Below are 57671 nucleotides of genomic sequence, written 5' to 3'. Positions count from 1 at the left end.
CGAGCCAGTTTCGCCTCCGCGTCCGCGAGCTGGTCGGGAGCCAGGCGCAGCCGGGCGGCCCGCACCCTCAACTGCGCCAACTGTGCGCGCAGTTCGGAGCGCGTGTCGTTCAGGCGCGCCAACTCCGCGCTGGCATCCGGGATCAACGGCCGCGCCGCGTGGGCGTCCGCCAGCAAGCGACAATCCCGCTGCATCGGCATGCCTTTGCAGGGGACGGTCAGGGTCAGCCCATGGCGCCGCTGCACGTCCTCCAGCCGCAGCGCGGCCTGTCCGGCCATGCGCTCGACCGATTCGATTTCCTTGGCGAGGCTGCGCTCCCGCTCCTCCACCGTGCGCAGTTCCGCGGCCACCTCACGGCAACGCAGCGCGCGCTGCTCGCGTGCCGCGACCACCACGCGCACCATGCCAAGACGGCGCGACGCGCGACGGATCACGTCGGCCTCGCCCATCACAGCACACGCCAATCCGCGTTGCCCGTCGATCGCCGCGCGGGCGCGTTGCTGGTCCGCGCACCGGCATTGCGCCTCGCGTCGCAGGCGCGCCAGTCGCCCTGCTTCCCGCTGGCGGTCGGCGGCGTGTTCGGAGGCCTGCCGGGCCATCGAGGCGGTCAGGCCGGCCAACTCCGTCTGCAACGCAGCACGGTTGGCCGTACGATCGGCCAACTGGGCGCGCTCGGCCTCCAGCCTCGCCAAGGTCTTGTGCAACACATCGATACTCTGGAGGGTTGACGACCGCCGTACATGCGCGGCCGCGATGTCGCGGACGATGGCCGGAAGACGGGCGCCGTCCAGATTCGCCGCATCCATCTCCAGCGCCGCCGCCGACAATTCGTCGCGCGCGGCGCCCAATCCGACCCGCAGCAGCTTAACCACTTCCGCCGCCTGTTGTCCCTTGCAGCGGATGTCCTCCAATCCGAGCAGATCGGCCAGCAGCGCCTTGACTTCGCCGGTGCGGTACGCGCAGAGCTGGCGCCGTCCCTGCGCCGCGAACGCGGACACGAAGAATGTGCGCTCGGCCCCCAACACCGCGTCGAGGCACCGCATGTACGTTTCCATCTTTCCGTCGGCGACCGTCCCGTCATCGGTCCTGACAGGGCACCAGCGCGCATTCTCCAGCACATGCAGATAGGCTTCGGTCCGGCGCCGGCTCTCGTTGCGGATGACGAGCTGGGAGCGGTAGCGCCGGCCGCCGTGCTCCCACACCAGATCCTTCAGGCTCTCCGGCAGGAACACGTGGTCATAGTAGGAAAAGGCCCCGCTGCCGTCGCCGCCGGCGCGCGAAGGCATGGTCGGATACGGGGTCAGGTTGTCCAGCACCGTCGTCTTGCCACGTCCGTTCGCGCCACAAATGGCGATCAGCTGCGCGCCTTCTGTCAGAGCGGCCAGGTCCAGCGACAGCTCGTCACGGCCCAACCCGTCGCGGATGCCGCGAAATCCTCTCAGGTACAGCGAAACAGGCTTCATGACGCGCCCTCCTCCATAGTGATCATGGCGGCACGGTTCACTTCCCGCCGAACAGGGGCCGCTCCGCTTGATAATATCGTCCGGGCGATCGACTCGGTATCGCGCGCAGCCAGCCACTCCACGCACGACAGCAATGGCGCGGCATCTTCGCCGGCGGCTTCGGCCCAGACGGTGATGCGATCGCGCAGTCCCATCCGGGAAATGCCCGCCATGCGCGCGATCTGCACCGGCAGCACCCGCCCTTCCAGCTTGACCTGCGCCGCGCCGGTCAACGCGGCCAGCAGCGCCGTACGGTCGACCTGGTCGCGCTCCGCCTCCGACACTTGCCAGCGCACCCGAATGAACGCCCCTTCGACATCCAGTTCATCGATGCGCGCGCGGATACAGGCGGGATCTGGCGGACCGTCGAAACACAGGTCGATCGTGCGCCGCGCCGGCGTGGCGATCCGCTCGAAGCGACTGCCAGCCGCGCCAACGGTCCAGATAAGGAATCCCTTGTCGCCCTCCTCGCCGTAATGCAGCCGCGCCGGCGAGCCGGCGTAGGCGATCAGGCGCCCATCGCTCTCCCATGCCTGGTGCAAGTGGATATGCCCCAGCATGAACGCGCTGGCGCGCGCCGCGAACAGCGCGCCGGTCGTGAATTCGTGGTCGTTGCCGGCCATCGGCACGCCATGTTCGTTGGTACTCCCGTGGACAGTGCCGTGCGCCACGCCGACCGTCGGGATGCCCAGCCTGCGCGCCCCGTCATTGACACAGCCATACCCTCGCAACAAGGTGGACAACTGCATTCCCACCTCCTCCGCAGCCGCAGCCGCGCCGGCGGCTGCGGCGACCGTTGCCTTGTTCACGGTCGGCAGGGCGGAAAACAGTGCCCGCGTGCCATCAGGGAGCGCCTCGAAACGCCATCCATCGGAAAGGTGCCAGCGTCCCTCTCCATCGAGCGCGACTTGCTGCAGCCGGTCCGCCACGTGCACGGGATATCGGCCGCCGAAATGCCGGAAGACGTTCAGGGTGCCGGGCGGCTCGTGCGAGAACGTCCCTTGCAGTATCAGCACCGGGCAGTGGTCGGCCAGCCTGCGCACATTGCGGCCGAGCGCATCGACGGCAGGCGAATGCAGGTTCTGCGCGTGGTCGGTGGCGTCGCCGGAAATGACGGCGGCGTCTATCCCGCGTCCAATGGCCGCGTCCACCGCGAACGCAAAGCAGCGGTCCACTTCGACCAGGGTTTCCGGCGCATAGTGCAGGTCGGAGAAATGGGCGATTCGGATATCCATCGCACACCTCACGCTTCCGAAGCGGCGCCCGGCGCGCCGTCGACCTCGGCCACCAGCGCGGCCGCGTCCTCGCATCTTTCCAGGACGGCCAGCACGCGGGAACGTCCGCCGGCGTTGCGCTTCCAGCCGGCGCCCCACTTCTTCAGGGCGAATGCCTCGAAGCGGTCGCGGTCCATGCCGAAGGCGTCGACCACGCCGAGGATGGCCTCCACCTCGTCGATACCGCCGCCGGTCATCGGGGCGGAAGCGGGTGTCGCGGTTACGTCGGCGCGCTCCGGCGTCGGTTCCGGTTCGAAGTGATCGCGCGCCAGCGGCTCCCTGGCTCCGGCCGGCCCCTCCGGCGATGGTGCTTCAAGCGTCACGGCCGCAGCGTCGGCCTCGCGCACCGTCTCACCGTCGCCGACGTTCAGCAATGCGGCGACATCAATCGGGGCCTCCATCTCGATCAGCCACACCTTGGTCCGCACGCTGCGGCCTTGCTCGTCGATGTGCGGAACCTCGCGTTCGACCTTCGAGATGTAGAACGGCGTGCGGTTGGCGTCGAGGAAGCCCGAGATGCGGCCGCCGCGCAGGAACGCCAGCGCCTCGAACTTCTCGATTGCGCGCGTCATAGAGTACAGGCTGTTGGTCGGCAGTTCGAAGGCGTCGCACGACCGAATGCCGGGAACGTAGAAAATGAAGCGCCCGGAAAGGTTGCATTTGCGTGCTTGGTATTCGGGGCACAACTCCGGGTCGCACATGCCGCTGTTCTCGGCGCGAAGCTGCGTGCGGCGTCCGCCGAAGATGCGAATCGGCTTGCGCGACGTGCGGTCCTGCGGCACCGGCGCGTAGCATTTGCAAAGGCGTGTGCGGCCATCGGGCGCGTACTCGCTCCAGAACTTCTTCTCGCCGGCACCCCAGCACACCAGATCGTGCGGCATCACCGCCTGCCACACGTCGGCCGGGAAGACGACCGGAAACCGGTAGAGACGGCGCACGCCGTCGCCACGATCCTCGCCATATAGATCGAGAATCTGGCGCGCGGTTTCGGGGTTGGGAAAGTCAGTGCCGCGCACGGTAAAGTACGGAACGTTCTTGGGGACCAGGGGGTGCTGCAACTCGGGCAGCGCTTGGGCAAGGGCGCGCTCGATGTCGTCGAAGCCGCGCCCCTCTTCGATGCCGCGCTGGTAAATGTCGCGCGCGTGAGCATTGTCCTGGGCGCGGCGCGTCAGCACTTTGATGCCGGCCCTGATCTTGCCGGCGGTCGGTATGCGCGCGGAACGTTGGCCCAGCACCGTGGGCACAGGCGTCTGACTGTCCTTCAAGACGGCGATGTCGCTTTTCATGGTTTCCTCCTGTGGTTGACTACACCATCAGGATCTCGCCATTCCGCTCAACGTCAACCCCAAAAGGTTGTCCGCGCCTCCCGTCGCGAAATAGTGCTGCTCACTGCTCCACATCAAAAAATCGCATTCGAAACTCTGCAATCATTTGACACTATGTACACAACCAGACAAATGCCCCGTAGGATCGACCACGAGACAGCCAACCACTTGGCCTACGGCCTGCGCCTGTGCAGTTCATTCGGCATGAGGATCGCGCTTCGCTACCTAGCACGGGCCGGCGTTGACGAACAGAGCGCGACCCTAGTCCTTGGCCGTCCGCGTCTTCAATTACGCGGGGCCATATGGCCGGAACGGCGCCGCAGCACCACTATGTGATCGACTTCGTTTCCCACCATAGTCCCCTTTCAGCAGGTTAAACAAACAGCCCTTCTCTACCAGACCAGCCGGGCCGGCGCGCACGCGCGCACCTCCTTGCATGGCTGGCGCTGCCATCTAACGGCGGACGACTATGTCGGCTACAAGTCCCTGTTCACCGACGGGCCCACCGAACTGGCCTGCCTGGCGCAAATCAATCCTTGACTGCTACCCGCGTCGCTCCGCCGTGTTGGGTAACCCTGGGTCTACAACGAAGCTTCACCGCCCCCTTGGAGAAGGACTCGTCCGTCGCCTTACTTGACCACACATAGGCCTCACCCGCTTTCAACAGGGCCATGCGCTCAGGTGTCAAGTTGCCGAGCGCGGCGTTAGCCTTCTGAATGTGCTTCAGCCAAGCCGGAGAGTTGAACTTGTGCATAATAATTTGGCTGGACAGCTCAATCAGACTTACAGGCACGGATGGGGGGTCTTGGCTTGCCACCATGATGCTGACGCCCTTGTGACGCATCTCCCTTACTACTTCAATAAGTCCGGCCACCAGGTCAGGACTCTCGATATACTTGTGGGCCTCATCGAATACCACTAGCTTGTTGAAACTGCGCCCATCGATCCGCGCATCGGCAAATAGCTGCAGAAGCACAACGAACAGTCCGAGTGCCTCATCCTTCTCAATAAACTCGTCCCGCAGATCTACGATGATCAGCCGCCCCGGCTTCACCACGTCGGAGAGCCTTGTGGCATCGTTGATATATTCAGCGGCCAAGTCGAGCCGCATCCTAGCTAGTTCCTTCAAGTGATCGGGAACGGAAGACCCGTCAATACCCGCGCGCAACCCCTCAAGCGTGATGTCATCGCGCATCGCCTTCATGATGCGCATGATCTGGCGAATGTAAGTGGCCTGATTGCCGACGGCCCCCATCAAAAACTTCCAATGTGACGCCTTGAGCTCTGATGAGGAGAACTGTAACGGCCGAACCTCGATGTCCGGATACTCGTGCTGCCGCTCTTCGATCTTGTCTGCCGGCACAAGTAGCAGGACATCTGCGAGTGCTTTTGGTTCAGCACCGTATATTTCCTTCAGCGCGCGAACCTGATCTTCGACACTATTCGCCCCTACCATCGATGTGAACTCGGGCTTGTAGTCCATGGTCGGGCTGTAGTGGAAGATCACTGTGGAAAGCGGCTCAGGCAGGCAGTTAATGCCAGGAATAGCCAACGAGGCCATCTCTGCAACGCTGCCTAATGTGTAGCTCTTCCCCCCGCCCTGAACGCCGAACAGGCTGATGGTGTGAGTTTGATTAAGGTCTAGCGCGACCTTACGCCCGGACACCTCGCCCAGAATTCCGTACTGAGGCGTTAATCCAGTGGCACCAAGCATAATGTCAAAGGCAACCGGGCCATCGACCGCTAGGACAGCAGCAATAGAAGGCACGACGGCGCCAGACGCCACAATCTCGTTCTCCGGTGCCACAGGACTCAACTCTTGTTGTCCAAAAGCGGATGGTCCTGACTCAGGTTCGACGAATTGTGGCTGAGAAGAAGGAGCGACGACCACATGGTGCATATGCCCGATAGGCTCAGATTCGTGGGCTTGTTGCGCAGGGACGACTTCGACAGTGCGGTGTGTAGCGCGAGGACTATCATCCCAAGCCAGCGTTCGATCACGGGGCGGGCTGATGAAGGCAGCTGTTTCAAAGGTCGGGACGGCGGGTGCCAGCTCCCTACGACGCAGCAGTTCCTGGGTGACCTCCCGCGCAGTTTCTGCAGGCCGGGCGACCTGCAGGTTAAGCACGCTTTCGGTATCGACAACAGCCGACTCAACCAGCTGCCTAATCAGGTCGCTGCCGATTCGGTAGTACTCGATACCATTCTCGTGCTCAGCCGGCTCTGTCCCGGGTTTGCTGAAGTCAAACACTACAGCGCTTCGCGTGAATTTCAGCGTGTAAGGACGCTCGTCGAGGCGTCGCAAGAAATAAAGCGCTTCTTCTGCAGCGTCAGGCAAAACGACGCCATACCGCTTTGATCGATCCAGGTAAAAGCCCAGCAATGCCGCAAGATCACGGTTCTTGATCGGGCGATCAGGACGATCCACTTCAGCGCGCTTAGGGTCGAAGTGGTAAGCGATTACCTGTTCCGTTTGTGCAATCTGCTCGGCAATGGACGCCTTCAATTGTGTGTAGGCCGCCACATCACCAACCTGACTGTAGCACTTGACCTCGACCAATCGGCAAGTTACCTCACGACTGGACGGGTCGAGATCGAACAGCGCCAGATCGGTTCGTCGGAAATTGACCTCATCTCCCATCTCTTCGGCATTCTGCCGAAGGGCCTTATATAGTTCCAAATGCGCGTCCAATGGCACTACGACCTGGTTTTGGAAAACGCCTTGATGTTCAAGGAACAAGCGCGAAAGCGCGAGGCCCATGGCTTCAGCCCGTTGCGACGACGAGGACAACAATTTCAGCGCTAGACGGCCAGACAGCGATCGCAGTTGATCCAGCATCACCAGGGCGTGGCGTCCAGTGTTCGGCAGGCCGTATTCGCCCAGGATCGGTACCAGCAAAGACTCCAATTCCGCAACCGAGCGCGAAGTGATTGCCAGGCGATGACTCACCGCATTGGCCATGTCGGGCGAATGATCAATCAAATAGTCCGGCCGAGTAGAGTGCCGGCGATGATCAAAGAATTCGATGCCAAGATTTCGATCAATCGTGAATACCCAATCGCTCACTTCGTGCACCTGATGAAGCATCGCGCGCTCGTCAGCTGACAAGCTCAGTGCAACAACTGGACGCGCGTGCGGCATGTATTGGCTGCAAGCGACAGTCGCCACGGCAACCGACACTGCGCGCGAGATCCCCCCTAACAGGTCAGACAGCGCCTCTGCACCATCCAGCGGTTGCGCGACACCATGCAACGGGCGACGAAGCCAGGTGATGGAACGTTCATCCTCCAGGTATTCCACCTCAAACGGCTGAACTAGGCCGTGAACGAACGAGGAATCATCCGTGTCTCGAACGCCTACAGCCCGAATTTCCTCGGCGGGGAACAAGTCAAACAAAAATGACAGATGGGCGGCATGAAGATCAGGGGCGTCGCGGAATTCTTTGATCCCCCTGATTGCCAATCGCAGCTTTGGATGCAAATGGCTCTCAGTCGGCGTTGAAAACGCATCGGCCTCCTTCGCACTCGTTCCAGAATCTGGCGCCAACAGTTCTAGTAGAGCCTCCGCAGTCGATGGGGCCGCCGGATCAAGTACGAACACCCGGATGTCGTAACGTAGATCGGAAAACTCAGGATGCCGTTGCAGCGCCAACAAAACTTCCGCCAATGCCCCTGCACGGCCAGCGTTAAAGGCATTAATCGTCAAGGTCTCAACATAAGGGTGCTGAACCAAGTAGCGCTGGACCCGCGCTGCCAAATAGGCGCTGTCGATGGTTGCTCCGCCAATGGCCGGCTCCTGCAGGCCGAGGGCGGCACAAACCTCCCCGACCAAACCACGAGGGTCCTCCTCATCGGTCGCGGCATACAGCGACCAAAACGGATTGATGTTATCCACGGCCAGCGCCGTGCGGCCCAATTCCTCACCAAAGGGAAGTACTGGTGGAAACGCTGCAGGCGCAAGCTGCCTAATCACCGCGTCCCGGGTCGGAACCACGAACTCACGATTGCTTGCCCGACTCCGCTCCATCCAAGTCTGTCCGAGTCGACTCCACGCGGAATGCCAATTTACGCGGAGCGGATGTGTGGGCCCCAACAGCACGGCGTCTCGCCGTCTGCCTTGATAGTCTTCGAGCACCAAAGACACCGAATCGATGCTGAGCGCGCATCGAAGCTCATCCATTGCCTGACGCACAACGGCTGCATCGGTAGAGCCGGATCGGACCAGCACCGCGTCAAGCCAAGCCAAGTAGGTAGCGGCATAGTTTTCAGCAGGCTCCTCCAGTTGCAGAAGGTCGCTACCCTGCATGATCAGGCGCTGATCGCCTTGAAGGACTGCTTCAAAGAGCGTCGCACGAGCTTCCCTGAAACGAACCACCTCGTCCGAGGTGGGCCATGTGAACGATGTTGTTGAACGTGTGGCGACACCAGAGGCGCTGACCGACAATCTCAATCGGTTAAGACCATCAGGATCATCAAGAAACGCTCGTTCAAGGCTGGCTAACACACCAGAGACCAAGACGTTCGCTTTGCCCTCTTTGCCCAGCCGAATCTCCAAGATCTCGCCGCTGGTCGCGGCCTTGCTGCTTCGCTCCACCCACGCACAACCCGTGATCGAGACTGAATTAGGGTCGCGATCCTGAGCTACCGCGGCGAAGCGTGCGCGGAGCAATGCGTGCATCAAACTCGACTCACGCGGAACCGCGCGTTGTGGCGGCTCAACCTCAATCTCATCATCGGTAACTACATAGAAGAGATCGCTCTCGTTGGCATTAGAATGCGTTGCAGTCGCATCGCTGTTGAATCGCACGGGATTTCCCTCGCCGTCAGCGAGCGGAATGCGGTCACCATCCTCAGTTTCTGCATACACCCGAACGAAATGCCAGCCCTCTTCCCAGTCTATCTTGCCTATCGACAAAAATGCTATCACCCCCGAATCCGTGCCCTTGGTCCAGGCCGCTTTGCGGCGCCGCAGCCCGGTTGGACCATTGTCGCGCGAAATCACCTCGGCAACAAAACGGGACAGGCCCTCCACCTTAGATGGCAAGGGGTCGACGCGGAACGCGACACTGAACTTCTTCAACCCCGTCTTTGAGATGGGCAATACCCTATGCCCGATCAATTCAGCCAAGCGTGGGTCTTCATTGTCATCCTTCACCACCGGCAAGTCTGGCAGGGTCACATCGCCGATGTAGATGGCGTCAGGATTCACGCCGCCGTCTTCAAAAAGCCACTTGTTGAAAGCGAGAGGCCAATTCACCCGATCACGGACGATAAGTTGCGCCCACTCCCTTGGATTGGCAACGCCGACCCGCGAAAAGAACTCACCCAGCTGCTTACAGAACAAAGGATCGAACAACCCCAGCTCCAGAGGGCGAACGCGCTCAGTCTTAGTGGACCAAGTTATGCGTTCGACACACTCGCGATTGCGCGCGACCCGAGCGGGTGCGTGCTCTGCATGCCGGTACAGATCAAAATCCGGTACCAGGGCTAATTCGAACAACGCCGCACCCATGGCATCCGGATCAAAATCATTGATTTGGCAGGTCAGTAAGTACCGTGCCACGGCAGCATCGTCGGCATATCGCCACCGGGTCTCACCTCGGCGTAGCTCACCCAGGCAAGCCTCGACGGCCACACGAAGATTGGTTGGGACCTGCGCGATCAGCTGCGCATTTAGCTCTGCATAGGCTCCGTCGATCGACACCTCTTCAAACGTGGCAACCCCAAAGGAGTCCTCCGCGGAAGCGCGCAGGTCATTCGGCACAAACACTAACAGCGGCGGTCGAAGTTCATCATTAGGTAAAGGATTCCTCAACTCGACTAGTTTGGTACTGCTAACAGCTAAATCTGGAGCTAGACCACGAAGACTGTCATCAGCCAGAACCACGACGTTGGCAGACGGCACCACCGCACGGAGGCCACCTGCCAACCGGATCATTAGCTCACGGTCCAAGTCGGTGACCCGCATGCAATGCCCAAGGTCGCGGGCCGCCAAGAACTTGGAAAGCTTCGGCAGCAGGACCGACTCTAGCGCAGCATTCAGCTCTTGGCTGGTGAGTTCACGCAATCCTTGGCTCATGCACTCGCTCCCTCGGCTCGTTCCGCAATCTTGTAGCGGGGTACAACGGTTTGTGTCACATAGGCATCCGAAAGGTCACGATAGAACCCAATCTCGCGCAGGCGCCCAGTAAAGGCCTGCACATTGCTTCGCAGCGCCCTGCGCTCGTCGATCGTTGGCGTGTTGAATCCTTCTCCAGGCGGCAGCTGGTCGATGTAGATGCCGTAACGCTCACGCAAGAAAGTTAGCAGGTCATCGATCCGCATTTCACCCGTGAAGTAGCCTTGGTCGCCACCAGGTCGCAAGACCGCAATCTGCAGCAGCACCTCCAGCAAACGGCTTTCCAGCACAAATCGTCGCGGAGCGTTACGCGCGCGCGTTTGCGCGAGCAGCGCTCCCGCCTTGTTTTTCAGCATCGTCGCGTCAAGCGACTCGATGATGTACTTTCGGTGGAAGGCGCCACGCAGGGCCACCAGAATCTCAATGTAAGTCTCGAAATCTGGAAGCCCCATCTTGGTGATGGCCTCGACTTCCGCGTCCAAGCCCGCATCCCCTTCGGCCAGCGATTCCAAAAGGCCGGCCAAGCGTTCGCCGAAGAACTTGTCCCGCTCTTCCGCAAAGAGTTCGCCCTGCAGCCCATAGAGCTCACCGACGGAAAAGACAGAATTTAGGGGCCGGATCAGCTTGCCGCGACGTACCAGATGCTCTGAAAACTCGTCCAACTTCTTCGCAACAAAGTACGCACGGACAAAACTGGGAATGCGCCGGTAATATCCGTCCGCACTTCGCTCGGCCAGCGTCGCCGTTGCCAAATCCGCGCTGCCAGATAGATCAACAAACAAGCCAAGCTTGTAGGGGCAGTCGCCCTGCGGATTGCGCTGTTCCCGGGGCTTCATCGGGCATGCCGATTCGGCGCACAGCGAATTTGCGCCTTCCAGCTTCTGCCAGGCAGGCAGCAGCTTCAGCAGGCGAAGGTGATACAGCGCCAGGTGGAACGACAACAGCACCTTTAGATACTCCACCATGACCGAACGTGGCATGAAGGGTTTGTAGAACAGCAGTCGCTGGACGTCCTCGGCCATCAGGTCGGCAGACCCGATGCATGCGGGTGCGAAGCGGTCACCTCCGGCACGTGTATCTGCCGTGTCCTTTCGCTGAGACAAGAAGTGCAACAGCGTGGCGGTCTCAATGTCGGTCAGCGCTTTTTCATTCAGCTCACGTGTGACCTTGTCAAAGCCATCGAAGAAGAAACCCTTCAGGTGTTCGATGGCCTTGTGGCCAGCAAGATGCCGTGCATGATGAAGCATTTGATACAGATGCTGGGACGCGCCGTAGTCACGTGAGTGCTTCGGATTGCGAAAGCGATAGGTATAGCCGTGCAGGGGGCGCGGGCCAGCCACAGCAGCGTTCTTCTTCCCCCGGTTCACAATATCCATCAAATGGGTTTCCACCCAACGCTCCACCATGTCCCGGTGCTGCGTAAAGCCCAAGAATTTATCGCTGGCATCCAGAATATCATCGACGAACTTGTCCACGGTCAGCTCACGCTTGTCGCGAAAGACGCTCGGGTAGCCGCCGTGCTCCAGTCGCTCGAACAGGCCTGTAAGCACCCGGTCCATCTCGATCGTCTTGAAGTCGAGATAGCTGATTTTAGGGAGGCGGAACTCCCTGTCCTTTTTCTGCAATGCCATCAGTTCCCCCTAATTCCGTTTTCCACGCCTTCTTCCTGGCACATACCCTTTTCCGCGCCCTGTAACAAACGCATCTCCACTCGACCATCGTCATGGCGAGCCAAGCGATAGAAGTCGTGCCCTGTGGTGGTCAGCAGAATTTCTCTATAGGGCTGCGCGTTCAGGCTGTTCTTGAAAACACCGAGGCAGAGATAGAAGCCCTGCATTTCCTCAACGCTCGGCCGGTAACCTTCATTCAGGCGTACCAACATCTCGAACACATCCAGGTTGATGATCAACTCGCTGGTGATCCCGCCGGCGCCTTGTCCCTCGAATTTCAGCAGCAGACCAGTCGGCAAGTGCTCTACGAAGCGCGCCTTCGCCGCAAAGTCTTGCACCTGCAAACCAAATCGCTCGACGGGGAAGAGTCGGTAACTCCTAACCGTACCGTGTTCTACCTGTCGCAACTGCAACGCCAGACTCGCACCCAGCCGCTCAGGTCGCTGTAGGCCCTCACCTCGGTTGATGGCATGTAGGATTTCGCTAGTGAGTTCTTCAATGGGCGTGGCCCCTCGGACGATCTCCACCATGCGTTTGGCGGAGCGATAGGGCAGCATTTTTTCCCAGCTCGTGTCGCGCCGCTCAAAGAAATGCTTACGGCGAGCCATGGCCACGTACTCCCGATGCTTGCGTGCCCGCTGACCGACGGAAGAATCTGGCAGCCCACGAGGGAGTTCACCAAACAGCCGTTTCAACACTTCGAAATCGAACTGCCCGCGGCGCTCAAAACGGAACAAGGCGCGGTCATCGGGCTGCACAAAGTCCAGCCCTCGGTCGAAGCGAGGGTCTTCCTGCTTACCTACATCCAGGTCGCGCAGCAGCGTGAGCAATCGATCCGACGAGGCTTGCCCCCCCCCCATCCAGCTATTGAAGTAGAAACTGCGTGCCACTTCATCATGTTTACCGGCTGCGTACAGCGCATGGATTTCGGCACAGTCACGGTTTCCGATCAACATAAAGGAAAGTGCCGACCGGAGATCACGCATCGTGATGTGCAAGCGCCCGCGCAGGTGCGCCATGGTGTACAGCGTTCTGAGGCGCTCCAGCAAACGCGGGCCAGCAATATCATCCTGAAAACTACGAGCGTTGTGCAAGGCATAGCAACTGGTCTTGAGGTCACACTGCTCGCAAGCGGCCCAATTCTTGGGCTGTACGATGCTTTGCAGTGTGCGCTCCAGAATCGAACCGCCATCAGCGTCCGCAACGACACTGCGCAGGTTCAGATTCACCACGGCCACGCCAGAGTCGACTTCACCGCTTGAGAAGGCTCGCCGAACCACCCCTGTCAATGCCGGAAACTCCTCCTCGTGCGTCGCAAGGAAATCCACCAGCCGGCCTTCATTAATGGCGATCAGGCGGGTCTCTTGAGGCTTCCACAGTTTTGCGTCGCTGCCTTTAAACGGAGCCAGGAAATCCAGCAGAACCTGATTGTTGTCTTTGTTGCCCTCGTCCTGACTACCGTCGTAATTGATCAGATAGCGTTCGCCCGCCAACGTGAGTTCACTGCCATTGGGCAAGCCTCGATTAGCTTCGCCTCCACGGGCTTCAACTTCTTTCTCCAAGCGTTGTAAGAAGGCAGTCTTACCATCGCCTGCATTCCCCGAGATTAGAACTAACCGAAACTCCCCCTGCAACACTGCGGGCAACAAGGCCCGATCCAGCGCGGTGTCCACGTAGGCGGAGAAGCCCAGAGGATCCATGCCTCGCGTACCTGCATTGCTGCGTCGACTTTGGCTGTATAGGGTCAGTAGATGCGAGACGAAGGCGTTGCTGTTGGGCACTGGGCTGGCCAGCACGGCTTGACCACTGCTGGCTGCCGTCACCATGGCAGTCAGGCTGACGGTTTGAATTCGTCGCGCATGGCGCACCTCTGCCAGCGCATTCCGAAAATCGATGGCTGAGTAAAAGCGCTCAGCCCGGCGCGGGGCAATGGCCTTCAACACCACATTCACCAGTTCCGGCGCCAAGTCGGCGAAGCCCGACAGATCGCGCGGGTCAGGCGCAGGCTTATTGATAGGCGGCTCGGTCGTGTCCCAAGGGTAACGGGATGTCAGCGCCTCATATAAAGTCAGGCCCAATGCGTATAGATCACGGTCAGCGCGCTCACCATTATGGGGAATGACCTCAGGGTCGAAGTCGGGCGGCAGATAGCGCCGGGAACCGCCGCCGCGCGACTCTTTGTCGTCAGCACGCACCGACACGTTGAAATCGATAATCTTGGCGCCCTTCTGCGTCCAAAGTAGATTGCGCGGCTTGATGTCACAGTGATGGTAGCCCTGCGCATGTAGGTGCACCAGCCCTTCTATCACCTGTTTACCCAGCTCCAGTGCATCCTCCGGCGACAGCAGGCGCTCCTGGATCATGTCGCCTACGTCGGAACCTTCCACATACTCGAACACGAGGAAGGGAATTCCGCGCCCTGGGATCACATCCGCATCCAGCACACGCACAACGTGAGGGTGCTCTGGAATGTGCACCAGGTGGCGATACTCCTTCTTCAGGCGCTCAAGAGTCGAATGCCGGTCGCTGACAATGAGCTTCACCGCGCGCGCCACATCACCCAAGGTATCGATCACTTTGTAAACAACGCCAAAGCTGCCTCGCCCCAATTTCTTCTCAACGATGAACTTGTGAGTCAGTCGATAGCCTGCAGCGAGGTTCAAATAGTCGGCTGGACTTCCTTCCACCGCATCAAGCAACTCAGATTTAGGGGTTTCAATTGGGCCCGTACTTGATTGAGCCATGGGCTGCAGCAAGGCATTCAGCGCAGTCAACGCTGCCGAGGCAGTCAGCCGCTTGTGTTCATCAAACGCGCACAGGTTCTGCAGCCAGTCGTCAAAAGCCCCGTTCAGCTCAGGCCGCAACGCGGAAGGTTTGTTCAAAAACTCGCCAACTCGATCCCACACTGTGGTTGGCTCGCCCGCGAATGGACGCTCCCCAGTGAACAGCTCATAGAGAATAACGCCAGCCGAAAAAACATCTGATGACGGCGACGCAGCACCAGGCTCCCTGAACGCCTCCGGCGCCACATAGGCTTTCTCCACCAAATCCACAATGTCCGTGGCAATTGTCAGGCTACGGTCCACACCGGGCTTTGCGAAATCAAAGTCGGTGATCCGTGTCGTGCCATCCTGCCCAATCAGGATCGCACCAGGTGTTAGGTTGCGGTGGACCACTCCGTGATGGTGCGCATGCGAGAGCGCGGCCAGCAGGTCTTTGGCGACTCGCCACTTCTGGTCCAGCGTCAGCGCCAACTGAGGCCGAGCCATATGCACCGTGAGTGCCTGGCCCGGTGCGTCATCGAGGACTAAGATGAACGACTTGTCATCATCGGTCGAAAAAAAATCTCGCGCAGCCACGATATTGGGGTGCAATGGCAGCTTCGAAAGAGCCCGGTAGGCGTTCGCAATTCGGTTGACCTGCGCCCTGCGAATATCTTCCGGTAAATAGGGGTCAGCCTCGTATACCCGCAAGCGGGCAGTCCCCCCCGCGAATGCGTTCTCGGCACGGAACTCCGTGTAGGCATCTGCCGCCCCGAGCTTTTCTTTCACTTGCCAGTGCCCGAAGCGCTGCGCAGCGGAGGCAGGCTTGACCACTTTCAATGCATGAAGAATCAGCCCTTGCTGTTGGAGGATGTTCTTGGAGAATCGCGACGGAATGCGCGTGGCGTCCTTGAAGTAGCGCTCAGCGTCCTTCAGCTTTACAACACGATCCGCATCAAGCTGCTCCCGGTCGTTCAAGTGCGCATCCGGCGCCGTGAGCAGGATGGCGGCATCCACATAGATGTCGTCCAGCTCATGCCGCCCTGGATTGGCTTGAGTCACCAAGCCCTTCACCGTCCGGGCATGGCTTCGCAACTTGCCCAGTGGTGACGGATACGGCGCACGCCCCTCGGGGTACCACTTGTTGCCATATACATCGATGGTGCCGCGCGTACCCTTCACGTCGATCAGGTACAAGGCGTGCGGGGCCAACAGCGCGATGTCGACCTCAAAGCGCTCGCCTTGACGCTCAATCTCGAAGTTGTGAAGCAGGACGAAATTGTCTGGCAAGCGATCCCGCAGGTAAGCGATTGCGCTGCGCTCTGCATCGTTGACCGGCTGGCCCACTGGGATCACTTTGGCCATCTCACTCCCCTTCTAGAATTTTCTCTTCAAGCATGTCTCGCGCTTCGCGCTCCCAATCGCAAGCTTGATCCCTCAACTCACGGGCGCGAATCGCTGGGGCACCGATATATTCGCGGTCTGTTCGCGAAGGCCACGGCACCTGAATTCGCTTAACGCGTTGCTCATCGGTATGAGGAATGCTGGAGCCCGCAGCCTCCCGGGACAACAATCGAACCCCATGTTCGCTGGACAACAAAGCGAACAGATAGCCACCATCGATGTCGTCCTGAGGAACGATGCGAATCATGTTATTGCTGCAGGAAAAACCATCTAGATAGCTACCAACCATTACAGAGCGGCCAATTAAACCACCAAGCTGCCCAGCCTCCTGCACAACAATCATTCCCTTCCTAAGCAGCAAGCGGTATTCAGCGGCAACTCGCTTCATAAGGTATTTTTCTGATGTCGGAGCCAACTCGAAAACGTCCCCTCCTGTAATGTACGGGCTACCAAATTGCGGATCAGAAGCATAAAGCCGCTTGAAAATGCCTGGAATGAATACCTCAGCCACATCTCCCAGCTGAAGATTGTCCGCAACACAATCAAGTGCATCGCGAGACTCCGCATTTCGCTTGCTGTAATAGTACGCATCGCCGCGATCCCTAAAGACTTCACTGGAAACCATGGTCACGTCAGGAGTTGGCAAGGACGCCACAGGCGTGGGGTACTGTAGCCCAAGCCTCGTGTGCAAGCGCTCAGCCGCTTCACATAGCAAATCTACCGCCTGAGCCCTAGCACGAGCTGCCGCGTCCATCTTTGTGGCGATGGCGCGTTCGGTGTGATCGTCAAATCTCGGTACCGGCAGGCCTACAATGTGTTCGGGTTCAATATGCTGAATAATCGCGCCGTAGGTGCCTGAAACTATGAGGGGCACTCCGTAACGACTCGAAAGAAAAGCGTAGAGGTAACCGGCAGGAATCGTGTCGGGGTCAGGCACCACCTTCATGACGTGTTGCGATGACCAAATCCCAGCCATGTCTGGGCGGACATAAGCCATACGGCCAATCGTCCCAGAACACGTGATCAGCGTCGTTCCCTCCGTCAATTCCAGATGCGCGAGCTTCTTGGACTGTGCGTAAGACTTCTTTAAAAGAGGCAGCGTAGCCAAATCCGCATTGGAGATATCGCTGCTGCCGAGGAATGGAACGCCGTGGTCCGAATGACTCACCCAAATGCGAGAGAACACAGGACCGTTGTAGATACCGCCCGAGTAGCCGGCAGTGACGGTCAGCAGCGCGTCCTTGCGCACGTTCAAGCGGCGTAGCGCATCTCTAGCCTCTTGGGCTCCAGACATGTATGGGTTGCAATCGAGCCGGCGGCCACCTTCGTCAAGCCAACTAGAGCGGACAATGCGCGCAAACTTGAAACTCGTAAAAGTCATGCTGCGGCCTCCTGGCGAAACCATGCAAAATACTCACTTCCCATTTCGGCGGAGGCAACTCCAATGGATCCCTTGATCGAGGTGTGATCAGCCAGTTTTTGAGAAATCGCAGGCTTAATGATGGCTTCCTTATGGGATGAGCCTTCCAGTCGCCTAATCATTTGCCGGGCTCCGGATGTTGAGCGCGGAACTCGGCATACGCGTTGGCGATTTCGGGCAGATCGTCATCGAGGATTCGCTCTTTGCGGTGCAGCGTTCGCACTTGCAGACCGCCGCCGATGCGGACCTTCTCTTCGTGGCTGACATCAATCAAGATTTCTTCACCATCGGGGTGCCGCTTGTAAAGCGTGTTGCCACGACGATCGAAGCCCACCTTCTCAGCTACCGCCATGAAGACGGGGTAGTCCTTCTTCTGGCCCAAATCTTCCGCCTGAATCACTTCCACTGGCTTCCGCTTCAGAAAAAGCAAGCTGGTCAGAATGTTAACGTTGGCCTCCACGATGAAGGACTCCACCGGCAGATCGATGCTCGCCAACACCCAGCAATGGCGAAGAATCCAATAGCGGATGTACTCATCACCAGGATTACCCAAGATGCCGTCAGGCAAAACGATGCCCGCACGCCCACCCGGCTTGAGCCACTTGACGCAGCGTTCAATGAACAGTACCTCAGGCGACACAGCGGGCTTGATGGCGTTGGTCATCACAAATCCGTCACCTTGCCGCTCCCAACGGCGAGCCAGTTCATACTGTTCCAGGATGGTCTTCTCTGTAACTGGGATGTCTGAGCCGAATGGCGGGTTGGTCATCAATACGTCTATCGTGCCGAGTGGGATGGCAGCCTTCGCGGCAGGAACACCCGGAAGGTGACCTGCCGGAAACTCTAGCGAGTTCATGTGATAAAGATGGCCCAGCGAATTGCCCGCCATCATAACGTTCATCTGTGCGGCACGAACCAGGAATGGATCGAAATCAGCACCAAACAGGTTGTCAGCGGCGAATTTGGCCAGCCGATCTCGGATCGAGACGAACTCTTCGGTGTTCTCATCGCCTGCCTTGATGCGTTTCTCTTCGTGGAAGATCTTATTCAAGTAGTTCAAGGTCTCGACCAAGAAGCCACCCGTACCGCAGGATGAGTCGAGCACGCGCTCATGCTCGTTGGGTGCAAGCATCTTGACCACCAGGCTGATGGCGCCGCGCGGAGTGAAGTACTGGCCGCGATCTCCGCGCAGATTGGTGCCTACGATCTCTTGGTACGCCGTGCCCTTGGCATCCACGTCGGTTCGACCAAAGTCGTAGCGCGCCAGCTCGGAAACGATGAAGGCCAAGGCCCGGTCGGACAAGGTGATCTCTTCATTGCCCTTGAACAGACCGCTATACTTCTTCTTCACCGCATCAAAAAGCGGCTTAATGCGCAGACGAATTTGCTCGCGCCCGACCGGCTCAAACGGTTCGAAGGGTCCAACCCAAAAACGACGAGCATCGTTGGGCTGCTGTTCGTCGTACATCTTGCAGAAAATAAGGTACAGGAACTGCCAGAAGGCAGCGTCTTTTGGCATGCCTTCATTGCCGTGGATATAGTTGTGGCAGCGGCGGAAGGCAGTGCGCAGCATTACCGGATCGGCCCGACGCAGGCGTCCCATCGAATGGCCCTCGACGCTAAAGGTGTCGTCACCCAAAGGCCAGTCACCGATAGGCTTGAACTTGGTGTCGAAGCGGGTGACCTCTTTCTTGAAGAAGAAGAACTCCAGGCCATTAGTCCACAGACCGTAGTCGCAACTACCGACTTCAGCCATCACGGCTTCGAGCACCTCGAACTCTTTGCGCGCCTCCTCTGGATCCCGCATGCGGTACGCCCCCTTAGTACCGAGCTTTGGCTCCTTTTCGACAACCACGGCGCGATAGAGGTTTTCTACAGTGTGCGCTTGACCAGGTTTAAATATGGCGATGTCGAGCTTGCGGTTCTTTCCCAGAACTTTGACCTTAAAGTCTGGCTCCATATCCTCGGCTGCGATGCCGTACTCATGAATGACGGCGCGGGCGATGCGCTGGCGGACCTGCTCCTTGTCACTATCCTTCACCGGTTTACCGGTGATGTAATCGAAAACCTTGCCCTCATCGAGTGCACTCTCAGGCGCTTGTGTTTCTTGATCGAGGTCGCTCATATCGTTGTTATCCTGTGCGGAGCGTTGCTTAGACATTGCGCGGCTCCTTGTCGTCAAAATCATCACTGCTGGCAGCGGCACCGCCCTCGCGTACCCAAGCGTCCACGTCTTCTTTCTTGAACTTCCAGAAACGTCCGACCTTATGCCCAGGCATGCCCTTGGAAGTCACCCATGTGTAGATGGTGTCCTTTGCAACACCGAGGTAATCGGCGATTTCATCGACAGAGAGCCAGCGATCGTCCATGTCAGCATCCAAACAAAATAAACCGCACTCAGGCGGCAATTGCGTACAGTCTACACGAATTCCGCAGGGTTAAGTCGGCTTTAACCTTGTTTGATTGGGTTAGTCCATGTTGATTCGTTTGAGCGGTCATTCGCAATGGCAATGTCATTTAGCGCAAGCGCCGAAAACTTAATCCAAAACCTTCTCCTGCAGAGGTATGCCGCTCCCCGCGAGTGCTAGTCGCGCGCCAGAGTTAGAAGTAAATCAACATTGGCAATACGGAAGCGAATGGCTAGGCCCTACGACAGACAGAGTTCAAAGGTGTGGGAATGCCCCCCTCCCCCGTGCCTTAGAAACAACAGGTATAGGGAATAATGATTTGTGGGCAGGTTTGTGGGCAGAACTGCGATCGCTGGCTTTGAAAAACAAAAAGCCCTTGAAAATCAAGGGCTTTTTGAAAATGCTTGGCGGAGACGGTGGGATTCGAACCCACGATACAGGTATAAGCCGTATGCATCCTTAGCAGGGATGTGCCTTCGGCCACTCGGCCACGTCTCCTAGTCGATTACTCAACTATGTCTTTTCTACCAAACTGCGCTAGAGCAGACGACCGTCATAGTATAGAGCGAGACCACTTTGGTCAAGGCTACCTGACGATATTTTTCGAAAAAATTATGCCTTCTCCAGCTCGAAGGCCTTGTGCAGCGCGCGAACGGCCAGCTCCATGTATTTTTCGTCGATCAGCACCGAAATCTTGATCTCGGACGTGGAGATCATCATGATGTTGATGCCCTCTTCCGACAGGGTGCGGAACATCTGCGAGGCCACGCCCACGTGCGAGCGCATGCCCACGCCCACCACCGAGATCTTCGAGACCTTGGCGTCGCCGGTGATGCTGGCCGCGCCCAGTTCCGCCTTGGTGCTGTTGAGCACGTCGATGGCGCGCTGGTAGTCGTTGCGCGAGACGGTGAAGGTGAAGTCCGTTTTACCGTCGACCGACTGATTCTGTATGATCATGTCGACTTCGATGTTGGCGTCGGCCACCGGGCCCAGGATGTGGTACGCCACGCCTGGACGGTCTGGCACGCCCAGCACGGTGATTTTGGCCTCATCGCGGTTGAACGCGATACCGGAGATGACTGCTTGTTCCATGTGTGTGTCTTCCTCAAACGAAATCAGGGTGCCCGAGTTGGCTTCTACTTCCAGGTCCAGCATTGGGTCGGTCAGCGACGACAGTACGCGGGTCGGCACGCGGTAGTTGCCGGCGAATTCCACCGAGCGGGTCTGCAGCACTTTCGAGCCCAGCGACGCCAGTTCCAGCATTTCCTCGAACGTGATCGCCTTCAGGCGGCGCGCTTCCGACACCACGCGCGGGTCGGTCGTGTAGACGCCGTCGACGTCGGTGAAGATCAGGCATTCGTCGGCCTTCATCGCGGCGGCGATCGCCACGGCGGAGGTGTCCGAGCCGCCGCGGCCGAGGGTCGAGATGTTGCCGCCCTCGTCCACGCCCTGGAAGCCGGTGATGATGACGATCTTGCCGTCGTCCAGGTCGCGGTTGACCTTCTCGTTGTCGATCGACTGGATACGGGCCTTGGTGAAAGCGGAATCGGTTTTAATCGCGACTTGCCAGCCGGCGTAGGACACGGCCTTTTTGCCGATCGCCAGCAGCGCCATCGACAGCAGGCCGACCGACACCTGCTCGCCGGTGGAGGCGATCATGTCCAGCTCGCGTGGATCCGGCTGGGCCTGGATTTCCTTGGCCAGCGCGATCAGGCGATTGGTCTCGCCGGACATGGCGGACGGTACGACGACGATGCGGTGCCCGGCGTCATGCCACTTGGCGACACGCTGCGCCACGTTCTTGATACGGTCCGTCGAACCCATCGACGTACCGCCGTATTTGTGCACGATTAAAGCCATAACAGTGAGTTTTCCGCTCAAATAAAGGTAAATGGAACCCTTAACTCTACATGCCGCACTGCAAAATAACAAGTCAAAAAACTCATAATGTCATACCGAATAGACATATCTACATACAAAATTCGGCACATGAGCCCGATTGTCTATACAGCCTGCCAACGCAGCCGCCAGCGTGAAGCGCCTTCATCCACCAGGTGATTGCAATCCATGCCCACCCCGGCCGCGAACAACACCTGCTTGCGGGCGCTGACCACTGGCAGGCGCGAGCGCTCCCAGGCTGGAATGTCCAGCGCCTGGTAATGATACTTGAGTCCGCGCGTCGGCCGGTTGTGGGCCGGCTTGAGGCGCTCGCCGCCCTTGCGGAATTCGATCAGCAACGGTTGGCCGCGCAGCCAGTCGGCAGCCAAGCCGCCCTCGCCTTCGCCGGCCGGGTCGAAATGCAACACGCCGCCGTAGGCCGGGAAGGCCAGCTCGGTTTCGCCGTTCCAGTGGAAGGTGGTGCCCGGCGTCTTGTCGAACTCGTCTTCGCGCGTGCCTTCCAGGTCGGCCAGCTTGGGCGTGATGTGCAGGCGGTCGCGATGGCGGCGGACGTGGCAGTCGGGGTGCGTGACCAGCGGCTGGGCGCCGTCGCGCGCCTCCAGCAGCTGGGCCACCATCTCGGCCAGCCACGCCGCGCTCGGCATGCGCAGCTGGCGGGTGCCGAACCAGTGGCGCAGCATGTTGTAGCCGCGGTCCAGGCTCAGCATGCGCAGCTTGGCGATGTCGATGCAGTCGTCGACCAGGCACAGCGCAAGGTCCTGCTGCGCCAACTCGGTCAGCAGGCGTTGGGCCGATTGCGCGTGCTGGGCGCTGCGCGCGAAGCGTTCCTGGTAGCCGGGGAAGGCCTCGTCCAGCGCCGGCATCACCTTGTGGCGCAACGCGTTGCGGGCGAAGCGCGGGTCGTCGTTGGATTCATCATTGATGTAGGCGATGTTGTGTTCGGCCACATACGCGGCCAGTTGCTTGCGCGAGGCCGGCAGCAGCGGACGCGCCATCACCAGATCGGGATTGGCCAGCAGTTCGGGCGCGGCGTTTGCGGCGTCCATGCCGGACAGGCCGGCCGGGCCGGAGCCGCGCAGCAGTTGCAGCAGCACGGTCTCGGCCTGGTCGTCGAGGTGGTGCGCGGTCAGCAGCAGCTTGACCTCGTGCGCGGCGCACAGCGCGCCCAGCGCGGCGTAGCGCACCTTGCGGGCGGCCGCTTCGGTGCCGCTCTTTTGCTGGTTGGCCAGCTGCACGCGGCGCGCTTCGAACGTGACGCCGAGCGCGGCGCAGGCTTGCTCGCAGTGCGCCAGCCACGCGTCGGCGTTGGCGCTGAGGCCGTGGTGGATGTGGAAGGCGTACAAGGCCACGCCATGCGCCTGAGCGTAGGCGTGCGCGAGGTGGAGCAGCGCCGACGAGTCGAGGCCGCCGCTGAGGGCCACGGCCATGCGTGCGCCGCCCTCCCCCTGCAGCGCCAGCGCCGCCGTGACGGCCTGTTCGAAGGTTGAGGACAAGGTCGGTATCTGTTGCTTCTTCAATTGCTGCTCCAAAATGCAAACCGGGGGCAAGGGCCCCCGGTCGTGGTGTCGTGCCGCGCGCGATTACTCTTGCGGCGTGGTTTCTTTGAACTTACCGTAGCTCATCAGCTTTTCGTGACGCGCTTCCAGCAGGTCCTTGGTCTTCATGCCGTGGAACTGGCGCAGCGAATCAGCCAGCGCACGCTTGAGCAGCGTGGCCATCTGCTTCGGATCGCGGTGCGCGCCGCCCAGCGGTTCGCTGACGATCTTGTCGATCAGGCCCATGGCCTTCAGGCGGTGCGCGGTCAGGCCCAGCGCTTCCGCCGCATCGGCGGCGCGTTCGGAGGTCTTCCACAGGATCGAGGCGCAGCCTTCCGGCGAGATCACCGAGTAGGTCGCGTATTGCAGCATCAGCACCGCGTCGCCCACCGCGATCGCCAGCGCGCCGCCGGAGCCGCCTTCGCCGATGATGGTGGCGATCAGCGGCACTTTCAGTTCCGCCATCACGTACAGGTTGTGGCCGATCGCTTCCGACTGGCCGCGCTCTTCCGCGTCGATGCCGGGGAACGCGCCCGGTGTATCGACGAAGGTGAAGATCGGGATGCCGAACTTCTCGGCCAGCTTCATCAGGCGCATGGCCTTGCGGTAGCCTTCCGGCTTCGGCATGCCGAAGTTGCGCATGGCGCGCTCTTTGGTGTCGCGGCCCTTCTGGTGGCCGATGACCATGCAAGCCTGGCCGTTGAAGCGCGCCAGGCCGCCCACCACGGACAGGTCGTCCGCATAGCTGCGGTCGCCGTGCAGTTCGTGGAAGTCGGTGAAGATTTCATTCACATAGTCCATGGTGTATGGACGCTGCGGGTGGCGCGCGATCTGCGCGACCTGCCAGGGGGTCAGCTTGGCGTAGATGTCTTTGGTCAGTTGCTGGCTTTTTTTGGCCAGACGGTCGATCTCCTCAGAGATGTCGACAGCCGAATCGTCCTGCACGAAACGCAGCTCTTCGATTTTGCCATCGAGTTCGGCGATCGGTTGCTCAAAGTTGAGGAAAGTCGTTTTGGTCATTGTACCTCCGTGTTTATTCTCAGCCATGCGGGCACAAAAATGCCTCGCACAGCGATTAGAGCATCTATTCTACAGCAACCGGGTCCAGGCTACGCCATAAGTACCAGGTGGCGACCGTGCGCCAGGGCTCCCAATTGGCCGAGACCTCGCGCGCATCGCTGCGGGAGACAGGTTCGCCGGAAAAATAATTCTGGCTGATGCCCTGGATCAGGCCGGGGTCATCGAGCGGCAAAACGTTGGGCCGCAGCAGATTAAATATCAAAAACATCTCGGCTGTCCAGCGGCCGATGCCGCGGATCTGCACCAGCTCGGCGATGACGGCTTCGTCATCCATCTGGTCCCACTGGCTGGTGTGGACGCGCTTGTTCTTGAAGTGGTCGGCCAGGTCGAGGATGTATTCGGTCTTGCGCTTGGACAGGCCGCAGCCCGCCAATTGCTCGGCGCCGGCCTTGATGATCTGCGCCGGCGTGCACTTCGGACTGACCTGGAGCAGTTTTTTCCAGGCGGTGTCGGCCGCCTTGGTGGTCACTTGCTGGCCGACGATGGAACGCGCCAAGGTGGTAAACGGGTCGTCATGGCCGACCAGGTGCAGGTCGCCAAATTGCGGGATCAGCTTTTTCATGATGCGGTCCCGCTTCATGAGCTCGATCTTGGCCTCTTCCCAGTACGGCGGCACGGCCGATACCGGGCCGCCTGCGCCCTCGTTATCCTTGGCGGTGACCATTATGCGCGGCGCCAGTTGGTCGTGCCGTCAGGCTTGTCTTCGAGGATGATGCCGGCCGTCAGCAGCTCGGCGCGGATCTTGTCCGATTCGGCGAAGTTGCGCGCCTTCTTGGCTTCGATGCGCTTGGCGATCTGCTCGTCGATGGCGGCGTCGCCGGCGGCGTCGGTGTCGCCGACGGCGGCCTGGCGGAACTGCTGCGGCGTGCGGGCTAGCAGGCCGATCACGCCGGCCAGCGCCTTCAGCTGGCGCGCCACGGCCGGCGATTTCGATTTGTTGAGCTCGCTCACCAGGTCGAACAGCACGGCCAGCGCCACCGGCGTGTTGAAGTCGTCGTCCATCGCCTCGGCGAAGCGCACCGCGTACGGCTCGCTCCAGTCCAGCGGCAGGCCGTCGCCTTCCACGCCGTCCAGCGCGGTGTACAGGCGGGTCAGCGCGACGCGCGCGTCGTCCAGGTGGGCGTCCGAGTAGTTCAGCGGGCTTCGGTAGTGGGCGCGCAGGATGAAGAAGCGCACCACTTCGGCGTCGTACTTCTTGAGCACGTCGCGGATGGTGAAGAAGTTGCCCAGCGATTTGGACATCTTCTCGTTATCCACGCGCACGAAGCCGTTGTGCACCCAGTAGTTGACCATGGTGTGGCCGAACGCGCCTTCCGACTGCGCGATCTCGTTTTCGTGGTGCGGGAACTGCAGGTCCGCGCCGCCGCCGTGGATGTCGAAGTGCTCGCCCAGCAGCGCAGAGCACATGGCCGAGCACTCGATGTGCCAGCCCGGACGGCCCTTGCCCCACTTGGAATCCCACTTGACCTCGTCCGGCTCGGACTCCTTGGACGCCTTCCACAGCACGAAGTCCAGCGGATCGCGCTTGCCGGTGTTGACGTCGACGCGCTCGCCGGCGCGCAGGTCGTCCAGCGACTTGCCGGACAGCTTGCCGTAGTTGGGGAAGTTGCGCACCGCGTAGTTGACGTCGCCGTCCGCACCCTGGTAGGCCAGGTCCTTCGATTCCAGCGTCTCGATCAGCGCCAGCATCTGCGGCACGTATTCGGTCGCGCGCGGCACCAGCGTGGCCGGCAGGATGCCCAGCGCGCCGGTGTCCTCGTCCATGTAGCGGGTGAAGCGCGTGGTCAGCTGCGAGATGGTCTCGCCGTTCTCGACCGCGCGCTTGATGATCTTGTCGTCGATGTCGGTGATGTTGCGCGCGTACGTGACCTCGTAGCCGGAGGCCATCAGCCAGCGGTACATCACGTCGAACGCCATCATCATGCGGGCGTGGCCGATGTGGCAGTAGTCGTAGATGGTCATGCCGCAGACGTACATGCGGACTTTGCCTGCCTCGATGGGTACGAATGTCTGCTTGTCACGCGCCAGCGTGTTGTAAATCTTTAAATTGCTCATCGGGCTCTTGCGTATTCTCTTTTAAGCGCGTGCCGCGGCCACGGGCAATACGGGAACCGGGCGCGGCGCAGTGGGCGCGCACCTGGCATTCGTCGTATCGCATTGGAGACCGGCTGACACTCGGGTGTTATTCTTTCCACCTTCTAAGGGGTAGAATGAACAAGTATAGCATTGATAAAAACAGCATAGACCCAATCTGACTGAGGATTTTTGGCAAGTCAGCCAGTTTAAACCACCACGAGGAAGCAACAATGCACCAAACCCAGCCATCGCTGTTCGCCAAACTGATGACCTTGTTTGCCGGCGTCGCCCTGTCCGGCGCCGCGCTGGCGGCCACGCCGGCCCCGGCCAATCCCACGCCGCAAGTGGAAATCAAGACCTCGATGGGCGACATCGTGGTCGAGCTGAACCACGAGAAGGCGCCCAAGTCGGTCGACAACTTCCTGACCTACGTGAAGTCCGGCTTCTACAAAGGCACCATCTTCCACCGCGTGATCGACGGCTTCATGATCCAGGGCGGCGGCTTCGACGAGAAGCTCAAGCAAAAGAAAACCAATCCGCCGGTGCCGATCGAATCGCAGAACGGCCTGACCAACAACACCTACACGCTGGCCATGGCCCGCACCGGCGATCCCAACTCGGCGACGTCGCAGTTCTTCATCAACGTGGCCGACAACGACGCCCTGAACTACCCCGGCCGCGACGGCTTCGGCTACACGGTGTTCGGCAAGGTCATCAAGGGCCAGGAGGTGGTCGACAAGATCAAGGGCGTGCTGGTCGACGACAAGGGCATCTTCCAGAACATCCCGGTGATCCCGGTCGTCATCAAGTCGGCGACGATTTTGAAGACCCCAATCCAGCCAAAACTGTAAAATAGCGGCCTGCCGTATTTCGGATGTAATTTTTACCACTACTCAGGATAACAACATGACCAACGTAATCATCACCACCAACAAGGGCAACATGACCGTCGAACTGAACGACGAGAAAGCGCCTAAATCGGTAGCCAACTTCCTGAAGTACATGGAAGCCGGCCACTACAGCAACACCATCTTCCACCGCGTGATCGACGGCTTCATGATCCAGGGCGGCGGTTTCGAGCCAGGCATGAAACAGAAGCCAGCCGACGAGACCGTCGAGAACGAAGCCAAGAACGGCCTCAAGAACGACACCTACACGCTGGCCATGGCCCGCACCTCGGCGCCGCACTCGGCATCGGCCCAATTCTTCATCAACGTGAAGAACAACTCCTTCCTGGACTACCCAGGCCAGGACGGCTGGGGCTACGCCGTGTTCGGCAAAGTCATCGAAGGCACCGAAGTGGTTGACGCCATCAAGAAGGTCAAGACCACCCGCAGCGGCATGTTCGCCGACGTGCCTGCAGAAGACATCATCATCGAGAAGATCGAACTGGCCGCTTAATTAATGAGCGACGCCAACATGCGCGCGGGCCAGGCCTGCGCGCTGTTCATCTCCGACCTGCACCTGCAGCCCGCGCATCCCGCCACCAGCACGGCGTTCTTCGACTTCCTGGAGCGGCACGCGCGGCGCGCGCAGCAGTTGTACCTGCTCGGCGACCTGTTTGAATACTGGGCCGGCGACGACGACATCAGCGATCCCTTCCATCAACGGATCATTGCCGCGCTGCGCAGCGTGAGCGATGCGGGCGTGGCCGTCTACTGGATCGCCGGCAACCGCGACTTCCTGGTCGGCGCGCAGTTCGCCGCCGTGGCAGGCCTGACCCTGCTGCCGGAAACGCACGTGACCGAGATCGGCGGCCAGCGCCTGGTGGTGCTGCATGGCGACGCCCAGTGCACCGAGGACGTCAAGTACATGGAATTCCGCGCCATGGTGCGGCAGCCCGCGTGGCAGCAGCAGTTCGTGGCGATGCCGCTGGCGCAGCGCAAGGCCATCATCGCCGGCATGCGCGAGAACAGCCGCAAGGACCAGGGCAGCAAATCCTACGAGATCATGGATGTGACGCCGCAGGCGATCCGCGACGTGTTCGCCGCCACCGGCACCGACGTCATGATCCACGGCCATACCCACCGCCCGGCCCTGCACATCGTCGACGGCAAGCGCCGCTACGTGCTGCCGGACTGGGAGCCGGATGCCACGCCCCCGCGCGGCGGCTGGATCGCCATCGACAGCCACGGCGTCATCACGCGCCACGGCCTCGACGGCACCGTCATTCCAGCGTAACAGCCACGCCGTCTTGCGGCGGCGCGGCGTCGATCGGCGTCTCGCAGTAGGCCGCGATCGACGGCAGTTCGCGCATGCGCCGCACCAGCTCCGGCCAGGGCTGCGCCCACACCTGCGGATACAGCTGCTCGCCCGGCGTCACCACCGGGAAGGCCAGGTTCTCCGCGCCCGGCGTGAACTCGCAATGCACGGTGGCCTTGTTGCCGCGCGCGTCGCAGCGATACCAGCCGCCCTCCTCCAGCCAGACCGCCACCAGGCCGTGCGTGCAGAACGGCGAGTTGGCGTCGCGCAGCGTCAAACGCTGGTAGCAGAAGCCGGACGGGATGCCGTTGGCGCGCCACAGCGCCACCAGCAGATGGCTCTTGGCCATGCATAGGCCGGTGCCCAGCGCCAGCGCCTGCGAGGCGTCGCAGCTGACCTCGTCGCGCTGGTAATCGATGCTGTGCTCGATGCGGTCGCGCACCCATTCGAAGCAGCGCTGCGCCGTCGCGCGCGGCGTGTCGGCCCGCAGCGAGCGCGCCAGGCGCTCCACGTCGGGATGGTGAAAATCGATGACGTCGCTGGCGGCGACAAAGGCGGGCAACAAGGCGTCCATGGGTCTCCCATTTATCAAAGGAGCAACAGTTTGCCACACTTATGGTTTTGGCACAGCGGATGGCCCTATAATCGGCGCATGACCTTCCGCATCTTTTTTCAAAGCAGTCTTCTTGTCGCCACGGTGCTTTCGGGCGGCAGCGCCTGGTGCGCACCGCAGCCGCTGACGGTGGTCTGGCGCGACAAGCCGCCCTATCACTACCAGGAGAACGGCGAGCCCAAGGGATTCCTGCTGGAGCGCGTGAAGAATATCTTCAATGTCGCCGGCGTCCCCGCGCAGTTCATCACCGAGCCGCAGAAGCGCATCTGGGCCAACTTCAAGCACGGCGCCAGGAACTACTGCTCGATCAGCTGGTACCGCCTGCCCGAGCGCGAGGAGGTCGCACAGTTCACCGCCGCCATCCATGAAGACCTGCCGCAAAGCGTGCTGATCGCGCCGGCCTATGTGGACAAGGTGGCCGCGCATCCCACGCTGAGCTCGCTGCTGAGCGATCCCGAGCTGACGCTGGGCCTGGTGGACGGCGTGTCCTACGGCCCGACGCTGGACCAGATGATCAAAGGCAGCAAGAACCGCATCATGAGCCGCACGGTGGAGGCCACGCTGATGATGCGCATGCTCACGGTGGGGCGCGCCTCGTTCATGTTTGTGGACCGCGAGGATTGGGACTATTTCCGTGCGCGCGAAACCACGCCGCAGACGGCGGTGCGCCGCGATTTCCCCGACATGCCGCCGGGGATGAAGCGCTACATCCTGTGCAGCAAGGACGTGCCGGCCGAGACCATGGCCAAACTCAACCAGGCCATCGCCGCGACCGGCGGCGCCTACAACCCGGGCCACAGCGCCCGGCAAAAATGATCAGCGCTTGACGCCGGCCATCGCCGCGTTCAGGCGGCGTATCAATTCCTGGTTCAACTCGCGGGTGTGGCGGGTCCAGCGTTCCATCGTGCGCTGCAGCTCGGCATGCAGCTGGCTGGCGCGTGCCGCGTCGCCAACGCCGGCCGCCCAGATCGCGAACTCGGCCTGCGCGGCAAAGCTGTTGTAGCGGCCAAGCGCGAACTCGAACTCAGCCCTCGCCTCGTCCTGCCTGCCGGCCGCGGCCAGCGCCTGGGCCAGCAGCAGCGACACTTGCTCGCCACGGAAATTGGCGTCGGCGGCGCGGATGGTTTGCAGATGCGTCACCGCGGCGGCGGCGCGGCCACAAGCCATCGTGGCGCGCGCGGCGCCAAAGCGGATTTCCAGGTCGCCGGAAAACGGCCCCTGCAGGCAAGCCTCGTAGGTGGCGGCCGCCTCGTCGGCGTTGCCCGCCTCCAGCTGCGCGGTGGCCAGGCGCATCTGGTTTTGCGCGGTCGGCGTGTAGGCGTAGGCGTCGCGCGCCTCGCGCAGTTCACGGCCCGGATCGAGCGTACGGGCCGCCGCCGTCACCACCTTGCGGGCGCCGTGCTGCAGCCTGGAGTCCGGCAGGTAGATGGCGAGGAAGTAGACGATGCTGCCCAGTCCGGGAAACGCGAACAAAATCATCAGCCAGTACATCTGCTGCCCGCTGCGAATCACGTGGACGGCGAAGAACAGCGCCACCAGCACGTGCAATCCAATTCCAAATATGGTCATGAGGCCAACTCCAACATTTCATCGATGCCGCGAATTGTAGAAGCTCTTGCCCCGCACCACAAGGAAACTTGCAAATTCATTAAGCCACGGCGGGTTCCGGCTGGGCCAGCCAGGCTGCGACGTAGCGCGCCAGGCGGCCGACGAACACACCGTTGAACAAGCCGAACAGCAAGGTGACCGCCGTGGCAAACACCAGGTTCTGCGCCAGTTCTGGATGCAGGGCCGTGGTCACCGCCACCGCGTACTTGGTGCAGAAGATGGCGATCATCAGCATCAGCGGCATCCAGCTGCCGCGATGGCGCACGGTGCCGGCGGCGCGGTCGACCACGATGGGCGTGCCGCTGCCGAGCCGCCACGTCACCGCCGCGCCGGCCAGCACGCCCACCAACCACACGGCCCAGACGCCGCCGCCCAGCGCGCCGTGTCCGCTCATGCTCGACAACGACAGGCCGATCATCACCGCCGGGATGATGAACAGCGCCCGCATCGCCAGTTCGCGGTCGCGACTGGCCAGCACGCCGCGGTACAGCAGGAAGGCCAGCAAGGCCCAGACGTAGGTAGGTGTGTGGGTGACGATTTGCGCAATCATGATTCGCTCCGCATGGCTGGTTAAGGTGGTGCCACTATGCCGGGCGCGGCGCCGGCGCGGAGCGCGATGCGACGAAATGCAGCGGCACGGCGCGAAATGCAGGAAAACGGCGTCAAGCCGACTGCGCAAAGTGTGTCCATCCCGTCAAGCAAGCGTTGCAGCGAAATGGTACGTTACAAAATTTCGGTGGCACAACAAGCGGACTCGGCATAAATTACCACACAGCAATGTCTGAGCGCCTTCCTGGAGATCACCGTCATGACCCCGACACCGACCGCGGCCGCCGCCGCCCGCTTCCTGGCGCAAGCCTCGATGGGAGCCAACCGCGCCGAGATCGCCAAGGTGCAATCGCTGGGCTACGCCGGCTGGATCGACGCGCAGCTGGCCGCGCCGCGTTCCGGCAACCGCTGGGACTGGCTGGTGGCCAAGGGCTACAACGCCCTCACCAACCGCAACTCCGAGAACGGCTTCGACGCCTGCGCGTGGCGCAAGCTGATCAGCGCGCCGGACACGCTGCGCCAGCGCGTCACGCTGGCGCTGTCGGAAATCTGCGTGGTGGCGATCGACGGGCTGGTCGGCGGCGGCTGGCGCGCGTTCTCGGCGGCGGCCTACCTGGACCTGCTGGAAGGCTACGCCTTCGGCAACTACCGCGCGCTGCTGGGCGCGATCTCGACCAGCGCGCCGATGGGCCAGTACCTGACCTTCCGCGGCAACGCCAAGCAGAACCCCACCACCGGCGCCCTGCCCGACGAAAACTACGCGCGCGAACTGATGCAGCTGTTCAGCATCGGCCTGATCCAGCTGAACCTCGACGGCACGCCCAAGCTGGACAACAACGGCGCGCCCAGGGAAACCTACGGCCTGAGCGACATCACCGGCCTGGCCCGCGTGTTCACCGGCTGGGACTTCGACATGGCCGGCCTGGACGCCAACACGCCCGACTTCCTGCGCCGGCCGATGGCGCAGGTGGCCAAGCGGCACGAGACCGGCGCCTCCACCTTCCTCGGCAGCACCGTGCCGGCCGGCCTGTCCGGCGCCGACGCGCTGAAGGCGGCGCTGGACATCATCTACGCCCATCCCAACGTGGCGCCCTTCATCAGCCGCCAGCTGATCCAGAAACTGGTGACCAGTAATCCCTCGCCGGCCTACGTGGCGCGCGTGGCCGCCGTGTTCAACAGCGACAGCCGTGGCGTCAAGGGCAACCTGGCGGCGGTGGTGCGGGCGCTGCTGCTCGACCCCGAGGCGCGCAGCGACAGCCTGAACGTGCCCGGCGCCGGCAAGCTGCGCGAGCCCATGCTGCGCTTCATCGGCTGGGCGCGCGCCTACAGCGCCAACTCCGCCAGCGACGCCTGGGCCATCGGCAACACCAGCGATGCCGCCAGCCGGCTGGGCCAGAGTCCGCTGCGTTCGCCGTCGGTGTTCAACTTCTACCGTCCCGGCTACGTGCCGCCCAACAGCGCGGTCTCCAAGGCCGGGCTGCTGGCGCCGGAGTTCCAGCTGATCAATGAGACCTCGGTGGTCGGCTACGTCAACTATATGCAGCGCGCGGTCAGCAAGGGCGTCGGCGATGTGCTGCCCGACTACAGCAGCCTGCTGCCGCTGGCCGCCAACGGCCAGGCGCTGGTCGACGAAATCAACACCGTGCTGGCGGCCGGCCAGCTGGGCAGCGCCAGCGTCGGCCTGATACGCGGCGCCATCGACACCATGTCCGCCAAGACCGACGCCGCGCTGCACAACCGCATCTACGCCGCGCTGACGCTGGTCATGGCCGCGCCGGAATACCTCGTTCAATTATAGGAAGCCGCCATGACCACCAACTCTTCCCGCCGCGCCTTCCTGCAACGCGCCTCGATGCTGGCCATGAGCGGCGTGGCCGCGCCGCTGGCCGTCAACCTGGCCGCGATGGCCGAAGCCTCGGCCGCTACCGCCAGCGACTACAAGGCCATCGTCTGCGTGTTCCTGTATGGCGGCAACGACTACGCCAACACGCTGGTGCCGTACGACGCCGCCAGCTACAATGCCTACTACGCGCTGCGCCCGACGCTGGCCTACCAGCAGAGCGCGCTGTCGGCCACCGTGCTCAACACGGGCGCGCCGCCGGTCGACGTCAACGGCGTGGCTCACCAGTACGCGCTGGCGCCGGAACTGGCGCCGCTGCTGCCGATCTTCAACGCCGGCAAGATGGGCGTGCTGCTCAACGTCGGCACGCTGGTGCATCCGACCAGCAAGCAGCAGTACCTGGCCAAGTCCGTGCCGCTGCCGTCCAAGCTGTTCTCGCACAACGACCAGCAATCCGAATGGCAATCGTCGATGCCGGAAGGCGCGACCTCGGGCTGGGGCGGACGCATGGGCGACCTGTTCGAATCGGGCAACGGCAACGCCACCTTCACGTGCGTCAACGTCTCCGGCAACGCGGTGTACCTGTCCGGGAAGGAGGCGGTGCAGTACCAGGTTTCGACCAAGGGCTCGGTGCCGTTCAGCGCTTTGCAAAGCCCGCTGTTCGGCTCGGCCAGTTGCAGCAGCGCGCTGCGCACGCTGATCACGCAACAGCACAGCAACCTGATGCAGTCCGATTACGCGAGCGTGACGCAACGGGCCATCTCCGCCAACGACGTGCTGACCTCGGCGCTGGCCGGCGCACCGGTCATCAACACGGCCTTCCCCACCAATAACAACCTGGGTGACCAGCTGAAGATGGTGGCGCGCATGATCTCGTGCGCGTCGACGCTGGGCGCCAAGCGGCAGGTGTTCTTTGTGTCGATGGGCGGCTTCGATACGCACGACGGCCTGGTCAAGGTGCATCCAGGCCTGCTGAAAAGTGTGGCCGACGCGATGGCGGCCTTCTACCAGAGCACGGTCGAGCTGGGCGTGGCCAACCAGGTGACGGCCTTCACCGCGTCCGACTTCGGCCGCACGCTGAGCGGCAACAACGACGGTTCGGACCACGGCTGGGGCAGCATGCACTTCATGCTGGGCGGCGCCGTCAAGGGCGGCCGCTACTACGGCAAGGCGCCGGTGGTGGCCAGCAACGGCCCGGACGATGTCGGCCAGGGCCGCCTGCTGCCGACCACGTCGATCGAGCAGTACGCGGCCACGCTGGGCAGCTGGCTGGGGGTGTCGAACACCGACCTGCTGGCCATGTTGCCCAACCTGGCCAACTACAACGCCAGCGCGCGCAACCTCGGCTTCGTCTGACGCTTATTGCGCCGGCTGCAGGTTGGCGACCAGCGCGCCGGGCTTGGTGCTGATCCCGGTCAGCACGAACTGCACGCCGGCGTAGCGCAGGTCCTCCGGCCGGAAGGTGTGGACCGGCACATCCTTGAGGGTGTTCTCGCCCAGCAGGTTGGCCACGCTGGCGATCTGGTTCTGCTTGCCCTCGTCCATGCCGTCGACCATGAAGCGGTCCACGTGCGCATCGCTGATGTAGATGACGTTGCGCACATTGTCCACCTTCAGGCGGCCAGATACCGCCATGCTGCCATGCCACGACTGGCGCGCCAGCAGCGGCGCCACGTTCACGTCCAGCGTCAGCACCACGCGGTCGTTCTCGGCCAGGATGTCCAGCTGCGGATGGCTCAGCTCCACTTCGAACACGCCCAGCACGCGATGGCGCACGGGGAACTTGTGGTCCAGGTTCTGCTGCAGGCGCGCCTGCGGCAGCTCCACCTGGCGCGGGCCGATCAGCGTCGAGCAGGCGGCCAGCAGGCCCGCCAGCATAAGCGGCGCGGCAATTCGGGCGTAACGTTTAAGATCGGTCATGTCGACTTTCTGAAATTAGCGGATCGCCCACATTATGACCCACACACGAATTGGCTGCGCAAGCTGGAGTATCGACCGTGCGTCGGCCCCGTATTTTGCCTCCGAAGGCAGCCACCTGCAGCGCTACGCCCGCGTCATGAACGCGGTCGAGATCAACTCCTCGTTCTACCGGCCGCACCAGGCCTCGACCTATGCGCGCTGGGCCGACGACGTGCCGGAGGATTTCCGCTTCTCGGTCAAGCTGCCGCGCAGCATCACGCACGACCACCGGCTCAAGGACATCAATGAGCTGCTGGATCGCTTTGCCGGCGAGGTAGGCGGCCTCGGCGCCAAGCTGGGCTGCCTGCTGGTGCAACTGCCGCCCAGCCTGGCGCTGGATACCGCGCTGGCCGACGCGCTGTTCGCCCGCCTGGCCGCCCTGTTCCGCTGCGCCATCGCCTGCGAGGCCCGCCACCCGAGCTGGTTCGCCGCGACAGGCACCGCGCTGCTGCAAGCCCACAACATCGCCAGGGTGATCGCCGATCCGCCCGCCGGCCAGCCCGGCCCCCACGTGCCGACCGGCGACATGGTCTACGCCCGGCTGCACGGCAGCCCGCGCATGTACTATTCGTCGTACTCGGACGAATACCTCGACAGCGTCGCGGCCTACCTGGCCGGCAAGGACGGCTGGATCATCTTCGACAACACCGCCAGCGGCGCCGCCCTGCCCAACGCGCTGACACTGATGAAAAAAACAACATAAGACATGAAGCGCTTGCTTTTTCAAATCCTAGTGTTATAGTTCACTACAACACCACTCCATTAACACACATCAAGGGGACCACATGTATGTCCACGATAGGCTGGAATGACAATGCGCCGATTTATCGGCAGCTCAAGGACAAGGTCATCGGCATGGTGCTCGACGGCCTCCTCAAGCCCGGCGACGCCCTGCCCTCCGTAAGGCAGGTGGCCGCCGATTACCAACTCAATCCGATCACCGTATCTCGCGCCTACCAGGAACTGGTGGACGAAACGCTCGTAGAAAAAAGAAGGGGACTAGGTATGTACGTCACTGACGGCGCCCGCGACAAACTGCTGGCCACTGAACGCGAACGCTTCCTGAACGAAGAATGGCCGCTGATGCTCGAACGCATCCGCCGCCTGGGCCTGGAACTGGAAACCCTGCTCAAGCCTATCGCCCCCGGAGGTGCGTCATGAGCGCGGTCATCACGGCTGGCAACCTCAGCAAAACCTACGGCAAGCAGGCCGCGCTGAACGGCGCCAGCTTCACGGTCGAGGCAGGCCGCATCGTCGGTCTGATCGGCCCCAACGGTTCCGGCAAGACCACCACCCTCAAGGCCATCCTCGGCCTGACCCAGTTCGAAGGCGAGCTGACGGTGCTGGGCATGGATCCGCGCAGCCAGCGCGACGCGCTGATGAACGAGGTCTGCTTCATCGCCGACGTCGCCATCCTGCCGAAGTGGCTCAAGGTCAAGGACGCGATCGACTTCGTGGAAGGCGTGCATCCGCGCTTCAACCGCAGCAAGGCCGAGAAATACCTGGCCAACACCAAGCTCAGCCCGAACATGAAGGTCAAGGCCATGTCCAAGGGCATGGTGGTGCAGCTGCACCTGGCGCTGGTGATGGCGATCGACGCCAAGCTGCTGGTGCTCGATGAACCCACGCTGGGCCTGGACATCCTGTACCGCAAGCAGTTCTACCAGAACCTGCTGGAAGACTACTTCGACGAGAACAAGACCATCCTGATCACCACCCACCAGATCGAGGAAGTCGAGCACATCCTCACCGACCTGATGTTCATCCAGGACGGCAAGATCTCGCTAGCGGCGTCGATGGACGAGGTGGGCGAGCGCTTCACCGAAGTGATGGTCGAGCCGCAGTTCGTCGCGGCCGCCAACGCGCTGCAGCCGATGAGCCAGCGCACCGTGTTCGGCAAGCCCATCATGCTGTTCGATGGCGTGCCGCGCATGCAACTGTCGACCTTCGGGGAACTGCGCACGCCCAGCGTCGCCGACCTGTTTGTCGCAACGATGAAAGGAACCTACGCATGAAAACGATGAAATGGCTGATCAAGCGCGAGCTGTGGGAACACAAGGGCATGCTGGTCTGGGCGCCCGCCGTCATCGCCGCCCTGATCGCGGCGCTGGCGCTCGGCTCCATCATCATGGGCCACCACCTCAACTTCAATGAAGGCGACGACGCTGTCTCGATCGGCTCCGTGACCATCGAAGGCGCGGCGCGCACGCGCATCGTGGAGACCATGTCGCAGGCCTATATGATGTCGGCGATGCCGGTGCTGATGGTGCTGAGCTTTGTGGTGTTCTTCTACTGCCTGGGCGCGCTCAACGACGAACGGCGCGACCGCAGCATCCTGTTCTGGAAATCGCTGCCGGTGTCCGACTTCTCGACCGTGCTGTCCAAGGTGGTGCTGGCGTTGGTGGTGGCGCCGCTGATCACGCTCGCGATCGGCACCGTGCTGTCGCTGCTGATCCTGTTCGCCGCCTGCGGCGCGGTGCTGGCGCACGGCACCAACCTGTTCGGCGCCATGCTGATGTCGCCGGACCTCTACCTGACCCCGCTGCGCGTGGTGGGCCTGCTGCCGGTGTATATCCTGTGGGCCTTGCCGACGGTGGGCTGGCTGTTGATGGTCTCGAGCATGGTGCGCTCCAAGGTGTTCCTGTGGGCGGTCGGCACGCCGCTGGTGGCGTCGTTGCTGCTGGTGTGGGCGGAAAAGATGCTGCACTTGGGCTTCAACGCCAGCTGGTTCATCACCCGCATCGTCGACCGCATCCTGCTGGGCGCGATTCCCGGATCGTGGATCGTGTTCGAGGCCGACCATGTGCCGCTGCAGCTTGAAGCGCACCGGATGGCCGTGCCGGAAACCATCTTCCACGGCTCGTGGGCCACGCTGGGCGGCATCAGCGTATGGCTCGGCGTCGCGGCCGGCGTGGCGATGATCGCCACCGCCGTCTGGATGCGTCGTCGCCGCGAGGAAGGTTAAGCGTGGCGGGCAAACACTTCATGATCGCCGCGCTGCTGGCGGCCGCCGTGGCGGCGCTGCCAGCCACGGCGGCGGAAACGGAAACCGGATCGGCGCAGGTTGTCGTCATCAACGGCAGCCGCAGCCCGGAAATGCAGCCTTACCGCTACATGCTGTCCGGCCTGGACGCCTTCGACAGCGAGCACGCGCTGGCGCCGAATGCGCAGCAACTGCGCTTCCGCCTGCACGCCAAGAAAAAGGCGCCCGCTGGCAGCTTCGACAACCTGGTGGTGCGGCTGTCCGGCAATGAGACCGACATCCCGGTGCCGCTGGCGGAGGACCACAGCTTCACGCTGCCGCGCAGCGCGGAGGCGGAACGCGACAACGCCGATGTGGTGCTGAACCAGAAGAAGAGCTACTACGGCTGGATGCCGGACGTGCGCAGCGCCGGCGTGCCGGCGGACATGCGGCGCCTGGGCGACATCCGGCTGGAGTGCCGGGTGCTGGTCGCGATCGCGAAGAACTACATTCCCTTCCTGCTGCGCGCGACGATCAACACCCTCATGCTGACCACCGACTGGTGCTCGTTCAAGGACTTCAACATGAGCATGCGCAGCGAGCGCGTGATCGCCAGCGCCACGCTGGTGGATGGCACGCACAGGCTGGAGCTGAAGGTCGGCGAGGATGGGAAAAACTACTCGGTGCCGCTGAACGACAAAACCTACTCGAACGATGCCCTGATCGAGTTCACCTACGAGTAAACCCGTTGGGGTCAAGTCTGACATTCGGACACGAGCTCTGCTGTAACGACGTGCTACAGCAGAGCTCGTGTCCGAATGTCAGACTTGACCCCAAATTTTTTATTCGAATTGTTTGCGGAATTCAGCGAACTGCGCGGTCAGGTCTTCGACTTGCTGGCGCAGTTGCTGGACTTCGTGCTCCAGCGCCGCCACACGGCCGCCCTGCCCCGCCGCGCTGACCGAGCCGCCCAGGCTGGCTGCGGTTTCTTCCCGCGCCAGCGCATCTTCGCCGCCGAGCAGCTGGCCGTAGCGCGGCTCCTTGGTGCCGGGCGCCAGCGCCAGCCGCGAGACCAGCGGCGGATATTTGTCGATCAGGAATTGCAACGCCAGCTCGACGTCGCCCACCGATTTGAATTCGTGCAGGCGCCCGGTGCGGGTGCGGATCTCGCCGGCGGTTTGCAGGCCGCGCAGCATCAGGATGGTCAGCACGGCCAGCTTGTCCTGTTCCAGCGACCATTTGATGCGCATGCGGTGCTCGTACTTGGTCACGCGCGCGCCCGCCTGCGTGATGCCGTTGACGTACTTGCGCTGCATCAGCCGCTGCAGCACGTCGGCCACCGTCTCTTCCGACAGCGCCATCACCGGGTCCCGGCTCGACAGCTGATTACAGCCGTTGACCAGCGCGTTCAGCGACAGCGGATAGTTATCCGGCGTCAGCGCTTCCTTCTCGGCCAGCACGGCCAGCACGCGGATTTCAAACGGGTCCAGCACTTCCACGCCATCGGGCGACGATTCCATATGCGGCTTCCTTATTCAACGAGTTTGTTGAGTTGGTCTGAATTCAATTTATCACAGTCGGGCACGCCCTGACAGTGCAAGCCCGCCGCCTTCATGGTGGCGAGGATGCGTTCGATCTGTTCTTCCTGTTTCACGGCGTGGTTGATCAAGCCGTGCAGCGCCTTCGACAGCGGATCGTCGCCGTTCGGCGTGACGCCATAGGCGCTGAACAGGTTGGCCGTGGCGCTCACCGCCGAGGCTGGTTCCTTCTGCACGATGTGCGCCGGATTGCCGACCGCCGTGGCGCCCGGCGGCACCGGCTTCAACAGCACGGCGTTGGAGCCGACCTTGGCGTACTCGCCCACCGTGAAGCCGCCCAGCACCTTGGCGCCGGCGCCGACGATGACGCCGCGCGCCAGCGTCGGATGGCGCTTGGCGCCGGTGTGCAGCGAAGTGCCGCCCAGGGTCACGCCCTGGTAGATGGTGCAGTCGTCGCCTACTTCGGCGGTCTCGCCGATCACCACGCCGAAGCCGTGGTCGATGAAGACGCGGCGGCCGATGGTGGCGCCGGGATGGATCTCGATGCCGGTGACGATGCGGGCCAGGTAGGAGATGAAGCGCCCCAGCCATTTCATCTTGCGCGTCCAGCACCAGTGCGCCCAGCGGTGCATGACGATGGCTTGCAGGCCGGGGTAGCAGGTCAGCACTTCCCAGGCGTTGCGGGCCGCAGGGTCGCGTTCGATGATGCTGTTGATGTCTTGGCGCAGGTGATGGAACATGGGGTGTACGGGATTGCAACTGAAACGCTCATGGTAGCGTATTCGGTCGGTGGTTGCTGGGAAGCGGCTTGCAGGGAGGGAGAACCGGCGGCCCTCGTAGCAGGCCGCCGGCTGGTCGTATCGCTTAAATCTCTTTGGCGATACGCTGGCGGCGTGCCTCGTACAGACAGACGCCGGATGCGACGGATACGTTCAGGCTTTCGACCGAACCAAACATTGGAATGCTGACCAGCATGTCGCAGGTCTCGCGCGTCAGGCGGCGCATGCCCTCGCCTTCCGAACCCATGACCAGCGCGGTCGGGCCGGTGAAGTCGGCTTCGTACAGGCCCTTCTCGCCGTCGTCGGAGGTGCCGATCAGCCAGATGTCGCGGTCCTTCAGGTCGCGCAGCGTGCGCGCCAGGTTGGTGACGGTGATGTACGGCACGGTCTCGGCCGCGCCGCTGGCGACCTTGGCGGCGGTGGCGTTCAAGCCCACCGCGCGGTCCTTCGGCACGATCACCGCGTGCGCGCCGACACCGTCGGCCACGCGCAGGCAGGCGCCCAGGTTGTGCGGATCGGTGATGCCGTCCAGGACCAGCAGCAGCGGCGGGCCTTCGATGGCGTCCAGCAGTTCGTCCAGGTTGCGCGCCAGCGCCAGCTGCGAGGCAAACGCGATCACGCCCTGGTGGCGGCGGGTGCCGACGATCTTGTCGAGGCGGGCCGAATCAACCGGCATCACGCGCACGCCGGCCGCCTTGGCGTTGGCGATCAGGTCCTTCATGCGGCGGTCGTCGCGCCCCATGTCGACAAAAATCTCTTCCACGGACGAGGCCTCATGACGCAAGCGCGAGGTCACGGCGTGGAAACCAAAAATCATTTTATTCTTACTCATTTATCGCTTCTTTTTACTTTTTGAGACAGTCTTCGCTGCTCGGGGTGCTACCGGGGCAGCCGCCCCGGCATTAGTCTTGCGTCCGCCGCGCGACTTGGCGGCGGGCTTGGCCTCGGCCGGCTTGGCGGCGGCTTTGGCAGGCTGCGCTTTCGGCACGGCCGGACCAGGCTTGATGTTGGTCTTGCGGTCCTTGGACGGCGCGTCGCCCTTCTCGGCGCGCGGCGGCGGCGCATCGGCCCCGGCCAGGCGCAGGTCGATCTTGCGCGCTTCCAGGTCCACGCGCACCACCTGCACGCTGACGCGGTCGGTCAGCTGGAACCTCTTGCCGGTGCGTTCGCCGCGCAGTTCGTGGCGGGCGTCGTCGTACTGGAAGTAGTCGGCGCCGAGGTCGGTCACGTGCACCAGGCCTTCGACGAACAACTGGTCCAACTGCACGAAGATGCCGAAGGTGGTCACGCCGGTGATGATGCCGGTGAATTCCTCGCCCAGCTTGTCCTGCATGAAGTAGCACTTGAGCCAGGCTTCGACATCGCGCGACGCCTCGTCGGCGCGGCGCTCGTTGGCCGAGCAGTGCACGCCCAGCGCGTCCCACACGGTCAGGTCGACGGCTTTTTTCTCCTTGCCCTCGGCCTTGTCCTTGGCCTGCTGCTTGCGGGTGGCGTTCGAGACGTTGGTGTTCAGCACGCTGGTGCTGGCCACTTTCGGCTCGTACTTCTTACCCAGCAGGATGGCCTTGATGGCGCGGTGCGTCAGCAAGTCCGGATAGCGGCGGATCGGGCTGGTGAAGTGGGCATAGGCCTCGTACGCCAGGCCGAAGTGGCCGATGTTGTCGGGCGAGTAGACCGCCTGTTGCATCGAGCGCAGCAGCATGGTCTGCAGCAGCGACGCGTCCGGACGCTCCTTGACCTGCTTCATCAGCGCGGCGTAGTCGCCCGCGGTCGGCTTGTCGCCGCCGTTCAGGTTCAGGCCCACCTGCTTGAGGAAGGTGCGCACCTGCTTGAGCTTTTCAGCGGTCGGGCTGGCGTGGATGCGGTAGGTGCCGGGATGCTTGTGGCGGATCAGCAGGTCGGCCGCGCAGACGTTGGCGGTCAACATGCATTCTTCGATCAGCCGGTGGGCGTCGTTGCGGGTGCGCGGGATGATCTTCTCGATCTTGCCGGACGGGTTGCAGACGATGTAGGTCTCGGTGGTCTCGAAGTCGATGGCGCCACGTTCGGTGCGTGCCTTCAGCAGCGCGTGGTACACCTCGTACAGGTTCAGCAGGTGCGGCACGATGCCGGGACGGCGCGCGGCCTCGGGGCCCTTGGTGTTGCCGAGGATGTCGGCCACTTCGGTGTAGGTCAGGCGCGCGGCCGAGTGGATCACGGCCGGATAGAACTGGTAAGCCTTGATCTCGCCCTTGGCGGTGACGACCGCGTCGCACACCAGCGTCAAACGGTCGACCGCCGGGTTCAGCGAGCACAGGCCGTTGGACAGCTTCTCCGGCAGCATCGGAATCACGCGGCGCGGGAAGTAGACCGAGGTGCTGCGCTCCAGCGCGTCGGCGTCGAGCGCGTCGTTCGGCTTGACGTAGTGGCTGACGTCGGCAATCGCGACGATCAGGCGGTAGGCGTTGGTGCGGCCGATCTTGACCGGTTCGCAGTAGACCGCGTCATCGAAGTCGCGCGCGTCTTCGCCGTCGATGGTGACCATCGGCACGTCGCGCAGGTCGACACGGTCGCCCAGGTCGGCGTCGCGCACGTGGTCCGGCAGCTTGTTGGCCTGCTTGAGCGCGGCGTCCGAGAACACATGCGGCACGCCGAACTTACGCACGGCGATTTCAATCTCCATGCCGGGGTCGTCCAGCGAGCCCAGGATTTCAACGATCTTGCCGACCGGCTGCTTGAAGCGCATCGGCTGTTCGGTCAATTCGACACTGACGACCTGGCCCGACTTGGCCTTGCCGATCGAGCCTTCGACCAGGATGTCCTGGGCGATGCGCTGGTCTTCCGGCGCGACGATCCAGGCGCCGTTTTCGTTCAACAGGCGGCCGATGATGTGGGTGTTGGCGCGCTGCACCACTTCGACGATGGTGCCTTCCGGGCGGCCGCGGCGATCGACGCCGACCACCTTGGCCAGCACGCGGTCGCCATGCAGCACTTTCTGCATTTCCTTCTCAGGCAGGAACAGGTCCTCGCCAGGCTCGTCCGGGATCACGAAACCGAAGCCGTCCTTGTGGCTGCTGACGCGGCCGGAGATGAAGCCGGTTTCGGTGGCCAGCGAGAAGTGGCCGCTATCGTCGGAGATGATCTGGCCGTCGCGCTGCATGGCGTTCAGGCGGCGCGACAGGACGGCCTGGGCCTCGGTCGCGACCTTCAGCGACTTCGACAGTGCGCGCAGATCGAGCGGCGCCTTGGCGCTGCGGAAGATGCCGAGAATTTCCTCCCGGCTGGGAATGGTATGGGTAGATTGGTTCAAAAGTATTTCTGTAGTTATTATTGACAGTGTTCAGAGGAAATCCGGCCTGGCAAAATCGTCAGGTGCATATATATGACACGACGACAGGCGTAGTGTACTTGGAAACGCCCTGATTGACTAATTTGCGGATGGCGTCGCGAATTCCGGCGGATTTTTTAGGTCGGGCCATTTGACATCCCGCAAAATTCCTCTATAATCTTGGTCTCTCGCAGCGACAACGTTGAAAAACGGCGACAAAGCGAGGGTTTGTAGAAATACAGGCTGCTAGACAGGGTTGATGTGCAGTATGGAACGAAAGTTCATCTGGCGCGAAACTCTCCCCGTCGCTATAATAGCAGAGTTGTTAAGAAGCATCAGTGCCCACGTGGCGGAATTGGTAGACGCGCATGGTTCAGGTCCATGTGCCGCAAGGTGTGGGGGTTCGAGTCCCTCCGTGGGCACCACAAATTCCGCAAAAAAGCCTCCATCGAGCTGAAAAGCAGATGGGGGCTTTTTTCATTGTCAGGCCGGCGCCGTGCTCCACTCCAGCTTGAGCTGGGCGCCGATCTCGCGCAGCAGCTCGTGCTCGTCGACCGGCTTGCCGAGGAAGGCGTTGGCGCCCACCTGCAGCGAACGCTCCTCCTCTTCCGGCGTCGAACTGGCGGAAATGATCACCACCGGCATGTGGCTGGTGCGGGCGTCGGCACGCAGGCGGCGCGTGGTCTCGATGCCGTCCATGTCCGGCATCACCATATCCAGCAGCACCATGTCCGGCAGGTTGGCCTGCATCTGGCGCAGCGCGGCGACGCCGCTGTCGGCCTCCAGCATGCGGAAGTCCAGCGCGCCCAGCAGGTCGCGCAGCAGCGCGCGGTTGGTGGCGACGTCGTCCACCACCATGATGGTCTTGCGCGGCCCCAGGTAGCCGGTGGCGTTGTGGCCATCGCTGCTGGCCGGCGACGGCGCCTCCGCCAGCGGCGCGGAGACGTCGAACCAGAAACGGCTTCCCTGCCCCAGCGTGCTTTCCACCTTGAGTTCGCCGCCCATCAGCCGCACCAGCTGGCCGCTGATCGCCAGGCCCAGCCCGGTGCCGCCGGCGCGGCGCGCCGTATCGCCCACCTGTTCGAACGGCCGGAAGATGGCCTCCACATGATCGGGCGCGATGCCGATGCCATCGTCGCGCACTTCGAAACGTAGCGCCGCCATGCCAGGTGGCGCATCCGGCAAGGGCATGACGCGCAAGCGCACGGTGCCGCGGTCGGTGAACTTGACGGCGTTGCCCAGCAAATTCAGCAGCACCTGGCGCAGCCGGGTCTCGTCGATGCTGATCGCCACCGGCAGGCCGGCCACCAGTTCCAGCTCGAAGTGCAGCTGCTTCTGCTCGGCGCGCACGCGCATGATGTCGGCCACGACCGACAGCAAGTCGCCCAGCAGCACCGGCCTGGGGTGGAATTCCATCCGGCCCGCCTCCACGCGCGACAGGTCGAGCACGTCGTTGATCAGGGCCAGCAAGTGCTGGCCGCCCTGCTGTATCGTGCCAACGCCGGAGCGCTGCGTCGGCGTCAGGCCCTTGTCGCGCTTGAGGATTTGCGTGTAGCCGAGGATGGCGTTGAGCGGCGTGCGCAGTTCGTGGCTCATCGACGCCAGGAAGGCGCTCTTGGCACGGTTGGCCACCTCGGCGCGCTCCATGGCGGCGCGCAGCTCGCTGTTGACCTTCTGCAGCTCGGCGTTGACGGCCGCCAGCTGCGCCGGGCTGGGAATGCGCAGCGCCACCGGCACCAGCCGCACCAGCACCAGGGCCGTGACCACCGAGGCGGCGGCGGTGATCGCCTTCAGGATCACCGACAGCCAGTAGTCGGGATACCAGATCACCCAGATGTCGGCCAGGTGCGTGCTGCCGCAGGCCAGGATGAAGACGCCGAAGGCGATGAACATCCAGTCGAACGGCATGTCGCGGCGCTTGCGGATGAAGTACAGCAGCGTGACAGGGATGGTCAGGTAGGCCAGCGCGATCAGGCCGTCGGAAATCACGCTCATCCAGAGGATGGACGGCGTCCATAAAAAACAGTGGCCGTGCGGCATGAAGCCCTGGCTTCCGAACCAGTTGCTCAATGTATCCATGGCCTACCTCCTTGGTCTCAGATGACGGCACCAGCACTCAGGAGCTTACGAAAGTGTGAGCAAACAAGCAAGCAGCAAATCCGCGCTGCGGCTTTCTGCAATCTTTCTCAAAAATCAGCATTTCGTCCTTGACGCGCGCGCGCCGCTCCCCTATGATTCTGGCCTCTGTTGCAGAACACGCAGCAGAAAAGCAGTAACAGTGCCCACGTGGCGGAATTGGTAGACGCGCATGGTTCAGGTCCATGTGCCGCAAGGTGTGGGGGTTCGAGTCCCTCCGTGGGCACCACAGAATTCCGCGAAAAGCCTCCATCGAGCTGAAAAGCAGATGGGGGCTTTTTTCATTGCGGGCTTTTTCCCATCGCCGCTATTTTACGCCTCGCCCTTGACGGCGCCGCCACCATGCGGCATGATACTGCCTCTGTTGCAGAACACGCGGCAGAGAGTAGCAAGCAGTACAGTGCCCACGTGGCGGAATTGGTAGACGCGCATGGTTCAGGTCCATGTGCCGCAAGGTGTGGGGGTTCGAGTCCCTCCGTGGGCACCACAGAATTCCGCAAAAAAGCCTCCATCGAGCTGAAAAGCAGATGGGGGCTTTTTTCATTGTCCTCGCCGGAAATTATTTCAATAAAGCACGAAATCTCTATTGACGGGGTAGCCGCCCTCCTTTAAGATTCGGGCCTCTGTTGCAGAACACGCGACAGAAAAGCAGTAACAGTGCCCACGTGGCGGAATTGGTAGACGCGCATGGTTCAGGTCCATGTGCCGCAAGGTGTGGGGGTTCGAGTCCCTCCGTGGGCACCACAGAATTCCGCAAGAAGCCTCCATCGAGCTGAAAAGCAGATGGAGGCTTTTTTCATTACAGCGCCGCTTTGACGGCGTCCGCCAGCGAGATGGTCGGATGGCCGATCAACTTGCCCAGCGTGCCGCTGCCATCGTACAGCGCGCCCTTGGCGGCCTGCGCATCCGAATCGGCGATCAGGTCGGCCAGCGGCGCCGGCAGGCCCACACTGACCAGCATCTCACGGTAATCCTGCTGCGGCAGGTTGTGGAAAGGGATCTGCTTGCCCGACTGGCGCGACACTTCCGCCGCCAGCTCGCCCAGCGTGAATGCCTGGTCGCCCGCCAGCTCGTACACCTGCTGCACCGGTCCGCTGCTGGTCAGCACGGCCGCCGCCGCGTCGGCGTAGTCGGCGCGGGCCGCCGCCGAGATGCGCCCTTCACCGGCGCCGCCGGCCAGAGCGCCATGCGCCAGCGCCGCGCCCAGGCCACCCGTGTAGTTCTCGACATACCAGCCATTGCGCAGCAGGGTGTACGGCAAGCCGGAGGCGCGCACGGCCGCCTCGGTCTCGCGGTGCTCGGCGGCCAGCGCCAGCGGCGACGTGTCCGCATGCAGCACGCTGGTGTAGGCAATAAGGCCAGCCTTGGCGCGCACGGCGGCGTCGACGACGTTGCGGTGCTGCGGGCCACGCTGGCCCAGCTCGCTCGACGAGATCAGCAGCACCTTGGTGGCGCCCTGGAAGGCGGCGTCCAGCGAGGCCGGATCGGCATAGTCGGCGCGCCGCACCTGCACGCCTTGCGCGGCCAGGTCGGCCACCTTGGCGACGTCGCGCACAGCGGCGACGATCTGCGCGGCAGGAACGGTTTTCAGCAGGCGGGCGATCACCAGACGGCCCAGTTGGCCACTTGCACCAGTAACGATAATCATGTTTTTCTCCTTTGAACAGGCTGCCACGGGGAGGTTTCCGCGCGGTTGATGCTATGATAGGGTCTACACTTACTAATTGTAAGTACGCACAAAATGGTAAGTACCCCATCCAACCGGAGGAAGCCCAGATGAACCAAGTCAAATCAAGCCGCTCGCTGCGCAAGGTGCTGGCCAGCAACCAAGGTGATCCGCGCGCCCACGTGCTGGCGGCGGAATGCCCGTCGCGCGCCGTGCTGGGCCACATCACCAGCCGCTGGGGCGTGCTGGTGCTGGTAGTGCTGCTGGACGGCACCCACCGCTTCAGCCAGCTGCGCCGGGAGATCGGCGGCGTCAGTGAGAAGATGCTGGCGCAGACGCTGGACGCGCTGGCCACGGACGGCCTGGTGCTGCGGGTGGCGCAGCAGGTGGTGCCGCCGCACGTGGAGTACAGCCTGACGCCGCTGGGTCGCCAGGCGGCCGAACGGCTGGAGGTGCTGGTCGACTGGATCGAAGACAACTTCCCGCTGATCCAGCAGGCGCAGGAGGCCGCCGCCCTGGCCGCGGCCTAGTCCTCCTGAAAGGCTTGACCGGGAACGTCCATCCTGTGACACTGGCTGCACCAAGTACTGCGGAGCGGATCCCCTTACCCATGATGCAGCCGTCACCTCCCGACCAGCCGAACGTCGTGTTGATAGCCACCAACACGAACTACGATCTCGCCACACTCAGGACCATGCTGGCCCCGCACGGCCTGGCGGTCGAGCAGGTGCGGCGCGGCGACGAGGCCCTGGCGCTGGCCGCCGGCGGCAAGGTCGCCCTGGCGCTGCTGGACGTGGCGCTGGCCGGCAGCGCGCGCCTGGAATTGTGCGGGCGCCTGCGCGACGCCTGCGGCGGCAAGCTGCCGCTGTTCCTGTTGTCATCCACGCCCTCGCCCGACGAACGCGAGCGCGCCCGCGAAGCCGGCGTCAGCGCCTACCTGCCGCTGTCCTTCCCCACCGAGGACCTGGCTGAAAAAATCCTGCTGCAACTGAAGGCGATCACGCCGGCGCCGGCGCCGGACGGCCTGCCGACCATGGCGACGCTGGAAGTGAACTACCACCAGATGCTGGCCGGCTCGCCGGACGCCATCCTGCTGATGCAGCGCGGCAGCAACCGCGTGCTGGACGTCAACCGCGCCACCCGCCTGCTGTTCGGCATGACCGAAACCGAGCTGCTGCAGGCCAGGCTGCCGGACCTGTGCCCGCCGCGCCAGCCGGACGGCCGCGCCTCGTCCGAGGCGTTCGCCGGCTATGTCGACCGGGTGATGGCGGGCGGCGTGCAGGTGTACGAGCTGACGGTGCGGCACAGTTCCGGCCGCCTGGTGGCGTGCGAACTGCGCATGGTGCCGCTGAACACGCCCGAACACCGGGTGATGCACGTACGCATCGTCGATGTCAGCAGCCGCAAGCGGGCCGAGGAACTCCGCGACGGCAAGAACCTGGTGCTGGAAATGATCGCACGCGGCGCGCCGCTGAAGGACACGCTGGACCAGCTGGCGCGCCTGATCGAGGCCCAGGCGCCGCCGGTGCTGTGCTCGGTGATGCTGGTGGCGCCGGACGGCGTCACGCTGCAGGTGGCCGCCGCCCCCAGCCTGCCGGCCGAGTACCTGGCAACCGTCGACGGCCTGCCGTCGGGCCCGGTCGCCGGCTCCTGCGGGACCGCCGTGCACCGCAAGGAGACCGTGGTGGTCAGCGACATCCTCAACGATCCGCTGTGGGCACCCTACAAGGAGACGGCCCTGCAATACGGCCTGCGCGCCTGCTGGGCCATGCCGATCCTGCTCGATCCCGGCACCGTGCTGGGCAGCTTCGCCATGTACTACCTCGAATCGCGCAGCCCGACCAACGAGGACCGCCAGCTGATCAAGGCCGCCACCCACCTGGCCGGCATCGCCATCGCCAGCACCCGGCGCGAGGCCGAGCTGCTGCGCCACCGCGAACATCTGGAAGAGCTGGTGCAGGCGCGCACCGCCGAGCTGCAGCGGGCCAAGGAGGACGCCGAGCACGCCAACGAGGAACTGTCGACCGCGCTGGAGAACCTCAGCATGACGCAGGAGGAGCTGGTGCGGCGCGACAAGCTGGCCGCGCTGGGCGCGCTGGTGGCCGGCGTGGCCCACGAGCTGAACACGCCGATCGGCAACTGCCTGACCATGGCCGGCAGCATGAGCGAACGCACGGAGGCGCTGCGGCGCGACCTGGACGGCGGCCTGCGGCGCTCGGTGCTGGCCGAGTATCTGCAACAGGCCGCCGATGCCGACGATGTCGTGCTGCGCAACCTGAAGCGCGCGGCCGCGCTGGTGGATGGCTTCCGCCGCATCGCGGTCGACAACACCAGCTCGCAGCGCAGCCACTTCGTGCTGGGCGACCTGGTGGCGCAACTGCTGCAGGCCAGGCAGGCCGAGGTCAAGCAGCACGGACTGGAACTGGTGGAGGAGATCGAACACTGGCTCGAGCTCGACAGCTATCCCGGCCCGCTGGGCCAGGCGCTGGAAAACCTGATCGACAATTGCATCGCGCACGCTTTCGAGGGCCGCACGCAGGGCACCATCACGATCCGCGCCCAGGACATCGGCAACGGCGAGATCGCCGTCTCGGTCGGCGACAACGGCGTCGGCATCCCGTCCGCCAACCTGTCGCGCATCTACGATCCCTTCTTCACCACCCGGCTCGGCGCCGGCGGTTCCGGCCTGGGCCTGTACATTACGCACAACATCGTCACCGGCGTGCTGGGCGGACGCATCGAGACCGTCAGCACGCCGGAGGCCGGCACCACGGTCACCCTGCGGCTGCCGCGCGTCGCGCCGTGTTGAGCCGGCCGCAATAATTTTCTTTCGCGCAATTGTTGCGGTCGTATAATAGCTTGCAGCAGACCGGCAACCAGCCGGCAGCCAGCGGGGAGATCATCCAGTGCGCCCACATCCTGCCCAGACTGAGAAGATGGACATGGCGAGCCTGCGCTGCGAATTTCGCGACGCCGCGGCCGAGCGGGCCTTCCAGCGCCACCACCTTGCCATGACGCAGGCGCAGCTGCGCGTGACCTTTATCTTCTGCTCCCTGTTTTACCTGTGCTTCGCCGCCTCCGACATGGCGTGGCTGGGCTACAGCGTGCGCACGACGATGCTGATGGGCGCGCGGCTGGCGGTGGCCGGCGTGGCCCTGGGCGGCCTGATCGTGCTGCGGCGCCGGCCCGGCTCGATTCCCGTCACGCGCGGCGTGGCCAGCGTGGTGGAAGTGGCGGGCGCGGCCGGCTTCCTGCTGATCGCCGCGCTGCGCCCGGCCGAGTTCTCGCTGCATGCGATTTCGATGGCCATCGTGGTCATCGTGATCTACATCTACATCCCGAACCGCCTGCTGTACGCGGCCGCGATCGCGGCGCCGGCCACGCTGGGCTTCATCGTGCTGGCCGCGCAGTTGGGCGATCTGCGCCGGGTCGAGCTGGGCACCATGGCCGCGCTGCTGACACTAACCAACCTGTTCGGCTACGTGGCGGCACGCCGCTACCAGCTGCTGCTGCGCGACGAATACAAGGCCCAGATGGTGCTGAAAAACCTGTCCGTGCGCGACCCGCTGACCGGCTGCTACAACCGCCGCCACCTGCACGAGCAGCTGCTGGAAACGGAAATCGCCCGCGCCCAGCGCTACCGGCTGTGCCTGACGGTCATCATGAGCGACCTGGACCATTTCAAGGCGGTCAACGACACCTACGGCCACAACGGCGGCGACGCCGTGCTGCAGCGCTTCGGCGCGCTGCTGCAATCGATGACGCGCGACGGCGTCGACAGCGTGGTGCGCTACGGCGGCGAGGAATTCCTGCTGATCCTGCCGGAGACCGACCTGGACGGCGGCGCGCTGCTGGCCGAGCGGCTGCGCCACGCGCTGGCCGACACGCCGGTCGAGCACGAGGGGCGGCAGATCGCCATCACGGCCAGCTTCGGCGTGGCCAGCATCGATTTCGCCACGTCGGCGCACGACGCCCACCTCAACATGATCGCCGCCGCCGACGAATTGCTGTACGCTGCCAAAAACGGCGGCCGCAACCGCGTCTGCACCCGACAGCTGGTTTGATTTCGATCAAATTTACACGATTGACTCAATGGCTGCTAACGTCGACACTCCCATTTGAGCAGGTAAATCCTGAGGAAATCGCGATGCTGGGAAGGCGTCGTAAGCGCGTTCTGAACGCGCCGATCTCAGGGGCTGCCACCCCATTCAATGGCCCCGCCCGTCCGGGGTCATTTTCATTCCGGAGCCCGCTCCATGCTGATCTATGTCGATGAGAGCGGCGACTTGGGATGGAAATTCGATCGTCCTTACGGTCAGGGTGGTTCCAGCAGATTCTTAACCATCGCAGCAATGCTGCTGCCCGAAGCAAAGGATCATCTGCCGGCAAGGAAAGTCAAACATCTCTACCGCGAAGGGCGCTGGAACATCGACCGAGAAAAGAAATGGGTTGAAATGCCCACGGCGTCCCGCCTGACCTTTGCGCGAAACGCGGTGAAGTTGCGGGAGGCATGCGATCAGATTTCATACAAGGCCATCGTCGTTAAAAAACAAAATGTCGATCACATTTTTTGCAGCGACAGCAACAAGCTCTACAACTACATGCTGCGCCTCCTGCTGCTGGAAGACATGGTTAAACATTGGCACATCACATTGATCCCGGACCCGCGATCGATCAAAGTTGAAAATGGTAGCTGTTTGCACCATTACCTCGATATGATGCTGTACGAAGCTGGCGCCGATACCAAGCTGGAATCCATCAGCCGCGACAGCAGGTCCTGCCTGAACCTGCAGTTTGTCGATATGCTCGCAGGTGTAGTTGAGATCCATCATGAATTCAAAAAATCAACATGTTGGGAAATATTGGCGCCGCACATACAGGTCAAACAGCTGTTCTTCTAATGCATGGAGTAGGTCATGAACAAGCGCATATTGATGCCAGGCCTGATACTGGCCCTCTGCTGCACCAGCCTGAACGCCGGCCCGGCGCCCTGGTACAAATGGCGCAGCAAGATCGACAATTACCTCGCTTGCTCGCAGACACCTCTGGGGCCGGGCTGGGTCAAGGACTCTGGCCCCTATAAAGATAGCCGTTGCGAAAAGTTGGTTCTTGCTAAATAATGGACCAGCACTAACAGGGGCAACCCCAGGGCAGTACTGGCTACATTTCATCATCTTGAGGAGACTGTATGTTTACGAATCCCGAACAATTTGCCAACGCCACCAAAGCACTGTTTGAATTTCAGCTCGAAACCTTCAACACCCTGACCAGCAAAGCCGTCCAAGGCGTCGAACAAGTTGTCGCCCTGAACATGGCCACCGCCAAGAGCCAGCTGGAAGACGGCCTCGCCGCCGGCAAGGAAATCAGCCAGACCACCGACCCGAAAGCCGCGATGTCGCTGGCCGCCGCCAAGGTCCAGCCGGGCATGGCCGGCGCCGCCGCCTACAACCAGCAGCTGGGCACGATCATCGCCGAGATCCGTGAAGAATTCACCCGCGCCGCCGACGCCCACATGACCGAAGCCAAAAGCACGCTCAGCGCGCTGATCTACGACGTCACCAAGAACGTACGTCCCGGCTCGGAAAACGCCGTGCAGATTGTCAAGACCGCGATCGACAACGCCTTCAGCGGCTACGAACAAGTCACCGCGGCCACCAAGCAGGCCGTGCAGGCAGTCGAAGCGCAGATCGCCAAGGCCAGCGAGCTGGTCGAGAAAAACACCGCCAAACCGGCCAAGGCCGCGAAAAAATAAGCTGTCCCGTCTCCTCCCACCAGCCAGGCCCGCGCGCCTGGCTTTTTATTTTGCTGGGCGTGCGCCGCCAAATGCGATACACTGTACATAAACACAGTTAATCGCGCAGCTATCCCCGGCAATGATCAAAGTTCTGGAAAATCCCTTTTACTACCTGGACAACTTCCATCAGGTGCTGACGTGGATAGGCGCGCGCTACGACGATTTGCTCAACGCCGAGGAGCGCGCCTTCATCACAGCCTTCCCCGCGCTGCCGCAAGCGTCGCGCGCGCTGTTCGTGCGCATGGTGATGCGCAAGGGGACGGTGTTCCGCGCCAGCAAACTGGTGTACGCGGAAATCGGCAGCACGCACGAGGCGGCCCGTCCGCTGGCGGCCCTTGGCCTGATCGAGGAAGACCCGGCACTTGACCTGGAACAGTTATTCGAGCTGCTGCAAAAGCCCGAGATCGGCAAGATCTTCCAATTGCCGCCCCATCTGCGCCAGCTGCGCAAGGCCGATCAACTGGAGGCGCTGCGCGCGCAATACGAGGGCGAGCACCGCTACTCCAACTGGTATCAGGACTCGGGCGACCACTGCTACCGCAACCTCACGCAGGAATTGTGCGACCGCCTGCGCCTCATCTTCTTCGGCAACTACCATCAGGACTGGACCGAGTTCGTGCTGTCCGACCTGGGCATCTACCAGTACGAAAAAGTGGACTTCTCGCCGGCCGCGCGCGGCTTCCGCAGCCGGCGCGACATCGACGACTTCCTGGCGCTGCGCCGCTGCTACGAGCGCTTCGTCGATGGCGAGGCGCCGGCCGACGTGATCCGCGACCTGCCGCCCTGCCCCGACGACAACGAATGGCTGCGCAGCCGCCGCGACAAGCTCACCTTCCAGATCGCCCAGCATCTCGAGAAGCTCGGCGACTGGCCGGCCGCGCACCAGCTGTACGCCGGCTGCGACTATCCCGGCGCCCGCGCGCGCGCCGTGCGCGTGCTGGAGAAAGACGAACAACCGCGCGCCGCCTTCGAGCTGCTGCAAGCGGCGCTGCTGGCGCCCGAAAGCGAAGCGGAACGCCAACAACTGCTGCGCATGGCGCCGCGCCTGGCGCGCAAGCTGGGCCACGCCAAGCCGCCGCCGCAAACGCCCGCGCAACCGCAACGCATCGACCTGAGCCTGCCTCCGCCGCCGGAGCCGAACTACGTCGAGTTCGTCGTGCGCGACCACCTCACGCGCGAAGACGCCCCGGTCTACTACGTCGAGAACGCGCTGATCAATTCGCTGTTCGGCCTGCTGTGCTGGGACGCCGTGTTCAGTCCGATACCCGGCGCCTTCTTCCATCCCTACCATCGCGGCCCGGCCGACCTGCACAGCGCCGACTTCCAGCGCCGCCGCGCGCAGCAGTTCGCCGCCGCGCTGGCCCAGCTGGACGGCGACCAGTACCGCGCCACGATACGCGCCAACTTCGCCGCCAAGGCTGGCATCCAGTCGCCCTTCCTGTACTGGGAGGCGCTGGACCCGGCGCTGCTCGACCTGGCGCTGGACTGCATCCCGGCCCTGCACCTGAAGCGCGCCTTCGAGCGCATCCTGGCCGACATCAAGGCCAACCGCAGCGGCTTCCCGGACCTGATCCAATTCTGGCCGGCCGAGCGCCGCTACAACATGATCGAGGTGAAAGGCCCCGGCGACCGCCTGCAGGACAACCAGCTGCGCTGGATCGACTACTGCGCCACGCACGACATGCCGATCTCGGTCTGCTACCTGCAATGGGCGGCATGAGCGCGCAGCCGCAGTACACCATCGCCGTGCGCGCGCTGTGCGAGTTCACCGCCAAGACCGGCGACCTCGACCTGCGCTTCACGCCCTCGCCCACCGCGCAGGAAGGCATCGCCGGCCACGCCGTCGTGACGTCGCGGCGCGGCGACGATTACCAGACCGAGCTTGCGCTGTCCGGCGATTTCGGCCCGCTGCGCGTGCGCGGCCGCGCCGACGGCTACGATGCGCGCGCCAACCGCATCGAGGAAATCAAGACCTATCGCGGCGACCTGAAGAAGATGCCGGACAACCAGCGCCAGCTGCACTGGGCGCAGGTCAAGGTCTACGGCCACCTGCTGTGCCAGGATCAGGGACTGGACAAGGTCAACCTGGCGTTGGTCTACTTCGACATCGGCAGCCAGAAGGAAACCGTGCTGCAGGAGACGCATACGGCCGCCAGCCTGCAAGCCTGGTTCGAGCAGCAATGCACGCTGTTCCTGCAGTGGGCGCAGCAGGAGCTGGCGCACCGCGCCGAACGCGACGCGCAGCTGAAGGCGATGCGCTTCCCGCACGGCGACTTCCGCCCCGGCCAGCGCCAGCTGGCCGAAGCCATGTACAAGGCCAGCAAGCGCGGCGTGTGCCTGCTGGCGCAAGCGCCGACCGGCATCGGCAAGACCGTCGGCAGCCTGTTCCCGATGCTGAAAGCCAGCGCCGAGCATGGCGTCGACAAAGTGTTCTTCCTGGCCGCGAAAACCTCGGGCCGGCAGATGGCGCTGGACGCGGTCGAAGTGATCCGCGCGGGCGCGCCGCTGCTGCCGCTGCGCACGCTGGAGATGGCGTCCAAGAGCACCGCCTGCGTCAACCCGGACAAGGCCTGCCACGGCGATTCCTGCCCGTTGGCCAAGGGCTTCTACGACCGCCTGCCGGCCGCGCGCCAGGCCGCGCTGGACATCATGCTGCCGCCCGCGTCCGATTCAGGTACCGACGTCGGCGCCACCCTGCTCGCGCTGGACCGCGACACGCTGCGCGCCGTCGCGCTGGCGCACGACGTCTGCCCCTACTACCTGAGCAGCGAGATGGCGCGCTGGTGCGACATCGTCATCGGCGACTACAACTACTACTTCGACCTCAGCGCCATGCTGCACAGCCTGACGCTGCTGAACGACTGGAAGGTCAACGTGCTGGTGGACGAGGCGCACAACATGGTCTCGCGCGCCCGCAAGATGTACTCGGCCGACATGGAGCACGCCACTCTGCGCCTGCTGCGCAAGGCGGTGCCGGAGGAACTCAAGAAACCGCTCGACCGCGTACACCGCCAATGGAACCAGTTGGAGAAGGACCAGACGGCCGAGTACCAGTCGCACGCCACGCTGCCGGAAAAATTCATGGGCGCGCTGCAGACGGCCGCCACCGCCATCGGCGACTACATGGCCGAGCACCCGTCGTACGTCGACGCCGACCTGCAGGAGTTCTATTTCAACGCGCTGCTGTTCACGCGGCTGGCCGAAAGCTTCGGCGACCACGCGCTGTTTGACATCGAAAAATCCGAAGGCGCGCGCGCCAGCCATTCCAACTCCGTGCTCTGCATCCGCAACATCGTGCCGGCGCCCTTCCTCAAGCCGCGCTTCGAAAGCACGCACACCACGGCGCTGTTCTCGGCCACGCTCAGTCCGTGGAATTACTTCGGCGACATGCTCGGCATGCCCGACACCACGGCCTGGATCGATGTCGAATCGCCGTTCGTGGCCGAGCAGCTGTCGGTGCAGGTGGCCGCGCACATCTCCACGCGCTACCAGCACCGCCAGCAATCGCTGCGCCCGATCGCCGAGCTGATGGGCGAGCAGTACCGCCGCCAGCCCGGCAACTACCTGGCCTTCTTCAGCAGCTTCGACTACATGGAAAAGGCCGCCAACCAGTTCGCCGAACACTACCCCGAGGTGCCGGTGTGGCGCCAGTCGCGCCGCATGGACGAGACGGAACGCGCGCAGTTCCTGGCCCGCTTCACGCTCGACAGCGCGGGCATCGGTTTCGCGGTGCTGGGCGGTTCCTTCGGCGAGGGCGTGGACCTGCCCGGCGCGCGCCTGATCGGCGCCTTCGTCGCCACGCTGGGCCTGCCGCAGATCAATCCCGTCAACGAGCAGATCCGCCAACGCATGGACGCCATCTTCGGCGCCGGCTACGACTACACCTACACCTACCCCGGCCTGCAGAAGGTGGTGCAGGCGGCCGGCCGCGTGATCCGCACGCAATCGGACCGCGGCACCGTCTACCTGATCGACGACCGCTTCGGCCGCCCGGAGATCCAGCAGCTGATGCCGGCCTGGTGGCGCATCGAATCAGCGCTTGTCCGTCCATAGCGATATGCAATCAACAGTCGCAAACATGTCTGCTATATTGGGCTGACTGGTATTCCGCGCGCCCCGCAACTGCGCGTATGGCAGGTGATTGTCGACTCACCCAGACTCCGTGAGCCTTAGGTTTTCAGAAATGATGACATGAGATTACGGGAAAATACGCGCCTGGCCATCGCGATCCAACACGCCATCCTC

46 protein-coding genes and 5 tRNA genes (2 of these 51 running past the window's edge) are annotated in these 57671 nt (G+C 62.7%); 25 read left to right on the top strand and 26 right to left on the bottom strand.

Features of this window, described 5'->3' with window-relative positions:
* The 3 genes in view from ACUJB0_RS24905 to ACUJB0_RS24895 are tightly spaced (at most 8 nt apart) and all read right to left on the bottom strand, a layout consistent with a single transcriptional unit that may run on beyond the window.
* A protein-coding gene (locus ACUJB0_RS24905; protein ID WP_444847564.1) for a sbcc family protein crosses the window boundary here: on the bottom strand, positions 1 to 1463 show its 5' portion. The gene continues 1000 nt to the left of window position 1, outside the view; only the first 1463 of its 2463 coding nucleotides appear in the window; it begins with the start codon at positions 1461 to 1463; the stop codon falls past the left edge of the window.
* On the bottom strand, positions 1460 to 2737 hold the full coding sequence (locus tag ACUJB0_RS24900; RefSeq protein WP_444847563.1) for a metallophosphoesterase family protein: 1278 nt from the start codon (positions 2735 to 2737) through the stop codon (positions 1460 to 1462). The genes ACUJB0_RS24905 and ACUJB0_RS24900 overlap by 4 nt, the downstream gene beginning before the upstream one ends.
* Positions 2738 to 2745: 8 nt before the next feature.
* Complete coding sequence (locus tag ACUJB0_RS24895; RefSeq protein WP_444847562.1) at positions 2746 to 4062, bottom strand: recombination directionality factor; 1317 nt, start codon at positions 4060 to 4062, stop codon at positions 2746 to 2748.
* A gap of 393 nt (positions 4063 to 4455) precedes the next feature.
* Between ACUJB0_RS24895 and ACUJB0_RS24890 the strand changes: the two genes are divergently transcribed.
* Complete coding sequence (locus ACUJB0_RS24890) at positions 4456 to 4641, top strand: IS66 family transposase (protein ID WP_444847698.1); 186 nt, start codon at positions 4456 to 4458, stop codon at positions 4639 to 4641.
* On the opposite strand, the gene mads8 is transcribed toward ACUJB0_RS24890, so the two are convergent.
* The 13 genes from mads8 to cysS form a co-directional block, all read right to left on the bottom strand.
* The gene (mads8, locus tag ACUJB0_RS24885; RefSeq protein ID WP_444847561.1) at positions 4631 to 10180 is read right to left on the bottom strand and encodes a methylation-associated defense system ATP-binding protein MAD8; all 5550 of its coding nucleotides are present in this window, start codon (positions 10178 to 10180) and stop codon (positions 4631 to 4633) included. The two genes, ACUJB0_RS24890 and mads8, sit on opposite strands and share 11 nt — an antisense overlap.
* The gene (gene mads7 / locus ACUJB0_RS24880) at positions 10177 to 11850 is read right to left on the bottom strand and encodes a methylation-associated defense system protein MAD7 (RefSeq protein WP_444847560.1); all 1674 of its coding nucleotides are present in this window, start codon (positions 11848 to 11850) and stop codon (positions 10177 to 10179) included. Before mads7 ends, mads8 begins: the two co-directional genes overlap by 4 nt.
* The gene (mads6, locus tag ACUJB0_RS24875) at positions 11850 to 16016 is read right to left on the bottom strand and encodes a methylation-associated defense system protein kinase MAD6 (RefSeq protein ID WP_444847559.1); all 4167 of its coding nucleotides are present in this window, start codon (positions 16014 to 16016) and stop codon (positions 11850 to 11852) included. Before mads6 ends, mads7 begins: the two co-directional genes overlap by 1 nt.
* Position 16017: 1 nt before the next feature.
* A complete protein-coding gene (mads5, locus tag ACUJB0_RS24870) occupies positions 16018 to 17436 on the bottom strand; it encodes a methylation-associated defense system restriction endonuclease subunit S MAD5 (protein WP_444847558.1) in 1419 nt (472 codons plus the stop codon).
* Positions 17433 to 17597, bottom strand: a complete 165-nt coding sequence (locus ACUJB0_RS24865; RefSeq protein WP_444847557.1) for a hypothetical protein — start codon at positions 17595 to 17597, stop codon at positions 17433 to 17435. The genes mads5 and ACUJB0_RS24865 overlap by 4 nt, the downstream gene beginning before the upstream one ends.
* Positions 17594 to 19636, bottom strand: a complete 2043-nt coding sequence (gene mads2, locus ACUJB0_RS24860) for a methylation-associated defense system DNA methyltransferase MAD2 (RefSeq protein ID WP_444847556.1) — start codon at positions 19634 to 19636, stop codon at positions 17594 to 17596. Before mads2 ends, ACUJB0_RS24865 begins: the two co-directional genes overlap by 4 nt.
* The gene (gene mads1 / locus ACUJB0_RS24855) at positions 19629 to 19844 is read right to left on the bottom strand and encodes a methylation-associated defense system helix-turn-helix domain-containing protein MAD1 (protein WP_049053967.1); all 216 of its coding nucleotides are present in this window, start codon (positions 19842 to 19844) and stop codon (positions 19629 to 19631) included. The genes mads2 and mads1 overlap by 8 nt, the downstream gene beginning before the upstream one ends.
* A gap of 444 nt (positions 19845 to 20288) precedes the next feature.
* A tRNA-Ser gene (locus ACUJB0_RS24850) sits at positions 20289 to 20381 on the bottom strand.
* A gap of 114 nt (positions 20382 to 20495) precedes the next feature.
* Positions 20496 to 21743, bottom strand: coding sequence for an aspartate kinase (locus tag ACUJB0_RS24845; protein WP_161090694.1), 1248 nt, complete (start codon positions 21741 to 21743; stop codon positions 20496 to 20498).
* 143 nt (positions 21744 to 21886) lie between these two features.
* Positions 21887 to 23299 (bottom strand): tRNA lysidine(34) synthetase TilS, encoded by a 1413-nt coding sequence (gene tilS, locus ACUJB0_RS24840; protein WP_444847555.1) that lies wholly within the window; start codon positions 23297 to 23299, stop codon positions 21887 to 21889.
* Between the two features lie 63 nt (positions 23300 to 23362).
* Positions 23363 to 24337 (bottom strand): acetyl-CoA carboxylase carboxyltransferase subunit alpha, encoded by a 975-nt coding sequence (locus tag ACUJB0_RS24835; RefSeq protein WP_117009956.1) that lies wholly within the window; start codon positions 24335 to 24337, stop codon positions 23363 to 23365.
* 64 nt (positions 24338 to 24401) lie between these two features.
* On the bottom strand, positions 24402 to 25061 hold the full coding sequence (locus ACUJB0_RS24830) for a DNA-3-methyladenine glycosylase family protein (RefSeq protein WP_117009955.1): 660 nt from the start codon (positions 25059 to 25061) through the stop codon (positions 24402 to 24404).
* On the bottom strand, positions 25061 to 26452 hold the full coding sequence (gene cysS, locus ACUJB0_RS24825; RefSeq protein ID WP_444847554.1) for a cysteine--tRNA ligase: 1392 nt from the start codon (positions 26450 to 26452) through the stop codon (positions 25061 to 25063). The genes ACUJB0_RS24830 and cysS overlap by 1 nt, the downstream gene beginning before the upstream one ends.
* 251 nt (positions 26453 to 26703) lie before the next feature.
* Between cysS and ACUJB0_RS24820 the strand changes: the two genes are divergently transcribed.
* Genes ACUJB0_RS24820 through ACUJB0_RS24810 form a run of 3 tightly spaced genes read left to right on the top strand, consistent with a single transcriptional unit; the run spans position 26704 to position 28654 of the window.
* A complete protein-coding gene (locus ACUJB0_RS24820; protein WP_444847553.1) occupies positions 26704 to 27324 on the top strand; it encodes a peptidylprolyl isomerase in 621 nt (206 codons plus the stop codon).
* A 55-nt stretch (positions 27325 to 27379) separates the two neighbouring features.
* A complete protein-coding gene (locus ACUJB0_RS24815; RefSeq protein ID WP_444847552.1) occupies positions 27380 to 27874 on the top strand; it encodes a peptidylprolyl isomerase in 495 nt (164 codons plus the stop codon).
* A 3-nt stretch (positions 27875 to 27877) separates the two neighbouring features.
* Positions 27878 to 28654 carry a UDP-2,3-diacylglucosamine diphosphatase gene (locus tag ACUJB0_RS24810; RefSeq protein ID WP_444847551.1) on the top strand — a complete coding sequence of 259 codons (777 nt, stop codon included), beginning with the start codon at positions 27878 to 27880 and terminating at the stop codon, positions 28652 to 28654.
* On the opposite strand, the gene ACUJB0_RS24805 is transcribed toward ACUJB0_RS24810, so the two are convergent.
* Positions 28641 to 29249, bottom strand: coding sequence for a transglutaminase-like domain-containing protein (locus tag ACUJB0_RS24805; protein ID WP_444847550.1), 609 nt, complete (start codon positions 29247 to 29249; stop codon positions 28641 to 28643). The two genes, ACUJB0_RS24810 and ACUJB0_RS24805, sit on opposite strands and share 14 nt — an antisense overlap.
* A 123-nt stretch (positions 29250 to 29372) precedes the next feature.
* Between ACUJB0_RS24805 and ACUJB0_RS24800 the strand changes: the two genes are divergently transcribed.
* Positions 29373 to 30104, top strand: coding sequence for a transporter substrate-binding domain-containing protein (locus ACUJB0_RS24800; RefSeq protein ID WP_444847549.1), 732 nt, complete (start codon positions 29373 to 29375; stop codon positions 30102 to 30104).
* Here ACUJB0_RS24800 and ACUJB0_RS24795 read toward each other — a convergent pair whose 3' ends face one another.
* The gene (locus tag ACUJB0_RS24795) at positions 30105 to 30857 is read right to left on the bottom strand and encodes a tetratricopeptide repeat protein (protein WP_444847548.1); all 753 of its coding nucleotides are present in this window, start codon (positions 30855 to 30857) and stop codon (positions 30105 to 30107) included.
* Between the two features lie 79 nt (positions 30858 to 30936).
* Positions 30937 to 31575, bottom strand: a complete 639-nt coding sequence (locus ACUJB0_RS24790) for a DUF6622 family protein (protein WP_444847547.1) — start codon at positions 31573 to 31575, stop codon at positions 30937 to 30939.
* A gap of 129 nt (positions 31576 to 31704) precedes the next feature.
* Between ACUJB0_RS24790 and ACUJB0_RS24785 the strand changes: the two genes are divergently transcribed.
* A complete protein-coding gene (locus ACUJB0_RS24785) occupies positions 31705 to 33243 on the top strand; it encodes a DUF1800 domain-containing protein (RefSeq protein WP_444847546.1) in 1539 nt (512 codons plus the stop codon).
* A gap of 9 nt (positions 33244 to 33252) precedes the next feature.
* Positions 33253 to 34641: a DUF1501 domain-containing protein gene (locus ACUJB0_RS24780; protein ID WP_444847545.1), complete on the top strand. Its 1389-nt coding sequence runs from the start codon at positions 33253 to 33255 to the stop codon at positions 34639 to 34641.
* Positions 34642 to 34644: 3 nt separating this feature from the next.
* Here ACUJB0_RS24780 and ACUJB0_RS24775 read toward each other — a convergent pair whose 3' ends face one another.
* Positions 34645 to 35205, bottom strand: a complete 561-nt coding sequence (locus ACUJB0_RS24775) for a DUF1439 domain-containing protein (protein ID WP_444847544.1) — start codon at positions 35203 to 35205, stop codon at positions 34645 to 34647.
* A 34-nt stretch (positions 35206 to 35239) separates the two neighbouring features.
* On the opposite strand from ACUJB0_RS24775, the gene ACUJB0_RS24770 reads away from it, so the two are divergent.
* The 5 genes from ACUJB0_RS24770 to ACUJB0_RS24750 all read left to right on the top strand — a co-directional run bounded on the left by ACUJB0_RS24770 (position 35240) and on the right by ACUJB0_RS24750 (position 38949).
* Positions 35240 to 35947, top strand: coding sequence for a DUF72 domain-containing protein (locus ACUJB0_RS24770; RefSeq protein ID WP_444847543.1), 708 nt, complete (start codon positions 35240 to 35242; stop codon positions 35945 to 35947).
* A gap of 86 nt (positions 35948 to 36033) precedes the next feature.
* On the top strand, positions 36034 to 36405 hold the full coding sequence (locus ACUJB0_RS24765; protein ID WP_161082410.1) for a GntR family transcriptional regulator: 372 nt from the start codon (positions 36034 to 36036) through the stop codon (positions 36403 to 36405).
* Complete coding sequence (locus ACUJB0_RS24760) at positions 36402 to 37259, top strand: ABC transporter ATP-binding protein (RefSeq protein ID WP_444847542.1); 858 nt, start codon at positions 36402 to 36404, stop codon at positions 37257 to 37259. Before ACUJB0_RS24765 ends, ACUJB0_RS24760 begins: the two co-directional genes overlap by 4 nt.
* The gene (locus ACUJB0_RS24755) at positions 37256 to 38209 is read left to right on the top strand and encodes a hypothetical protein (protein ID WP_444847541.1); all 954 of its coding nucleotides are present in this window, start codon (positions 37256 to 37258) and stop codon (positions 38207 to 38209) included. Before ACUJB0_RS24760 ends, ACUJB0_RS24755 begins: the two co-directional genes overlap by 4 nt.
* 2 nt (positions 38210 to 38211) lie before the next feature.
* Positions 38212 to 38949: a hypothetical protein gene (locus tag ACUJB0_RS24750; protein WP_444847540.1), complete on the top strand. Its 738-nt coding sequence runs from the start codon at positions 38212 to 38214 to the stop codon at positions 38947 to 38949.
* 99 nt (positions 38950 to 39048) lie between these two features.
* On the opposite strand, the gene ACUJB0_RS24745 is transcribed toward ACUJB0_RS24750, so the two are convergent.
* The 4 genes from ACUJB0_RS24745 to rnr form a co-directional block, all read right to left on the bottom strand.
* Complete coding sequence (locus ACUJB0_RS24745; RefSeq protein WP_444847539.1) at positions 39049 to 39726, bottom strand: YceH family protein; 678 nt, start codon at positions 39724 to 39726, stop codon at positions 39049 to 39051.
* A gap of 11 nt (positions 39727 to 39737) precedes the next feature.
* A complete protein-coding gene (gene cysE, locus ACUJB0_RS24740; RefSeq protein ID WP_117009939.1) occupies positions 39738 to 40484 on the bottom strand; it encodes a serine O-acetyltransferase in 747 nt (248 codons plus the stop codon).
* A 124-nt stretch (positions 40485 to 40608) separates the two neighbouring features.
* Positions 40609 to 41355, bottom strand: a complete 747-nt coding sequence (rlmB, locus tag ACUJB0_RS24735) for a 23S rRNA (guanosine(2251)-2'-O)-methyltransferase RlmB (protein ID WP_117009938.1) — start codon at positions 41353 to 41355, stop codon at positions 40609 to 40611.
* The gene (gene rnr, locus ACUJB0_RS24730) at positions 41356 to 43812 is read right to left on the bottom strand and encodes a ribonuclease R (protein WP_444847538.1); all 2457 of its coding nucleotides are present in this window, start codon (positions 43810 to 43812) and stop codon (positions 41356 to 41358) included.
* Between the two features lie 358 nt (positions 43813 to 44170).
* On the opposite strand from rnr, the gene ACUJB0_RS24725 reads away from it, so the two are divergent.
* Positions 44171 to 44255 (top strand) — tRNA-Leu (locus tag ACUJB0_RS24725).
* A 58-nt stretch (positions 44256 to 44313) separates the two neighbouring features.
* Here the strand turns inward: ACUJB0_RS24725 and ACUJB0_RS24720 are convergent.
* Positions 44314 to 45909, bottom strand: a complete 1596-nt coding sequence (locus ACUJB0_RS24720) for an ATP-binding protein (RefSeq protein ID WP_444847537.1) — start codon at positions 45907 to 45909, stop codon at positions 44314 to 44316.
* 201 nt (positions 45910 to 46110) lie between these two features.
* Here ACUJB0_RS24720 and ACUJB0_RS24715 point away from each other — a divergent pair.
* The 3 genes from ACUJB0_RS24715 to ACUJB0_RS24705 all read left to right on the top strand — a co-directional run bounded on the left by ACUJB0_RS24715 (position 46111) and on the right by ACUJB0_RS24705 (position 46710).
* Positions 46111 to 46195, top strand: a tRNA-Leu gene (locus tag ACUJB0_RS24715).
* A gap of 173 nt (positions 46196 to 46368) precedes the next feature.
* Positions 46369 to 46453, top strand: a tRNA-Leu gene (locus ACUJB0_RS24710).
* Between the two features lie 172 nt (positions 46454 to 46625).
* Positions 46626 to 46710 (top strand) — tRNA-Leu (locus ACUJB0_RS24705).
* Positions 46711 to 46765: 55 nt separating this feature from the next.
* Here the strand turns inward: ACUJB0_RS24705 and ACUJB0_RS24700 are convergent.
* Positions 46766 to 47614, bottom strand: coding sequence for an SDR family oxidoreductase (locus ACUJB0_RS24700; protein WP_444847536.1), 849 nt, complete (start codon positions 47612 to 47614; stop codon positions 46766 to 46768).
* Positions 47615 to 47742: 128 nt separating this feature from the next.
* Between ACUJB0_RS24700 and ACUJB0_RS24695 the strand changes: the two genes are divergently transcribed.
* The 9 genes from ACUJB0_RS24695 to ACUJB0_RS24655 all read left to right on the top strand — a co-directional run.
* Complete coding sequence (locus ACUJB0_RS24695; protein ID WP_444847535.1) at positions 47743 to 48162, top strand: winged helix-turn-helix transcriptional regulator; 420 nt, start codon at positions 47743 to 47745, stop codon at positions 48160 to 48162.
* Positions 48163 to 48242: 80 nt separating this feature from the next.
* A complete protein-coding gene (locus tag ACUJB0_RS24690) occupies positions 48243 to 50441 on the top strand; it encodes an ATP-binding protein (RefSeq protein ID WP_444847534.1) in 2199 nt (732 codons plus the stop codon).
* A 133-nt stretch (positions 50442 to 50574) separates the two neighbouring features.
* The gene (locus ACUJB0_RS24685; RefSeq protein ID WP_444847533.1) at positions 50575 to 51696 is read left to right on the top strand and encodes a GGDEF domain-containing protein; all 1122 of its coding nucleotides are present in this window, start codon (positions 50575 to 50577) and stop codon (positions 51694 to 51696) included.
* Positions 51697 to 51888: 192 nt separating this feature from the next.
* Positions 51889 to 52533 (top strand): DUF3800 domain-containing protein, encoded by a 645-nt coding sequence (locus tag ACUJB0_RS24680; RefSeq protein ID WP_444847532.1) that lies wholly within the window; start codon positions 51889 to 51891, stop codon positions 52531 to 52533.
* Between the two features lie 15 nt (positions 52534 to 52548).
* Positions 52549 to 52752 (top strand): hypothetical protein, encoded by a 204-nt coding sequence (locus ACUJB0_RS24675; RefSeq protein ID WP_444847531.1) that lies wholly within the window; start codon positions 52549 to 52551, stop codon positions 52750 to 52752.
* Between the two features lie 68 nt (positions 52753 to 52820).
* The gene (locus ACUJB0_RS24670; RefSeq protein ID WP_444847530.1) at positions 52821 to 53384 is read left to right on the top strand and encodes a phasin family protein; all 564 of its coding nucleotides are present in this window, start codon (positions 52821 to 52823) and stop codon (positions 53382 to 53384) included.
* A 121-nt stretch (positions 53385 to 53505) separates the two neighbouring features.
* Positions 53506 to 55146, top strand: coding sequence for a VRR-NUC domain-containing protein (locus ACUJB0_RS24665; RefSeq protein WP_444847529.1), 1641 nt, complete (start codon positions 53506 to 53508; stop codon positions 55144 to 55146).
* Positions 55143 to 57479, top strand: a complete 2337-nt coding sequence (locus ACUJB0_RS24660; protein WP_444847528.1) for an ATP-dependent DNA helicase — start codon at positions 55143 to 55145, stop codon at positions 57477 to 57479. The genes ACUJB0_RS24665 and ACUJB0_RS24660 overlap by 4 nt, the downstream gene beginning before the upstream one ends.
* Positions 57480 to 57617: 138 nt before the next feature.
* Positions 57618 to 57671, top strand: partial view of a hypothetical protein gene (locus ACUJB0_RS24655; protein WP_161090664.1) — the 5' end (the start) only. 147 nt of this gene lie beyond the right edge of the window; the window shows 54 of its 201 coding nt (coding positions 1–54); the start codon lies at positions 57618 to 57620; its stop codon lies beyond the right edge, outside the window.

Origin of the sequence: Duganella caerulea, from assembly GCF_040362985.1 — a bacterium.
Classification (GTDB): domain Bacteria; phylum Pseudomonadota; class Gammaproteobacteria; order Burkholderiales; family Burkholderiaceae_D; genus Rugamonas; species Rugamonas vulcania.
The sequence above is the reverse complement of the archived record's forward strand: the minus strand, read 5'-3'. Positions and strand labels throughout refer to the sequence as shown.

Excerpts from the sequence above, each read along its gene's own strand:
- ACUJB0_RS24900 (WP_444847563.1), bottom strand. The coding sequence starts at position 2,737 with ATGGATATCCGAATCGCCCATTTCTCCGACCTGCACTATGCGCCGGAA.
- ACUJB0_RS24895 (WP_444847562.1), bottom strand. The coding sequence starts at position 4,062 with ATGAAAAGCGACATCGCCGTCTTGAAGGACAGTCAGACGCCTGTGCCC.
- mads8 (WP_444847561.1), bottom strand. The coding sequence starts at position 10,180 with ATGAGCCAAGGATTGCGTGAACTCACCAGCCAAGAGCTGAATGCTGCG.
- mads7 (WP_444847560.1), bottom strand. The coding sequence starts at position 11,850 with ATGGCATTGCAGAAAAAGGACAGGGAGTTCCGCCTCCCTAAAATCAGC.
- mads6 (WP_444847559.1), bottom strand. The coding sequence starts at position 16,016 with ATGGCCAAAGTGATCCCAGTGGGCCAGCCGGTCAACGATGCAGAGCGC.
- mads5 (WP_444847558.1), bottom strand. The coding sequence starts at position 17,436 with ATGACTTTTACGAGTTTCAAGTTTGCGCGCATTGTCCGCTCTAGTTGG.
- ACUJB0_RS24865 (WP_444847557.1), bottom strand. The coding sequence starts at position 17,597 with ATGATTAGGCGACTGGAAGGCTCATCCCATAAGGAAGCCATCATTAAG.
- mads2 (WP_444847556.1), bottom strand. The coding sequence starts at position 19,636 with ATGTCTAAGCAACGCTCCGCACAGGATAACAACGATATGAGCGACCTC.
- mads1 (WP_049053967.1), bottom strand. The coding sequence starts at position 19,844 with ATGGACGATCGCTGGCTCTCTGTCGATGAAATCGCCGATTACCTCGGT.
- ACUJB0_RS24845 (WP_161090694.1), bottom strand. The coding sequence starts at position 21,743 with ATGGCTTTAATCGTGCACAAATACGGCGGTACGTCGATGGGTTCGACG.
- ACUJB0_RS24835 (WP_117009956.1), bottom strand. The coding sequence starts at position 24,337 with ATGACCAAAACGACTTTCCTCAACTTTGAGCAACCGATCGCCGAACTC.
- ACUJB0_RS24830 (WP_117009955.1), bottom strand. The coding sequence starts at position 25,061 with ATGGTCACCGCCAAGGATAACGAGGGCGCAGGCGGCCCGGTATCGGCC.
- cysS (WP_444847554.1), bottom strand. The coding sequence starts at position 26,452 with ATGAGCAATTTAAAGATTTACAACACGCTGGCGCGTGACAAGCAGACA.
- ACUJB0_RS24820 (WP_444847553.1), top strand. The coding sequence starts at position 26,704 with ATGCACCAAACCCAGCCATCGCTGTTCGCCAAACTGATGACCTTGTTT.
- ACUJB0_RS24815 (WP_444847552.1), top strand. The coding sequence starts at position 27,380 with ATGACCAACGTAATCATCACCACCAACAAGGGCAACATGACCGTCGAA.
- ACUJB0_RS24810 (WP_444847551.1), top strand. The coding sequence starts at position 27,878 with ATGAGCGACGCCAACATGCGCGCGGGCCAGGCCTGCGCGCTGTTCATC.
- ACUJB0_RS24805 (WP_444847550.1), bottom strand. The coding sequence starts at position 29,249 with ATGGACGCCTTGTTGCCCGCCTTTGTCGCCGCCAGCGACGTCATCGAT.
- ACUJB0_RS24795 (WP_444847548.1), bottom strand. The coding sequence starts at position 30,857 with ATGACCATATTTGGAATTGGATTGCACGTGCTGGTGGCGCTGTTCTTC.
- ACUJB0_RS24785 (WP_444847546.1), top strand. The coding sequence starts at position 31,705 with ATGACCCCGACACCGACCGCGGCCGCCGCCGCCCGCTTCCTGGCGCAA.
- ACUJB0_RS24780 (WP_444847545.1), top strand. The coding sequence starts at position 33,253 with ATGACCACCAACTCTTCCCGCCGCGCCTTCCTGCAACGCGCCTCGATG.
- ACUJB0_RS24775 (WP_444847544.1), bottom strand. The coding sequence starts at position 35,205 with ATGACCGATCTTAAACGTTACGCCCGAATTGCCGCGCCGCTTATGCTG.
- ACUJB0_RS24770 (WP_444847543.1), top strand. The coding sequence starts at position 35,240 with ATGACCCACACACGAATTGGCTGCGCAAGCTGGAGTATCGACCGTGCG.
- ACUJB0_RS24765 (WP_161082410.1), top strand. The coding sequence starts at position 36,034 with ATGTCCACGATAGGCTGGAATGACAATGCGCCGATTTATCGGCAGCTC.
- ACUJB0_RS24760 (WP_444847542.1), top strand. The coding sequence starts at position 36,402 with ATGAGCGCGGTCATCACGGCTGGCAACCTCAGCAAAACCTACGGCAAG.
- ACUJB0_RS24755 (WP_444847541.1), top strand. The coding sequence starts at position 37,256 with ATGAAAACGATGAAATGGCTGATCAAGCGCGAGCTGTGGGAACACAAG.
- ACUJB0_RS24745 (WP_444847539.1), bottom strand. The coding sequence starts at position 39,726 with ATGGAATCGTCGCCCGATGGCGTGGAAGTGCTGGACCCGTTTGAAATC.
- cysE (WP_117009939.1), bottom strand. The coding sequence starts at position 40,484 with ATGTTCCATCACCTGCGCCAAGACATCAACAGCATCATCGAACGCGAC.
- rlmB (WP_117009938.1), bottom strand. The coding sequence starts at position 41,355 with ATGAGTAAGAATAAAATGATTTTTGGTTTCCACGCCGTGACCTCGCGC.
- ACUJB0_RS24720 (WP_444847537.1), bottom strand. The coding sequence starts at position 45,909 with ATGGATACATTGAGCAACTGGTTCGGAAGCCAGGGCTTCATGCCGCAC.
- ACUJB0_RS24700 (WP_444847536.1), bottom strand. The coding sequence starts at position 47,614 with ATGATTATCGTTACTGGTGCAAGTGGCCAACTGGGCCGTCTGGTGATC.
- ACUJB0_RS24695 (WP_444847535.1), top strand. The coding sequence starts at position 47,743 with ATGAACCAAGTCAAATCAAGCCGCTCGCTGCGCAAGGTGCTGGCCAGC.
- ACUJB0_RS24690 (WP_444847534.1), top strand. The coding sequence starts at position 48,243 with ATGATGCAGCCGTCACCTCCCGACCAGCCGAACGTCGTGTTGATAGCC.
- ACUJB0_RS24685 (WP_444847533.1), top strand. The coding sequence starts at position 50,575 with ATGGCGAGCCTGCGCTGCGAATTTCGCGACGCCGCGGCCGAGCGGGCC.
- ACUJB0_RS24680 (WP_444847532.1), top strand. The coding sequence starts at position 51,889 with ATGCTGATCTATGTCGATGAGAGCGGCGACTTGGGATGGAAATTCGAT.
- ACUJB0_RS24675 (WP_444847531.1), top strand. The coding sequence starts at position 52,549 with ATGAACAAGCGCATATTGATGCCAGGCCTGATACTGGCCCTCTGCTGC.
- ACUJB0_RS24670 (WP_444847530.1), top strand. The coding sequence starts at position 52,821 with ATGTTTACGAATCCCGAACAATTTGCCAACGCCACCAAAGCACTGTTT.
- ACUJB0_RS24665 (WP_444847529.1), top strand. The coding sequence starts at position 53,506 with ATGATCAAAGTTCTGGAAAATCCCTTTTACTACCTGGACAACTTCCAT.
- ACUJB0_RS24660 (WP_444847528.1), top strand. The coding sequence starts at position 55,143 with ATGAGCGCGCAGCCGCAGTACACCATCGCCGTGCGCGCGCTGTGCGAG.